58 protein-coding genes (1 of these 58 only partly in view) are annotated in these 54,846 nt (G+C 71.4%); 36 read left to right on the forward strand and 22 right to left on the reverse strand.

Annotation, left to right across the window (positions count from 1 at the left end; genetic code table 11):
* Positions 1-104: 104 nt before the first annotated feature.
* From ACZ7OU_RS45455 to ACZ7OU_RS45480, 6 genes are all read right to left on the reverse strand, one after another.
* Complete coding sequence (locus tag ACZ7OU_RS45455; protein ID WP_470260025.1) at positions 105-1,460, reverse strand: FAD-dependent oxidoreductase; 1,356 nt, start codon at positions 1,458-1,460, stop codon at positions 105-107.
* Complete coding sequence (locus ACZ7OU_RS45460; protein WP_470244948.1) at positions 1,453-2,115, reverse strand: VC0807 family protein; 663 nt, start codon at positions 2,113-2,115, stop codon at positions 1,453-1,455. The genes ACZ7OU_RS45455 and ACZ7OU_RS45460 overlap by 8 nt, the downstream gene beginning before the upstream one ends.
* Positions 2,112-2,714: a TetR/AcrR family transcriptional regulator gene (locus tag ACZ7OU_RS45465; RefSeq protein ID WP_470244947.1), complete on the reverse strand. Its 603-nt coding sequence runs from the start codon at positions 2,712-2,714 to the stop codon at positions 2,112-2,114. Before ACZ7OU_RS45465 ends, ACZ7OU_RS45460 begins: the two co-directional genes overlap by 4 nt.
* Positions 2,715-2,784: 70 nt before the next feature.
* Positions 2,785-4,089 carry a GGDEF domain-containing protein gene (locus tag ACZ7OU_RS45470; protein ID WP_470245685.1) on the reverse strand — a complete coding sequence of 435 codons (1,305 nt, stop codon included), beginning with the start codon at positions 4,087-4,089 and terminating at the stop codon, positions 2,785-2,787.
* Between the two features lie 632 nt (positions 4,090-4,721).
* Positions 4,722-5,474, reverse strand: coding sequence for a glucose 1-dehydrogenase (locus ACZ7OU_RS45475; protein ID WP_470260026.1), 753 nt, complete (start codon positions 5,472-5,474; stop codon positions 4,722-4,724).
* A 22-nt stretch (positions 5,475-5,496) separates the two neighbouring features.
* Entirely contained in the window at positions 5,497-6,084 is a 588-nt protein-coding gene (locus ACZ7OU_RS45480; protein ID WP_470260027.1) for a TetR/AcrR family transcriptional regulator, read from the reverse strand.
* Positions 6,085-6,205: 121 nt separating this feature from the next.
* Between ACZ7OU_RS45480 and ACZ7OU_RS45485 the strand changes: the two genes are divergently transcribed.
* Together ACZ7OU_RS45485 and ku are read left to right on the forward strand one after the other, a co-directional pair.
* Entirely contained in the window at positions 6,206-6,565 is a 360-nt protein-coding gene (locus tag ACZ7OU_RS45485; RefSeq protein ID WP_470244944.1) for a hypothetical protein, read from the forward strand.
* A 52-nt stretch (positions 6,566-6,617) separates the two neighbouring features.
* Positions 6,618-7,484 (forward strand): non-homologous end joining protein Ku, encoded by an 867-nt coding sequence (gene ku / locus ACZ7OU_RS45490; RefSeq protein WP_470260028.1) that lies wholly within the window; start codon positions 6,618-6,620, stop codon positions 7,482-7,484.
* Between the two features lie 279 nt (positions 7,485-7,763).
* Here ku and ACZ7OU_RS45495 read toward each other — a convergent pair whose 3' ends face one another.
* A complete protein-coding gene (locus ACZ7OU_RS45495; RefSeq protein WP_470260029.1) occupies positions 7,764-8,228 on the reverse strand; it encodes a MarR family winged helix-turn-helix transcriptional regulator in 465 nt (154 codons plus the stop codon).
* 9 nt (positions 8,229-8,237) lie between these two features.
* Positions 8,238-10,028: an ABC transporter ATP-binding protein gene (locus tag ACZ7OU_RS45500; RefSeq protein WP_470244941.1), complete on the reverse strand. Its 1,791-nt coding sequence runs from the start codon at positions 10,026-10,028 to the stop codon at positions 8,238-8,240.
* A 218-nt stretch (positions 10,029-10,246) separates the two neighbouring features.
* Here ACZ7OU_RS45500 and ffh point away from each other — a divergent pair, with 218 nt between their 5' ends.
* From ffh to ACZ7OU_RS45585, 17 genes are all read left to right on the forward strand, one after another.
* Positions 10,247-11,782, forward strand: a complete 1,536-nt coding sequence (gene ffh / locus ACZ7OU_RS45505) for a signal recognition particle protein (protein ID WP_470244940.1) — start codon at positions 10,247-10,249, stop codon at positions 11,780-11,782.
* On the forward strand, positions 11,779-12,855 hold the full coding sequence (locus ACZ7OU_RS45510) for an amidohydrolase family protein (RefSeq protein ID WP_470260030.1): 1,077 nt from the start codon (positions 11,779-11,781) through the stop codon (positions 12,853-12,855). Before ffh ends, ACZ7OU_RS45510 begins: the two co-directional genes overlap by 4 nt.
* 46 nt (positions 12,856-12,901) lie before the next feature.
* Positions 12,902-13,627, forward strand: a complete 726-nt coding sequence (locus ACZ7OU_RS45515; RefSeq protein ID WP_470260031.1) for a CPBP family intramembrane glutamic endopeptidase — start codon at positions 12,902-12,904, stop codon at positions 13,625-13,627.
* Between the two features lie 104 nt (positions 13,628-13,731).
* On the forward strand, positions 13,732-14,535 hold the full coding sequence (locus ACZ7OU_RS45520) for a lysostaphin resistance A-like protein (protein ID WP_470260032.1): 804 nt from the start codon (positions 13,732-13,734) through the stop codon (positions 14,533-14,535).
* Positions 14,536-14,718: 183 nt separating this feature from the next.
* The gene (gene rpsP / locus ACZ7OU_RS45525; RefSeq protein WP_086855878.1) at positions 14,719-15,162 is read left to right on the forward strand and encodes a 30S ribosomal protein S16; all 444 of its coding nucleotides are present in this window, start codon (positions 14,719-14,721) and stop codon (positions 15,160-15,162) included.
* Positions 15,159-15,398, forward strand: a complete 240-nt coding sequence (locus ACZ7OU_RS45530; protein ID WP_003103110.1) for an RNA-binding protein — start codon at positions 15,159-15,161, stop codon at positions 15,396-15,398. The genes rpsP and ACZ7OU_RS45530 overlap by 4 nt, the downstream gene beginning before the upstream one ends.
* A gap of 19 nt (positions 15,399-15,417) precedes the next feature.
* Positions 15,418-15,930, forward strand: a complete 513-nt coding sequence (gene rimM / locus ACZ7OU_RS45535) for a ribosome maturation factor RimM (protein ID WP_470260033.1) — start codon at positions 15,418-15,420, stop codon at positions 15,928-15,930.
* A 1-nt stretch (position 15,931) separates the two neighbouring features.
* Complete coding sequence (gene trmD, locus ACZ7OU_RS45540; protein ID WP_470260034.1) at positions 15,932-16,678, forward strand: tRNA (guanosine(37)-N1)-methyltransferase TrmD; 747 nt, start codon at positions 15,932-15,934, stop codon at positions 16,676-16,678.
* Positions 16,679-16,844: 166 nt separating this feature from the next.
* Complete coding sequence (gene rplS / locus ACZ7OU_RS45545) at positions 16,845-17,213, forward strand: 50S ribosomal protein L19 (protein ID WP_155545319.1); 369 nt, start codon at positions 16,845-16,847, stop codon at positions 17,211-17,213.
* Between the two features lie 31 nt (positions 17,214-17,244).
* Positions 17,245-18,183: a signal peptidase I gene (lepB, locus tag ACZ7OU_RS45550; RefSeq protein ID WP_470260035.1), complete on the forward strand. Its 939-nt coding sequence runs from the start codon at positions 17,245-17,247 to the stop codon at positions 18,181-18,183.
* 91 nt (positions 18,184-18,274) lie between these two features.
* Entirely contained in the window at positions 18,275-19,117 is an 843-nt protein-coding gene (locus tag ACZ7OU_RS45555) for a ribonuclease HII (RefSeq protein ID WP_470245684.1), read from the forward strand.
* Entirely contained in the window at positions 19,114-19,437 is a 324-nt protein-coding gene (locus ACZ7OU_RS45560) for a DUF2469 domain-containing protein (protein WP_003096226.1), read from the forward strand. The genes ACZ7OU_RS45555 and ACZ7OU_RS45560 overlap by 4 nt, the downstream gene beginning before the upstream one ends.
* Before the next feature lie 260 nt (positions 19,438-19,697).
* Positions 19,698-20,075: a YraN family protein gene (locus ACZ7OU_RS45565; protein ID WP_470244934.1), complete on the forward strand. Its 378-nt coding sequence runs from the start codon at positions 19,698-19,700 to the stop codon at positions 20,073-20,075.
* A complete protein-coding gene (locus tag ACZ7OU_RS45570; RefSeq protein WP_470260036.1) occupies positions 20,075-21,586 on the forward strand; it encodes a YifB family Mg chelatase-like AAA ATPase in 1,512 nt (503 codons plus the stop codon). Before ACZ7OU_RS45565 ends, ACZ7OU_RS45570 begins: the two co-directional genes overlap by 1 nt.
* Positions 21,587-22,113: 527 nt before the next feature.
* Complete coding sequence (dprA, locus tag ACZ7OU_RS45575; RefSeq protein ID WP_470260171.1) at positions 22,114-23,274, forward strand: DNA-processing protein DprA; 1,161 nt, start codon at positions 22,114-22,116, stop codon at positions 23,272-23,274.
* 103 nt (positions 23,275-23,377) lie between these two features.
* Complete coding sequence (locus ACZ7OU_RS45580) at positions 23,378-24,361, forward strand: tyrosine recombinase XerC (RefSeq protein WP_470260037.1); 984 nt, start codon at positions 23,378-23,380, stop codon at positions 24,359-24,361.
* A 109-nt stretch (positions 24,362-24,470) separates the two neighbouring features.
* Positions 24,471-25,319 (forward strand): FliA/WhiG family RNA polymerase sigma factor, encoded by an 849-nt coding sequence (locus ACZ7OU_RS45585; RefSeq protein ID WP_470244930.1) that lies wholly within the window; start codon positions 24,471-24,473, stop codon positions 25,317-25,319.
* On the opposite strand, the gene ACZ7OU_RS45590 is transcribed toward ACZ7OU_RS45585, so the two are convergent.
* Positions 25,320-25,853, reverse strand: a complete 534-nt coding sequence (locus ACZ7OU_RS45590; RefSeq protein ID WP_470260172.1) for a M23 family metallopeptidase — start codon at positions 25,851-25,853, stop codon at positions 25,320-25,322. It abuts the gene before it with no gap.
* 612 nt (positions 25,854-26,465) lie between these two features.
* On the opposite strand from ACZ7OU_RS45590, the gene rpsB reads away from it, so the two are divergent.
* The 6 genes from rpsB (at position 26,466) to ACZ7OU_RS45620 (ending at position 32,410) form a co-directional block, all read left to right on the forward strand.
* Complete coding sequence (rpsB, locus tag ACZ7OU_RS45595) at positions 26,466-27,350, forward strand: 30S ribosomal protein S2 (RefSeq protein ID WP_470244929.1); 885 nt, start codon at positions 26,466-26,468, stop codon at positions 27,348-27,350.
* Positions 27,351-27,443: 93 nt separating this feature from the next.
* A complete protein-coding gene (tsf, locus tag ACZ7OU_RS45600) occupies positions 27,444-28,259 on the forward strand; it encodes a translation elongation factor Ts (protein ID WP_470244928.1) in 816 nt (271 codons plus the stop codon).
* A gap of 118 nt (positions 28,260-28,377) precedes the next feature.
* Entirely contained in the window at positions 28,378-29,121 is a 744-nt protein-coding gene (gene pyrH / locus ACZ7OU_RS45605; protein ID WP_003065595.1) for a UMP kinase, read from the forward strand.
* Between the two features lie 48 nt (positions 29,122-29,169).
* Positions 29,170-29,727 (forward strand): ribosome recycling factor, encoded by a 558-nt coding sequence (frr, locus tag ACZ7OU_RS45610; RefSeq protein WP_020644474.1) that lies wholly within the window; start codon positions 29,170-29,172, stop codon positions 29,725-29,727.
* A gap of 392 nt (positions 29,728-30,119) precedes the next feature.
* Complete coding sequence (locus tag ACZ7OU_RS45615; protein ID WP_470260173.1) at positions 30,120-31,010, forward strand: phosphatidate cytidylyltransferase; 891 nt, start codon at positions 30,120-30,122, stop codon at positions 31,008-31,010.
* Between the two features lie 80 nt (positions 31,011-31,090).
* A complete protein-coding gene (locus ACZ7OU_RS45620; protein WP_470260038.1) occupies positions 31,091-32,410 on the forward strand; it encodes an MFS transporter in 1,320 nt (439 codons plus the stop codon).
* On the opposite strand, the gene ACZ7OU_RS45625 is transcribed toward ACZ7OU_RS45620, so the two are convergent.
* Positions 32,398-33,243, reverse strand: a complete 846-nt coding sequence (locus ACZ7OU_RS45625) for a VOC family protein (protein WP_470244926.1) — start codon at positions 33,241-33,243, stop codon at positions 32,398-32,400. The two genes, ACZ7OU_RS45620 and ACZ7OU_RS45625, sit on opposite strands and share 13 nt — an antisense overlap.
* Positions 33,244-33,354: 111 nt before the next feature.
* On the opposite strand from ACZ7OU_RS45625, the gene ACZ7OU_RS45630 reads away from it, so the two are divergent.
* On the forward strand, positions 33,355-34,167 hold the full coding sequence (locus ACZ7OU_RS45630; RefSeq protein WP_470260039.1) for a class I SAM-dependent methyltransferase: 813 nt from the start codon (positions 33,355-33,357) through the stop codon (positions 34,165-34,167).
* Here ACZ7OU_RS45630 and ACZ7OU_RS45635 read toward each other — a convergent pair.
* Complete coding sequence (locus ACZ7OU_RS45635) at positions 34,104-34,745, reverse strand: PadR family transcriptional regulator (RefSeq protein ID WP_470244924.1); 642 nt, start codon at positions 34,743-34,745, stop codon at positions 34,104-34,106. The two genes, ACZ7OU_RS45630 and ACZ7OU_RS45635, sit on opposite strands and share 64 nt — an antisense overlap.
* 159 nt (positions 34,746-34,904) lie before the next feature.
* On the opposite strand from ACZ7OU_RS45635, the gene ACZ7OU_RS45640 reads away from it, so the two are divergent.
* The 6 genes from ACZ7OU_RS45640 to ACZ7OU_RS45665 all read left to right on the forward strand — a co-directional run bounded on the left by ACZ7OU_RS45640 (position 34,905) and on the right by ACZ7OU_RS45665 (position 41,669).
* On the forward strand, positions 34,905-35,912 hold the full coding sequence (locus ACZ7OU_RS45640) for a FecCD family ABC transporter permease (protein WP_470260040.1): 1,008 nt from the start codon (positions 34,905-34,907) through the stop codon (positions 35,910-35,912).
* Positions 35,909-36,934 carry a FecCD family ABC transporter permease gene (locus ACZ7OU_RS45645; protein ID WP_470260041.1) on the forward strand — a complete coding sequence of 342 codons (1,026 nt, stop codon included), beginning with the start codon at positions 35,909-35,911 and terminating at the stop codon, positions 36,932-36,934. Before ACZ7OU_RS45640 ends, ACZ7OU_RS45645 begins: the two co-directional genes overlap by 4 nt.
* 10 nt (positions 36,935-36,944) lie before the next feature.
* The gene (locus tag ACZ7OU_RS45650; RefSeq protein ID WP_470260042.1) at positions 36,945-37,763 is read left to right on the forward strand and encodes an ABC transporter ATP-binding protein; all 819 of its coding nucleotides are present in this window, start codon (positions 36,945-36,947) and stop codon (positions 37,761-37,763) included.
* Entirely contained in the window at positions 37,753-38,760 is a 1,008-nt protein-coding gene (locus ACZ7OU_RS45655) for an ABC transporter substrate-binding protein (protein ID WP_470260043.1), read from the forward strand. The genes ACZ7OU_RS45650 and ACZ7OU_RS45655 overlap by 11 nt, the downstream gene beginning before the upstream one ends.
* 12 nt (positions 38,761-38,772) lie before the next feature.
* Positions 38,773-39,258: an Lrp/AsnC family transcriptional regulator gene (locus ACZ7OU_RS45660; protein ID WP_470260044.1), complete on the forward strand. Its 486-nt coding sequence runs from the start codon at positions 38,773-38,775 to the stop codon at positions 39,256-39,258.
* A 107-nt stretch (positions 39,259-39,365) separates the two neighbouring features.
* Entirely contained in the window at positions 39,366-41,669 is a 2,304-nt protein-coding gene (locus ACZ7OU_RS45665) for a transketolase-like TK C-terminal-containing protein (RefSeq protein WP_470260045.1), read from the forward strand.
* On the opposite strand, the gene ACZ7OU_RS45670 is transcribed toward ACZ7OU_RS45665, so the two are convergent.
* Both ACZ7OU_RS45670 and ACZ7OU_RS45675 read right to left on the reverse strand, forming a co-directional pair.
* Positions 41,662-42,255 (reverse strand): hypothetical protein, encoded by a 594-nt coding sequence (locus ACZ7OU_RS45670; protein WP_470244917.1) that lies wholly within the window; start codon positions 42,253-42,255, stop codon positions 41,662-41,664. The genes ACZ7OU_RS45665 and ACZ7OU_RS45670 overlap by 8 nt on opposite strands.
* A gap of 81 nt (positions 42,256-42,336) precedes the next feature.
* Positions 42,337-43,050, reverse strand: coding sequence for an RDD family protein (locus tag ACZ7OU_RS45675; protein WP_470260046.1), 714 nt, complete (start codon positions 43,048-43,050; stop codon positions 42,337-42,339).
* A 176-nt stretch (positions 43,051-43,226) separates the two neighbouring features.
* Between ACZ7OU_RS45675 and rlmN the strand changes: the two genes are divergently transcribed.
* Together rlmN and ACZ7OU_RS45685 are read left to right on the forward strand one after the other, a co-directional pair.
* A complete protein-coding gene (gene rlmN, locus ACZ7OU_RS45680; protein WP_470244915.1) occupies positions 43,227-44,333 on the forward strand; it encodes a dual-specificity RNA methyltransferase RlmN in 1,107 nt (368 codons plus the stop codon).
* 32 nt (positions 44,334-44,365) lie between these two features.
* Positions 44,366-44,632, forward strand: coding sequence for a hypothetical protein (locus tag ACZ7OU_RS45685; protein ID WP_470244914.1), 267 nt, complete (start codon positions 44,366-44,368; stop codon positions 44,630-44,632).
* On the opposite strand, the gene ACZ7OU_RS45690 is transcribed toward ACZ7OU_RS45685, so the two are convergent.
* A complete protein-coding gene (locus tag ACZ7OU_RS45690; RefSeq protein ID WP_470260047.1) occupies positions 44,622-46,391 on the reverse strand; it encodes a pentapeptide repeat-containing protein in 1,770 nt (589 codons plus the stop codon). The genes ACZ7OU_RS45685 and ACZ7OU_RS45690 overlap by 11 nt on opposite strands.
* Before the next feature lie 55 nt (positions 46,392-46,446).
* Between ACZ7OU_RS45690 and ACZ7OU_RS45695 the strand changes: the two genes are divergently transcribed.
* The gene (locus tag ACZ7OU_RS45695) at positions 46,447-47,313 is read left to right on the forward strand and encodes a helix-turn-helix domain-containing protein (RefSeq protein WP_470260048.1); all 867 of its coding nucleotides are present in this window, start codon (positions 46,447-46,449) and stop codon (positions 47,311-47,313) included.
* 9 nt (positions 47,314-47,322) lie between these two features.
* Here ACZ7OU_RS45695 and ACZ7OU_RS45700 read toward each other — a convergent pair whose 3' ends face one another.
* Positions 47,323-47,829 (reverse strand): MarR family winged helix-turn-helix transcriptional regulator, encoded by a 507-nt coding sequence (locus ACZ7OU_RS45700; protein WP_470260049.1) that lies wholly within the window; start codon positions 47,827-47,829, stop codon positions 47,323-47,325.
* Between the two features lie 128 nt (positions 47,830-47,957).
* Between ACZ7OU_RS45700 and ACZ7OU_RS45705 the strand changes: the two genes are divergently transcribed.
* A complete protein-coding gene (locus tag ACZ7OU_RS45705) occupies positions 47,958-48,896 on the forward strand; it encodes an NADP-dependent oxidoreductase (RefSeq protein ID WP_470260050.1) in 939 nt (312 codons plus the stop codon).
* A 5-nt stretch (positions 48,897-48,901) separates the two neighbouring features.
* Here ACZ7OU_RS45705 and ACZ7OU_RS45710 read toward each other — a convergent pair whose 3' ends face one another.
* From ACZ7OU_RS45710 to ACZ7OU_RS45740, 7 genes are all read right to left on the reverse strand, one after another.
* Positions 48,902-49,783 (reverse strand): intradiol ring-cleavage dioxygenase, encoded by an 882-nt coding sequence (locus ACZ7OU_RS45710; protein WP_470260051.1) that lies wholly within the window; start codon positions 49,781-49,783, stop codon positions 48,902-48,904.
* A gap of 123 nt (positions 49,784-49,906) precedes the next feature.
* Positions 49,907-50,704, reverse strand: coding sequence for a dimethylarginine dimethylaminohydrolase family protein (locus ACZ7OU_RS45715; RefSeq protein ID WP_470260052.1), 798 nt, complete (start codon positions 50,702-50,704; stop codon positions 49,907-49,909).
* 91 nt (positions 50,705-50,795) lie between these two features.
* The gene (locus tag ACZ7OU_RS45720; protein ID WP_470244907.1) at positions 50,796-50,942 is read right to left on the reverse strand and encodes a hypothetical protein; all 147 of its coding nucleotides are present in this window, start codon (positions 50,940-50,942) and stop codon (positions 50,796-50,798) included.
* Positions 50,943-51,032: 90 nt separating this feature from the next.
* On the reverse strand, positions 51,033-51,605 hold the full coding sequence (locus tag ACZ7OU_RS45725) for a hypothetical protein (protein ID WP_470244906.1): 573 nt from the start codon (positions 51,603-51,605) through the stop codon (positions 51,033-51,035).
* Between the two features lie 208 nt (positions 51,606-51,813).
* Complete coding sequence (locus ACZ7OU_RS45730) at positions 51,814-53,139, reverse strand: helix-turn-helix domain-containing protein (protein ID WP_470244905.1); 1,326 nt, start codon at positions 53,137-53,139, stop codon at positions 51,814-51,816.
* Between the two features lie 203 nt (positions 53,140-53,342).
* Entirely contained in the window at positions 53,343-54,560 is a 1,218-nt protein-coding gene (locus tag ACZ7OU_RS45735; protein ID WP_470244904.1) for an MFS transporter, read from the reverse strand.
* 231 nt (positions 54,561-54,791) lie between these two features.
* A protein-coding gene (locus tag ACZ7OU_RS45740) for a putative quinol monooxygenase (RefSeq protein ID WP_284750715.1) crosses the window boundary here: on the reverse strand, positions 54,792-54,846 show its end. Its footprint extends 242 nt past the window's final position; 55 of the gene's 297 nt are visible here — the last part of the coding sequence; its start codon lies beyond the right edge, outside the window; its stop codon occupies positions 54,792-54,794.

The following is a 54,846-nucleotide window of genomic DNA, read 5'->3' on the forward strand; positions in this document are numbered from 1 at the left end:
CGTACGCCGAGCCGAGCCGAGCCGAGCCGAGCCGAGCCGAGCCGAGCCGAGCCGAGCCGAGCCGAGCCGAGCCGAGCCGAGCCGAGCCGAGCCGAGCCGAGGGCTCAGCTCGCCGAGCGAGCGGCGGCCGCGTGCTCGGGTGCGCCGAACCAGCGGTGCAGCGCCTCTTCCAGGTCCGGGCCACCGGACCACGCCACGTAACCGTCGGGCCGGACGAGCCGCGGCTCGGCACCGGACCGCGTCTCGACCCGGTCGGCCCAGCCCGCAGGCAGCGCCGCGCCGGTCAGCACAGCACGGCCGTCGGGCGCGACCGGAACCTCGGTGCGGCCGGACACCCCCGGGTACGTCAGCCCGATGCCCGAGATCTCGAGGGCGACGGCGCGGCGGGCCTCGGGGACGGCCAGCAGCCCCGTGACGACCTCGCGCACGGCCGCCGCGTCCGGGTCGGGTACGCCGAGCACCGCCTGGGCGCGGGTGCTGACCAGCACGCGGGCGGCGATCGGGTGGCGCTCGTCGTGGTAGCTGTCGAGCAGGCCATCCGGTGCGGTGCCGCGGACCGTCGCGGCCAGCTTCCAGCCGAGGTTCGCCGCGTCCTGCAGGCCCAGGTTGAGCCCCTGGCCGCCGACCGGCAGGTGGACGTGCGCGGCGTCGCCGGCGAACAGCACCCGGCCGTGGCGGTAGCGCTCGAGCTGCCGGGACGCGTCGCCGAAGCGTGACGCCCACAGCACTTCGCCCACCTCGATGCCCGGTCCGTGCGCGGCGGTCAGGGCCCGCTGCAGCTCGCCGGCCGTGACCGGTTCGCCGCGGCCGAGCCGCTGCTGCTCCTCGCCGAAGACGATCGTCCGGTAGCGACTGCCGGACAGCGGGAGCAGGTATCCCGACGCCGACGACGGCAGCTGCCAGGCGTCCGCCAGGCCGGTGGGCTTGGCCGCCAGCCTGACGTCGGCGACGACAAGCGAGATCCGCGCCGGGCTGCCGGGGAAAGCAGCTCCCAGCAGCGTGCGGACCGCGCTGTGCCCGCCATCTGCGGCGACGAGCCAGCCCGCCCGGTGCTCGCGCCCGCCGGCAGTGACAGTGACGCCCTCGTCGTCCTGCGCCACTGCGGTGACGGCCGCGTCGCGCAGCACCGGGGTGCGCAGCCGCGCCTCGATCGCCGCCGCGACGTGGACCTGTTCGACGCCGAGCTGGTATGGGAAGCGCGTCGGCAGATCGGTGTAGTCGATCGGGAAGCCCGAGAAGTGCCCGGCGGGCAGCTTCGCCGCCACGTGGGGCTCGATGGCGGCGAGCAGGCCGCGGTCGGCCAGCACCTCGACCGACCGGGGCTGCAGGCCGAGGGCCTTCGACTGCGTGGTGGGCCGGGCGTCGCGTTCCAGGACCAGCACGTCGAGCCCGGCGCGCTCGAGTTCGAACGCGGTCAGCAGGCCGGTCGGGCCGGCGCCCGCGACCAGGACGTCAGGCATCGAGGTTCTCCTTCTTGAGGTACCAGAGGTGCCAGACGATCAGGAGCCCCAGCGCGCCGAACCACGCCACGTTGGTGACCAGCGCGATGAGGTCGATGGGCAGCGTGTAGACGAGCACGATGTGCAGCACCGCGCCGGCCAGCAGCACCGCACCCCAGGCAGCCGTGTTGATCCGCAGGCCGCGCCGGAACCGGGCGTCGGTGTCCCAGCGGCTCACCCACGCCTCCGCGCCCTCGGCGCCGCGCTTGACCTCGGCGATCGTGCGGCCGAGCGTCAGCTGCGCCGGCCGGCCGACGAACACCGAGACCAGCATCCACGCGCCGAACACGCCACCCAGCGCGGCGGTCCACCCTTCGCGGATCACCAGGGTGCGCGGGTCGTCCGAGAGCAGGCCCAGCACCACCGACAGCACCATGACGCTCAGCGTCACGAGGGCGACGAGGTCGACCTTCCGGTTGCGCACGATGGTCCACACCACGTACGGCGCGGCGAATAGGACGCCGGCCATCAGCGCCCACCACTGGTCGACGCCGGCGGCGCGCAGGCCGTAGAACAAGGCCATCGGGATGAGCACTTCGAAGACGACGGTCAGGACGTTCGCGCGGATCACGCGGCGCAGACCGGCGTCGGGAGCGGGTTTCGCGTCGATCATCATTCGGGTTCCCCAGTGGATTCGGGTGCGGTCGCCCGCACGTAGAGGTCGGCGAGCTCACGGCCGATGCGCGTGAGCTCGGTGGGTGCCAGTCCGGCCGCGGCCGCCGTCGCGACGACGGCGTCGAGGCCGGAGGTGAGGGCGAGTGCGGTGATCCGGGCGTCGAGCGGGCCGAACGCGCCCGCCGCGTGCCCGGTGCGGAAGTGCTCTTCGAACAGCGCGAGCCGCCCGTTGACGCCGGGGCTCTGCGAACCGGCGTTCTTCACCAGGTCGATCAGCGCGCGGACTTCGGCCGGGTGCTCGCCGACGAGCTCGACGTTCGCTTCGACGAAGGCGCGCAGCTGCGCGACGTGCCCGACGGCGGCGTCGATGCGAGGCCCCATGAACGCCCCGGTGATCTCTTCGATCTCCGTGACGCACGCCGCGAGCAGGTCGTCCTTGCCCTTGAAGTGGTAGCTGATCATGCCGGTGCTCGACAGGCCCGCCTGCTTCGCGATCCGGCTGAACGACGCCTTGGCGAAGCCCTCCTCGGCGATCACTTCGATCGCCGCCCGCACGATCTGGGCCCGCCGGCCGGACTCGGTGAACGTTCTTGCTCGCATGAGCAAAATTTAGCTCAGCCGAGCAAATTTGACAAGTCGCCTGGTCAGGGGCGGGAAATGGGGGAGTGGGTCAGGCGGTGGCGGTGCCGTCGACGACCCGGTTGCGGCCCGCGTCCTTGGCTCGGTACAGGGCCTTGTCCGCGGCCTGCAGCAGGCGCTCGACGGCCGTGCCGCCGTCCGGGTACGTCGCGACGCCGATTGAGGCCGACAGGGCGTCGATCACGCGAAGGTGGCTGCCGTCCTCGTACTCGACCTTCAGCGACTCGATCGCCGACCGGACGCGCTCGGCGACCGCGAGCACCGCCGCCGGGCCGATGTCCGGCAGCAGGACCACGAACTCCTCGCCGCCGAAGCGGCCGACCGAGTCGTAGTCGCGAACCGCGCTCTTGATCGTCGCCGCGACCGCGCGCAGCACCGTGTCGCCAGCCAGGTGACCGTGCGCGTCGTTGATGAGCTTGAAGTAGTCGAGGTCGATCATCAGGACGCCGAACGTGCTTCGTGAGCTGCGCTGGGCGCGGGCCAGTTCGCGCGAAGCGAGCAGGTGCCACCCGGTCGTGTTGAACAGGCCCGTCTTCTCGTCGGTCGTCGCGGCGATCTCCAGCTGCTTGATCAGCACCGCCCGGTGCAGCACCAGCAGGGGCGGCACGATCGCGACGGCGAGCGCGGGCAGCGTCGCCAGCGTCAACGCCGTGAGCAGGCCCAGGCAGAGCGTCGCGACCTCGAGGAGGTTGTCGCCGAGGCCGCCGAAGAATGCCTTGATCGTGCGCTTGGTGATCGTCAGCGCCGGGACGATCGTGATCGCCGCGACCAGGAAGTACGTCACCGCGGCCAGCGCGATGGCCGTGATGCCGCGCCAGCCCGCCGTCAGCGCCGCGTACATGTCGCCGACGCCGAGCCGGGCGAGCACGAACTCGGCCGAGTAGCAGGTGATGACGACCAGCGTCGCGTTCAGCGTGGTCCGGAACGGCGGGACGCGCTTCATCCGCGCGAGGCTGCGCGTCGCCAGGTGCAGGTATAGGACGGCGATCAGGGCCGTGACGAGCGCGGGCGGCAGGAGCAGCACGCCGGCGAACGTCCAGACCGACGTCAGGTTGATGTGCGGGGTGTCGGACACCAGCCGCCGGACGCGCTCGATCTGCCGGCCGAGCTCCGCCTGCAGCACACCGAGGGCGACGAGGACGCCGAAGACGACCAGATCCCACGAGTGGACGGGCACCACGGCGGCGGTCCAGACGGTGGCCACGAGCGCCACCGACTCGACGAGGAAGCAGTAGAAGATCAGCGATCCGCGCTGGCGCCAGAGCGTCCAGTGAGCAGGGAGAAGCGCCCCACGGATCCGGCCCACGCGGGGTTCGGCCGGACGGGCGCCGTCCATACTCAAGGCGGGTGCAACTCCCCTGGGTGATCCGACGATCCGCGTCCACTTCACCACATCGGGCGACGGCGATCGACGATTGCCACACGTTCGGAGCAGCGAAGGGAGGTCGCCATGCGCAACCGCGAATCCTGACGCCCCGACCGCCGTCCGCGCCGACGCCGGAGGGAGGCCGTCATGCGCAATCGCGAATCCTGAGCCGCCGAGTCCCCCGCTGGAACGCCCGAGAGGAGACGTGCCGTGCGCAACCGCGAGTCCTGAGCTGCGGCGATCCGAGTCCGACGCGGGAGAGGAGAGCCCCGTGCGTAATCGCGAGTCCTGAGTCCACGTCCACCTGTCGCGGCGCCTGGAAGGAGAGCTTCGTGCGTAATCGCGAGTCCTGAGCCCACGTCCACCTGTCGCGACGCTCGAAAGGAGAGGCCCGTGCGCAACCGCGAGTCCTGAACCCACGCCCCGTTTGTCCCGCCCCCGCGAGAGGAGAGCGCTGTGCGCAACCGCGAGTCCTGACCACGCCGAACACCCGGTCCGTCCCAGCAGGAGAGGGGAAACGTCACCATGCGCAACCGTGAGTCGTGAACTCCCGCCGGAGGAGCTCCGGCCACCCCAGTACCCGCGGGCGCGGGTGGGACCGCTCAGGCGGTCGCGCCGCCGTCGACGACCAGGTCGTGCCCCACGGTGAAGGCCGCTTCGTCCGAAGCCAGCCACAGCACCGCGGCGGCCACCTCGGCGGTGGCCCCCACCCGGCCCAGCGGGATCGCGTCCTTGAGCCGTGCCGCGCGGTCCGCGTCCGTCTCGCCGGGACGCAGCGACATGTCCGTATCAGTCGCCCCCGGGCTGACCGCGTTGATGCGGACGCCGTCGGCGATGTGGTCGCGCGCCGCCGTGCGGGTCAGCACGCTGACCGCCGCCTTCGACGCCGCGTACGCCGCCATGTTCGGCAGCCGTCCGTGCGCGCCGATGTTCGACGCCATGTTGACGATCGCGCCGCCTCCGTGCGCCCGCATGTGCGCGACTTCGTGCTTCAGACACAGCCAGGTCCCGGTGACGTTCGTGGCCATCACCGCCGCGAAGCCGTCTTCGTCGAGGTCGGCGACCGGGGCCGGCGACCCGAGGACGCCCGCGTTGTTGAACGCGACGTCCAGCCCGCCGTGCCGCGCGACGACCGTCTCGACCAGCCGCGCCACGTCCGCCGAGTCGGTCACGTCGACCGTCTCCGCGCTCGCCGCGTCCCCGATCTCCTTGACCGCGGACGCGAGCCGCTGCTCGTCCCGGCCCGCGACGACGACCGTCGCGCCCTCGGCCGCGAACGCCTTCGCCGTCGCCAGCCCGATGCCCGAGCCGCCGCCGGTCACCAGGACGATCTTGCTTGCGAACCGTGCCCCCATGTCATCCTTCTTTCTGGTCCAGTCATTCTCGAATGAGTACGCGCATCGCCTGCGAGACGGCCGCGTCCAGCCGGGTCGCCGCGTCCGTGCCCTTGCCCAGGACGCGCAGTCCCTGGAGCACGGTGAGCAGGAACCGCGCCAGGGTCGCCGGGTCGCTGTCGCCGGGGAGCTCGTCCTGGGTCCTGGCGCGTTCGAGCGCCATGGTCAGGGCGACTTCGAGCGTGTCCCAGCTGCGCTCCACGATCCGGGCGACCGCCGGATCGCGGGGGAGCAGCTCGATCGCCGCGTTGACGACGAAGCAGCCGACGGGCCCGTCTTCGCCCAGGATGTCCGCGACATAACCGTCGAGCAGCTGCCGCACCGCCGTCACGCCCGAGCCCGGTTTCGACAGCTCGGCCATGACCCGGGTGTCGGTCCGCTCGGCGTACCGCTTCAACGCCGTCACGTAGAAGTCGTGCTTCGTGCCGAAGGTCGCGTACAGGCTCGCCTTCGCGACGCCGAGGTGCGTGACGAGGTCGCTGACCGACGTCGCTTCGTAGCCTTGACGCCGGAAGAGCGCGAGCGCGGCGTCGCAGGCTTCGTCGACGTCGAACTCCTTGACCCGGGACATGATCGAAACCCTAGCCAATTCGAGAACGATCGGTCAAATAAGCGAGCGGCGGTGTGTCGCCTCCGATGACGGCGGGTGCGGTGGCACCATGGCTGATCTGGCCGTCCGGAGGGGGTGAGCGATGCAAGACCTCACGCTGCCGCCGACGGTCGTCGCCACCCACCTGCGGTCCTGCGCCGAAGAGCTCGCCGCGAGCCTGCGCTGCGGCGGCCCGGGCGCCACGACCACCGAGCTCACTGACGTCGTCGCGCACCTGATCGCGGGCCAGGAGGCCATTTCCCACGCGCTCGCCGGCCTCGCCGCCCGCGTCGAAGGCGGTGCGGACGCGCTCGCCGCGGCCCCGCCCCTGGACGTGGAGGTCGTCACCGAGGTGCTCCGCGAGGCGGCCATCGCGGCCCGCTGCGCGGCCGAAGCGCTCGGCGAGGTCACGCCGTCGTTCGAATGTGTGAGCGAGTCCGTCGCGCCTGACACCCGTTTGTAGCTGTCGGGGCGCGCGGGCGCTTGTCTAGCCTGGAGCTGCGGAGGTGGCTCTCATGCGCGCGATGTGGATGGGCACGATCGGGTTCGGCAGTTACGCCATTCCGGTGAAGGCGTACAGCGCGACCGAGGACCGCGAGATCCCGCTGCACCAGGTGCACGAGGCCGACGGCGGCCGCGTCCGGGTCAAGCGGGTCTGCGAGGTCGACGGCGCCGAGGTGCCGCCCGAGCAGATGGTCCGCGGGTACGTCGTGCCCGGTGGTGACGTCGTGCTGCTGTCGGACCACGAACTCGCGTCGCTCCCGATGCCCGGCCGCACGATCGCGATCCGCGGCTTCGCGCCGCTCGCCGACGTCGACCCGATCTGGTTCGCGAAGAGCTACTACCTCGAGCCGGAGCCGGCGGGCACGAAGCCGTACCTGCTGTTCAGTGAGGCCCTGCAGCAGTCCGGGCGGATCGCGCTGGTCACGGTCGCGCTGCGCCGCCGCGAGACGCTCGGCGCGCTGCGCGTGCGCGACCAGGTGATCGTGCTGGAGACGATGCTGTGGCCGGACGAGGTCCGCACGCCCGACTTCCCGTTCCGGCACGCCGACGTCGACATCCGGCCGGGCGAGCTGCGGCGCGCGGTGAACCTGGTCGAGGAGCTGACCGGCGAGTTCGACCCGGGCCGGTACCCCGACCGTTACCGCGAGGCGTTCCAGGCGTTGGTCCAGGCGAAGATCGACGGCGCCGAAGTCGTCCAGCCGACGGCGGCCGCGCAGGCGGAGGGCGTCACGCGGCTGCTGGCGGCCCTGCAGGAGTCGGCGTCCGAAGCCGAGGATGCGCGCAACGCGGCCGTCTCGAAGGCCAAGGCCGCCGCGTCGAGGGCGGCGAAGGCGCGTACGACGGCGAAGCGGGCCGCGACTCGCGCGAAGACGTCCTGAGTATTACTACCCACGGGTAATTGAGGGTTCTCCCACTGCTGGCGGGTGCTCCGGCGCGGCAGACTTCGTCCTGCCAGCGGGTACCGGACCGCAGGCGAGGGGGAGGGAAACCGGACGGCCCCTGGGGAGGTGAGCCGTCCGGGCACCAGGGTTCCGGGGCGGGCCGACGGAGGAGCGGTCCGTTCCCGGAACCCGTGTCGCACCGCGGGGAGGCGGCGCGAACGAAGGGGGTGTCTTGAAAGCCGCCGTGGAGGGATCGAGGGGTCTCCACGGCGGCTTTCAGGCGTCCGCCACCCGCGTCAGCAGCTCCGACGCCAGCTTCAGCAGCTGCCGTTCCGTCGGGGACAGCGTCGACTCCATCGCCGCCGCCAGCCAGCGCTCCCGCTGGATGCTGTACTCGCGCAGCACCGACAGTCCTGCCGGCGTGATGCTGATCAGCGACCGCCGGCCGTCCGCCGGGTCGGGGGTGCGCGTGACCAGCTCGCGGCCGGTCACCCAAGCCAGGATCCGGGTCAGCGACTGCGGCTGCAGCCGTTCCGCCGCCGCCAGCTCCGACGGGGTGTGCGTGCCCGCCCGGTAGAGCCGGCTCAGCACCGCCAGCACCGCCGGGCCCGGGCCGTTCGGGTCGCTTTCGGCGCGCATCCGCCAGTTCAGCCGCCCGACGCCCTCGCGCACCCGCCAGGCCAGGTCGGCCAGCTCGGTGTCCGCGCTGACCGGTGCGGCGACGTCGGGTTCGGGCTGCATGGCCCCAGGCTATGCGGTTCCCCGGACCAGCCGGGCATAACGCCCGTCGCGCGCCAGCAGCTCCTCGTGCGTCCCGCGTTCCACGATCCGGCCCTCGTGCAGGACCACGATCTGGTCGGCGTGCTCCACAGTGGACAGCCGGTGCGCGATCGTCAGCGTCGTGCGGCCCGAGGCGAGCCGGTCGAGCTCGGCCTGCACCGAGCGTTCGGTGCGGGTGTCGAGCGCGCTGGTCGCTTCGTCGAGGATGAGCACCGGCGGGTTGCGCAGCAGGATCCGCGCGATCGCCATCCGCTGCTTCTCGCCGCCGGAGAAGCGGTAGCCGCGCTGGCCGACGACCGTGTCGTACCCCTCGGGCAGCCCGGCCAGGGTGTCGTGGATGTGCGCGGCCTTCGCCGCCGCCTCGATCTCGTCGTCGGTCGCGTCCGGCTTCGCGAAGCGCAGGTTCTCCCGCACGGTGTCGTGGAACAGGTACGTCTCCTGTGACACCAGCCCGACGCCGGCGGCCAGCGACGCGAGCGTGACGTCGCGGACGTCGGTGCCGTCGATCTCCACGGACCCCTCGTCCACCTCGTAGAGCCGCGCGACCAGGTAGGCGAGCGTCGTCTTGCCGGAGCCGGTCGAGCCGACCAGCGCGGTGGTGGTGCCGGCGGGGACGTCCAGGTCGATGTCGTGCAGCGTCCGCGGGCCGTCTTCGTCGTAGCGGAACGAGACCCCGCGCATCGCGACGTCGCCGCGACGCACCGCCAGCTCGGTGGCGCCCGGCTTGTCGGCGATCTCGACCCGCAGGTCGAGCACCTCGAAGATCCGGCCGAACAGCGCCTTCGACGTCGCCACGTTCTGCCCGATCGTCTGCATCGCGGTGGCCGGCGCGACCAGCCGGTTGAGCATGCTGGTGAAGGCGACGACGGTGCCGAGCGAGATCGGCGACGCGCCGCCGGCCAGCGCGAGCCCGGCGATCCAGTACACCAGCGCGGGGATCACCGTCAGGCTCATGCCCCGCGACGCGATCTGCCAGCGCCCGGCCAGCGCGGCGGCGCGTTCCAGCGTCGCGATCTCCCGGGACTCCTCGCCGAAGCGCGCCCGCATCGCGCGTTCGTTGCCCATCGTCTTGGCGAGCAGCACGCCGGTGACCGACAGGGACTCCTCGACCATCGTGGTCAGCCGGGCCATCCGCCGCGTGCGGCCGCGGGCCAGCGTCCGCCGCTTGCGGCCCAGCCGCAGCGTGAACGCCAGGAACAGCGGCACGACGATCAGCGAGAGCGCCGCCAGCTGCCAGTCCAGCACGATCAGCGCGACCGTGATGGCGATCGTCGTGGTCGCGTTCTGCACGACGGACCCCGCCGTCGTGGTGATCACGTTGTCGACGCCGCCGATGTCGTTGAACACCCGCGAGAGCACTTCGCCGCTCTTCGTCCGGGTGAAGAACCCGAGGGACATCCGCTGCAGGTGGCCGTAGACCGAGACGCGCAGCTCGTTCATCACCCGCTGCCCGATCGTGTTGGACAGGCCGGTGGTGGCGACGCCGAGGGAGCCGCTGCCGACCGCGCAGACGATCATCCCCGCGGCGAGCAGGCTGATCAGGAGCGTGTCGCGGTGCGGCAGGGCGTCGTCGAGGATCTCCCGCAGCAGGAACGGCGAGACGACGCCGAGGCCGGCCTGCAGCACGATCAGCGAGAACAGCGCGGCGAGGGGTCCGCGGTGCGGGCGGAACAGGCCGGCGATGCGCCGCAGGGGGACCGGTTCGTCGGCGTCGGTGGCCGGTTCGGCGAGTGACGGACGGGGTCTGGTCGCGGAAGTCATACACGCATGTTTACCGAATGTGGCTGTGGTTGCCACTGAATTTCCGCAGTTAAAGCCAATTTTACTGTGTTCTAGCGCGCGAAGTAGTACACCTCTGTGTACTAATCGCGTGCGCGACCTTCGCGTACCCGCGAGGCGGGGGAGCCGGAGCGACTACCCTCGGGAGGGCCGGCCTCGTCCGGCGCGCCACTCTCGACCCAGCTGGAGCGTGCACACCCGTGTTCGACACCCTCTCCGATCGGCTCACAGCCGCCCTTCAGACGCTCACGCGCAAGGGCAGGCTGTCGGACGCCGACATCGACGCCACCGCGCGCGAGATCCGCATCGCGCTGCTGGAGGCCGACGTCGCCCTCGGCGTGGTCAAGACCTTCATCGCGAAGATCAAGGAGCGGGCGAAGGGCGCCGAGGTTTCCCAGGCGCTCAACCCCGCGCAGCAGGTCGTCAAGATCGTCAACGAGGAGCTCGTCGGCATCCTCGGCGGCGAGACGCGGCGGCTCAACCTCGCCAAGAACCCGCCGACCGTGATCATGCTCGCGGGCCTGCAGGGTGCCGGTAAGACGACGCTCGCGGGCAAGCTCGCGCTGTGGCTGAAGAAGCAGGGCCACGCGCCGATGCTGGTCGCCTGCGACCTCCAGCGCCCGAACGCCGTCACGCAGCTGCAGGTCGTCGGCGAGCGCGCCGGAGTCGTCACCTTCGCCCCCGAGCCGGGCAACGGCGTCGGCGACCCGGTCGACGTCGCCCGCCGCGCCATCGCCGAGGCGAAGCGCGCGCAGCACGACGTCGTCGTGGTCGACACCGCGGGCCGCCTGGGTGTCGACGAAGAGCTGATGAAGCAGGCCGCGGACATCCGCGACGCCGTCCAGCCGGACGAGACCCTGTTCGTCGTCGACGCGATGATCGGCCAGGACGCCGTGACCACGGCCGAGGCGTTCCGCGACGGCGTCGGCTTCACCGGTGTCGTGCTCACGAAGCTCGACGGCGACGCCCGCGGTGGTGCCGCGCTGAGCGTCCGCGAGGTCACCGGCCAGCCGATCCTCTTCGCCTCCAACGGCGAGAAGCTCGAGGACTTCGACACCTTCCACCCCGACCGGATGGCGTCGCGGATCCTCGGCATGGGCGACGTGCTGACCCTGATCGAGCAGGCCGAGCAGGCCTTCGACCAGGACCAGGCCGAGCAGGCCGCGGCGAAGCTGTCGAGCGGCCAGCTCACCCTGGAGGACTTCCTCGAGCAGATGCTCGCGGTCCGCAAGATGGGCCCGATCGGCAACCTGCTCGGCATGCTGCCGGGCGCCGGCCAGATGAAGGACCAGCTGGCCCAGGTCGACGACAAGCACCTCGACAAGCTGCAGGCGATCATCCGCGGCATGACCCCGGCCGAGCGCGACAACCCGAAGATGATCAACGGGTCGCGCCGGCTGCGCATCGCCAACGGTTCCGGCGTCTCCGTTCGCGAGGTCAATGACCTGGTCAACCGGTTCTTCGAGGCCCGCAAGATGATGGCCCAGATGGCCGGCCGGTTCGGCTTCGGCGGCGGGGGCGGCTCGAAGACGCGCAAGGGCAAGAAGGGCAAGAAGGGCCGCGGTCCGACGCAGCCCAAGGTCCGTGGCGGCTTCCCCGGCGGCATGCCGATGCTGCCCCCGGGCGGTCAGATGCCGGGCGGCATGCCTGACCTGTCCAAGCTGGGCGGCATGAACGACGTCCCGGGCTTCGACCCGACGAAGTTCAAGCTGCCGAAGAACCCCAAGGACAATTGAGCACCGCGCTCCACGTCGCCGGGGTGATCCTGCCCGGCGGCGAGTCCGGGGAACTCTGGATCACCGGCGGCCGGATCTCGTTCGAGCCGGTGCCGGACGCCGAGACGCTGGGCCGGGACGTCTTCCTGGTGCCCGGCCTGGTCGACGCCCACTGCCACCCGGGCATCGGCGTCGGCGGGCCGGTCTCCCTGGAAGAGGCGACCGAGCAGGCGCTGGCCGACCGCGCCGCGGGCACGTTGCTCATCCGCGACTGCGGCCTGCCGATCGACGTCCGGCCGCTGCAGCACCGCGCCGACCTGCCGACGATCATCCGCGCCGGGAAGCACCTCGCGCTGGCCAAGCGCTACATCCCGGGTCTCGGCATCGAACTGGACGACCCGTCGCAGCTGCCGGACGCCGTCGCCGAGCAGGCTCGTGACGGCGACGGCTGGGTCAAGCTGGTCGGCGACTGGATCGACCGCGGCGCCGGCGACCTGGCGCCGCTCTGGCCGGACGACGTCCTCGCCGAGGCCGTCAAGGTCGCGCACGACCACGGCGCCCGCGTCACCGCGCACGTGTTCGGCGAAGCCGCGCTGCCCGGCCTGATCGCGTCCGGAATCGACTGCCTCGAACACGGCACCGGCTTGAGCGCCGACCAGCTCGGCGAGCTGGCGCGCGCCGACGTCGCGCTGGTGCCGACGCTGATCAACATCGAGAACTTCCCGGGCATCGCGGACAAGGCGGGCAAGTACCCGGCGTACGCGGACCACATGCGCGCGCTGCACGCCGGCGTGGGCGAGATGGTCGCCACGGCCATCGAAGCGGGCGTACGCGTCTTCGCCGGCAGCGACGCCGGTGGCATGGTCGAGCACGGCCGGCTCGTCGACGAGATCGAGGCGCTGCACCGCGCGGGCATGACCCGCGAGGCGGCGCTGGCGAGCGCGTCCTGGGCCGCCCGCGACTGGCTCGGCCACCTGGGCATCGCCGACGGCGCACCCGCCGACCTGCTCGTCTACGCGAGCGACCCGCGCGAGGACCTGGGCGTCCTGCGGCACCCGGGGCACATCGTGCTCGGCGGCGTCGTGTACGCGTAGACCCCCGCCGTTTTCCTTGCGGGAGCGGCACTTTAGCGTGGGGCGCGTGACGGACGACGACGGCGCACGGCGCGTGCTGGGTGCGCACTGGTGCTTTGCGGCGTTCTTCGCGGGGATCGCCGGCTACTACCTGATCAACCTGATCATCGCCGCCGCGGTCAACCGCAACGTCGGCGAGTTCGACCCCCTCGAGCTGCACGACATCGGCCCGCTGCTGCTCCTGGCGTTCGTGCCCAACCTCCTGCTCGGCCTCGGCCCGGCGGTGGGTTCGTGGCGCTGGGGGGAGGGCCTGCGCGCGGACTTCGGGCTCAAGCCGACCTGGCGCGACGTCCGGATCGGCCTCGCCTGCGGCGCGCTCGCGCTGGTCGTCGGCTACGGGCTCAACCTGGTCCTGATCGCCGTCTACGGCGCCGACGACGTCTCCGACAGCCCGCTGAGCGACCTCGCCGACACCTTCGACGGCGACACCGTCTGGCTGGTGCTCGCCGCGGTGATCGTCATCGCCGGCGCGCCGATCACGGAGGAGCTGCTGGTCCGCGGCACGCTGTGGAACGCGCTGCAGTTCCACCGGGTCCCGCCGTGGGTGGTGCTCCTGCTCACCTCGCTGGTGTTCGCCCAGCTGCACGGCGAGCCGACCCGCACGATCGCCCTGTTCGGCCAGGGCATCGCGATCGGGCTGGCCCGGCACCTGTCCGGCCGGGTGAGCGCCGGGGTGATCGCGCACGCGGCGAACAACCTGCCGCCGGCGGTACTGCTGTTCGTCGCGCACTGAGAGTGTTGCGATGATCGATGGACAGTAGTCGGACGGATACTGTGTGATCACTCTCCGGCGGCTAGGCTCGGGACCAGGAGCCGACTGATCGCGGAGGGCAACGCGTGACCACTTCCCAGCCCCGGGACCCGGCTCCCGACGCCGCGCCGTTCCCCGAGCCGGAGGAACCCGCCGCGACCGCGTTCCTGCCGCCCGCGCGGCGGCACCGGTGGGGCTTCGGCGCCTTCCTGCTCGTCGAGGCCGTGCTGCTGTCCTCCGCCGCGTTCGTGTCGGTGCTGGTCGGCGACACCGGCCCCGGCCCGCTGCCGATCCGGGTCGTGCTGCTCGGCACCATGCTGCCGACGATGATCGCGGCCGGCGTCGCGGTCCTGGTCACCTACGTGCGCGGCAACGGGCCCGTGATCGACCTGCGGATCGAGTGGCGCTGGGCCGACGTGAAGACCGGGTTCCGCTTCGGCTGCGTCGGGCTCGTCTTCACCACCCTCGGCGCCTACCTGTGGACGCAGCTGGTCGGCAACGCCAACGCGACGTCGGCGATCAGCGCGCTGGTCGAGGACCGGAAGATGTCGATCTCGGCGGCCATCGTGATGTTCGTCTACCTGTGGCTGCTCGGGCCGATCTGTGAGGAGATCATCTACCGCGGCCTGCTCTGGGGCGCGGCCGAACAGCTGCAGTGGCGCAGCGAGCGCTGGGGCCGTGTCGCGGCGTTCCTGCTGTGCACGGCGGTGTTCGCGGCCAGCCACCTCGAGCCGCTGCGCACGACGTTGCTGCTGGTCATCGCGGTGCCGATCGGGCTGGCGCGGCTCGTCACCGGACGGCTGCCGGCGAGCATCGTCGCGCACCAGGTGAACAACTTCCTGCCGGCGCTCACCATCCTGCTCGGCGCGCTCGGAGTGGCTTCGTTCTGAGCCGCTAGCCAGGCCTCTTTCCCGGTGCGCGGGGGCTGTCTGGCAGAATGAGTCACTGCTTGCTTCCGCCGGACCCTCTCACCGCGCGAAAGCTCCTGACCTTCGGGTGCCCGCGTCCGTGTCCCCACTCGGCTCGCGAGTGCCCACCCCAGCATCAGAGAGATACGAGGAGTACCCACACCCGTGGCCGTCAAGATCAAGCTGCAGCGCCTCGGCAAGATCCGTGCGCCGTACTACCGCATCATCGTCGCCGACGCGCGCACCCGCCGGGACGGCAAGGCCATCGAGACGATCGGCAAGTACCACCCGAAGGAAGAGCCGAGCCTCATCGAGGTCGTCTCCGAGCGCGCCCAGTACTGGCTGGGTGTCGGCGCGCAGCCGACCGAGCCGGTCCAGCGTCTGCTCGAGATCACCGGTGACTGGCAGAAGTTCAAGGGCCTGCCGGGCGCCGAGGGCACCCTGAAGGTGGCCGAGCCGAAGCCGTCCAAGCAGGACCTGTTCAACGCGGCGCTGGCCGCCGCCGGCGAGGAGCCCTCCGCCGAGGCCACCACGCCGAAGAAGAAGTCCGCTCCCAAGAAGGCCGAGGCCGAGAAGGCCGAAGCCGCCGAGGGTGAGAAGGCCGAGTGAGCTTTCTGGCTGACTCCCTCGAGCACCTGGTGCGCGGGATCGTCGACAACCCGGACGAGGTCCGGGTCGAGCTGCTGACCACGCGTCGTGGCCGCACGCTCGAGGTGCACGTGCACCCCGACGACCTCGGCAAGGTGATCGGCCGCGGTGGTCGCACGGCGACCGCCCTGCGCACCGTCATGGGTGGCATCGGTGGTCGCGGCGTCCGCGTCGACGTCGTCGACACCGACCGTTGATCCCAGTTTCGGACCGGTCATGGACGTCGTAGTCGGTCGCATCGCCAAGGCGCACGGAATCCGCGGGGAGCTCGCGGTGGACGTGCGCACGGACTCGCCGGAAGAGCGGTTCCGCGTCGGTGCGGCCGTGACGACCAAGCTGCGTGACGGCAGCACAAGGGAACTCACCATCGCAGCCGCCCGCGAACACAGCGGGCGGCTGCTGGTGCGTTTCGAGGAGGTCCTGACCCGCGACGTCGCCGAGACGCTGCGGGGCGCCCTCCTGCTGGCCGACACCGCCACGCTGCCCCCGACCGGCGACCCCGACGAGTTCTACGACCACGAGCTGGCCGGCCTCCGCGCCGAGCTGCTCGACGGCACGGTCGTCGGCAAGGTCGTCGAGATCGTGCACTCGGCGGCGGGCGAGCTGCTCGAGCTCGACGTCGACGGCCGCGAGGTGCTGGTGCCGTTCGTCCGCGCGATCGTCCCCACGGTCGACGTCGACGGCGGCCGGGTCGTGCTCGACCCCCCGGAAGGGCTTCTGGACGCCTGAGATGCGCATCGACGTCGTCACGATCTTCCCCGAGTACCTCGACCCGCTGCGCGCCGCGCTGCTGGGCCGGGCCATCGACCGCGGCCTGATCGAGGTCGGCGTGCACGACCTGCGCGACTGGACCCACGACGTGCACCGCGCGGTCGACGACGCGCCGTACGGCGGCGGGCCCGGCATGGTGATGAAACCGCAGATCTGGGGCCCGGCGCTGGACGACGTCTGCCGTCCGGAGACCCGGCTGGTCGTGCCGACCCCGGCCGGCCGGCCGTTCACCCAGGAGCTCGCGCACGCCTACGCTTCAGAAAAACATCTGGTCTTCGCCTGCGGCCGGTACGAGGGCATCGACCAGCGCGTCGTCGACGATGCCGCCAAGCGGATGCCGGTCGACGAGGTGTCGATCGGCGACTACGTCCTGGTCGGCGGCGAGGCGGCCGTGCTGGTCATGGTCGAGGCCGTCGTCCGGCTGCTGCCCGGTGTTCTGGGGAACTCGCGGTCCGCGGCCGAGGACTCGTTCTCCGACGGCCTGCTCGAAGGGCCCAGCTACACGCGTCCCGAGGTGTGGCGGGAGCTGCCCGTGCCGGACGTGCTGCGGTCCGGGAACCACGCCCTGATCGACCGCTGGCGCCGCGACCAGGCCCTGGAACGCACCGCCCACCGCCGCCCGGATCTCCTGGCGCGGCTGCCGGAAGGTAGCCTCGACAAGCACGATCGCGGGGTCCTGGAGGGCTTGGACCCCGAACAGGCTTAGCCCGGTTACTTTACGTCTGAACCGGTCTGCAATACTTGACAGGTTGGCGTGAGTGGACCTCGTCGTCCACGAGCCCGCCAGCAGCCCCCTTGGGTCGCCCGCAGCTGCACCATTGCGCGCCCAGGGACGTGTACGCAAGCCATACGAAGACGAGGACGGACCACCGATGAACACCCTGGACGCGCTGGACAAGCAGTCACTGCGTTCCGACATCCCGGCCTTCCGCCCGGGCGACACGCTCAAGGTGCACGTCCGCGTCATCGAGGGCAACCGTGAGCGCAACCAGGTCTTCCAGGGCGTCGTGATCCGCCGTCAGGGCGGCGGCATCCGGGAGACCTTCACCGTTCGCAAGGTCTCCTTCGGCGTCGGCGTGGAGCGCACCTTCCCGGTGCACTCGCCGAACGTGGCCGAGGTCGAGGTCCACAAGCGCGGTGACGTGCGGCGCGCGAAGCTGTACTACCTGCGCGACCTGCGCGGCAAGAAGGCCAAGATCAAGGAGCGCCGCGAGAACCGCGAGACGGCCTCGGCTAACTGAGTCACAACCCGGTTACCGGTAGCCTGACGACGTGGCCGAACCCGTGTCCCAGAACGCTCCTGAGGATGACCCCGATCGCTCCGAGGAGGACCAGCCCAGGCGGTCCCGCTCCGAGGAGCGCGGGGGATCCCGACGGCGGCGAGCCAAGCCCGCCAAGAAACGGTCGTTCTGGAAGGAACTTCCGATCCTGCTCGTGATCGCCCTGGTGCTCACGATCCTGATCCAGACGTTCCTCGCGAAGGTCTTCATGATCCCCTCGGGATCCATGGAGGCCACCTTGCACGGGTGCCCTGGCTGCACCGGTGACCGCATCCTCGTCGATCGGGTCACCTACGACTTCACCGAGCCCTCTCCGGGCGACGTGATCGTGTTCAAGGGTCCGCCGGCGTGGGTCAACAACGAGATCGCGCCGCAGGAGTCGAGCAACATCATCGTCCAGGGCCTGCGCGGTCTCGGCTCGCTGGTCGGGTTCGCCCCGCCGGACGAGCGCGACTTCGTCAAGCGCGTGATCGCGGTCGGCGGCCAGACCGTCCAGTGCTGCGACACGCAGGGCCGGGTCGTGGTGGACGGCAAGGGGCTCGACGAGCCGTACGTCCACTGGGAAGACCCGTCCAACCAGAACGAGCGCGCCTTCGAGCCGGTCAAGGTCCCCGCGGGGACGGTCTGGGTCATGGGCGACAACCGCAACAACTCCGACGACTCCCGGTTCCAGGGCGGCGGCGGCGTGAACGGCGCGGTCCCCGTGGACAACATCATCGGCAAGGCGCGGATCATCGTCCTGCCGCCGGGCCGGTGGGGTGGCATCACCGACTACAACGCGCAGGAAGCGGCTCAGCCGGCGGCGCTCGGCGCGCCGGGGTGGCAGAGCGGTCTCCCGCTCGGTGCCGGCATCGCGGCGGCCTGGCCGGCGCTCTTCGTCGGGCGCAAGCTCAAGTCCGGACTGCGCCGGGTGGCCGGGCGGAAACGCTAGCCACCCCGATCCGTGCCGGCAGACGGGTGATCCAGCCTTGACTCTTCCCGTTCCCCTCACCGCGGCCGAGCCGATCCGGCCGCCGCGGGCCGTGGTGCGCGGCGACCTCTTCTGGGGTCTGCAGGGCGCGCTCGACCGCCGTGGCCTCGGCCCGGTCGCCGGTGTGGACGAAGCCGGCGCCGGGGCGTGCGCGGGGCCGCTGGTGGTCGCGGCCTGCGTGCTCAAGCAGGGCGACGCGGCGAAGCTGACCGAGCTGACGGACTCCAAGCTGATGACGGCCAAGGCGCGCGACCGGGTCTACGACCTGGTCCTCGCCCGGGCCGTCGACTACTCCGTGATCGTCATCCCCACCGCGGAGGTCGACCTCTACGGCATCCGGGTGATGAACCTGGAGGGCATGCGACGCGCCGCGGCGGCGTTGCGGGTGTCCCCGGGCTACATCCTCACCGACGGTTTCCGGGTCCCGGGCCTCACGGCCCCGAACGCGGCGGTGATCAAGGGCGACCGTTCGGTGGCGTGCATCGCGGCCGCGTCGGTGCTGGCGAAGGTGACGCGCGACCGCATCATGGCGGGCTACCACGACGACTTCCCGCACTACGGTTTCGACGTGCACAAGGGTTACAGCACGTCCGACCACCTGGCGGCGCTGCGCGAACACGGGCCCAGCGACGTCCACCGCTGGTCGTACACGAACGTCGCGACGGTGGCCGTCAAGCACGGCGTGCGGCCCGCGCGACCGGTCCTGCTGACCTACGCGGCGCTGGAAAAAGCCGTTGAGACGGGGTCCGCCGCGGGCCTGGCCGCGGTCCTCGACGAAGCACTCGAGCCACAACTCAGCCTGCCGCTGCATGCCCCGGCCGCGGGTGTGGGTCACAATGAACGCTCCGCCGGCGGAGCAGCAGCACGATCCCGAGGAGGGGCGCGGATTTCATGAGCGCAGAGGATCTCGAGAAGTACGAGACCGAGATGGAGCTCTCGCTGTACCGCGAGTACCGCGACATAGTGGGTCAGTTCTCGTACGTGGTGGAGACCGAGCGGCGGTTCTACCTGGCGAACGCGGTCGACGTCCAGGTCCGCGACGGCGGCGGCGAGGTGTACTTCGAGGTCCGCATGTCCGATGCGTGGGTCTGGGACATGTACCGCCCGGCCCGCTTCGTCAAGCACGTCCGCGTCATCACGTTCAAGGACGTCAACGTCGAGGAGCTCGACAAGCCGGACCTCCGGCTGCCCGAAGACGGCCCGTTCTCGGGCTGAGCTGGTCCTTCACCCGCGCCGGTTCGTCCTGGACGAGCCGGCGCGGTTTCGTTCTGCCCTGGCCGCCTTAGCACAGCGGTCCGACAGTTTCGCGCTGTTCGCCGCGTTCCGTGGACCGTTGTCCACATACCCCCGGTTGTCCACAGGCCGGCGTTTTCGGTCTGGTTTCGCCGCCTCGTGCGCTGGCATCGTCGAACGCACACGCACCGTGATCGCCGGGACCGCCCCGGTGACCGGCGCACCGACGAGGGGCGAACACGATGACGGGCACCGACCAGCTCGCAAGACACCGCCGCGACCTGGGCGCGTGGGGAGAGGATCTCGCCTCCCGGCACCTGCAGGATCGCGGCCTCGTCCTGCTGGGCCGCAACTGGCGCTGCCGCGAAGGCGAGATCGACCTCATCCTCACCGACCGCACGCGAGTGGTCTTCTGCGAGGTCAAGACCCGCACGGGCACCGAGTTCGGCCTGCCATCGGAGACGGTCACGGAGGAGAAGGCCGGCCGCGTGCGCCGGGCCGCGCAACGCTGGTTGCGCGAGTTCCGCATCGGCTGGTGCCAGGTCCGCTACGACGTGGTGACGATCCTCGCCGAGCCGGGCAAGCGCCCCCGCGTCCAGCACATCGAGGCGGCGTTCTGATGCCCATCGCCAAGGCTTGGTCGGCGGCCCTCCTGGGCATCGACGGCCGGGTCATCGAGATCGAAGCCGACCTGGGCGGCGGGTTGAGCCGGGTCACGCTCGTCGGACTCCCCGACGCGGGACTGCGCGAGGCGAAGGACCGCGTCCGTTCCGCGGTGCGCAACTCCGGTCAGCCTTGGCCCGACGGAAAGGTGACCCTGGGCCTGTCTCCCGCCAACCTGCCGAAGGTCGGCTCGGCGTACGACCTCGGTATCGCGGCGGCCGTGCTCGCGGCGACGGGCGCCGTCCCCGCGACCCGGCTGCTCGGCAGTGTGCTGCTTGGCGAACTCGCCTTGGACGGCCGGATCCGCGCGGTCCGCGGCATTCTGCCGGGCCTGCTCGCGGCACGCACCGCCGGCTACGAGCGAGCCGTCGTGCCGATGGATTCCCTCAGTGAGGCGGCGCTCGTCGACGGAATCGACGTCGTGGGCGCGTGTCACCTGCGCGACCTGGTGGCTTGGCTCAAGGGCGAAGCCGACTTGGCACGTCCGGAACCACCGGGTCCGACGCTCCTGCCGCCGGCACCGGACCTGGCGGACGTCGTCGGCCAGCCGGAGGCGCGCTGGGCCCTCGAGGTCGCCGCGGCGGGTGGGCACCACCTGCTGCTCACCGGACCGCCCGGAGTGGGCAAGACGATGCTGGCGAAACGCCTGCCCAGTCTGCTGCCGCAGCTGTCACCGGAGGAGTCGCTGGAGGTCACGGCGGTGCACTCGGTCGACGGCTCGCTGTCGAAGTCCTCGCCGCTGGTCGTGGTGCCGCCGTTCGTGGACCCGCACTATTCGATCTCCATCGCGGCGTTGATCGGCGGCGGCAGCGGAATCGCGTCGCCCGGCGCGATCAGCCGCGCCCATCGCGGCGTGCTGTTCCTCGACGAAGTTTGCGAGTTCGGTGCGCAGTGCCTCGAGTCGCTGCGGACCGTGCTCGAAGAGGGCGAGGTGCGCATCGCCCGGGTCAAGGGTTCCATCACGTACCCGGCGCGGTTCCAGCTCGTGCTGGCGACCAACCCGTGTGCGTGCGCCCCACCGAAAGAAGCTGACTGCGTCTGCTCACCGACTGCCCGCCGTCGCTACCTCGCCCGGCTCTCCGGACCGCTGCTCGACCGCGTCGACCTGCGAGTGCGGTTACGGCCGTTGAGCGCGATCAGCGCGCACGACACGGGGGCGACGGAATCGTCGGAAGCCGTCCGCGGACGAGTGCTCGAGGCGCGCGAACGTGCGGCATTCCGATGGCGTGAGCACGGCTGGCTGTCCAACTCGGAGGTGCCCGGCTCGGCCCTCCGACGGCAGTTCGCCTTGGCCCACGACGCGACAGCCCTGCTCGACCGCGCGATGGAACGCGGAGCCTTGAGCGGTCGCGGAGCCGACCGGTGTTTGAGGATCGCCTGGACATTGGCCGACCTGGACGGCGAGCCAAGTCCAGGCACAGACCAGGTCGGCTCGGCCCTGGCCTTCCGAGAGCGGGTGGCGGCATGACCCCTGACGAGCCACGCCGTGCCGCGGGTGGCGGCATGACTCCCGACGAGCTGCGCGAGACAGCCGCAGGCGGCGAGCTGCGCCCCGGCCGGCAGAACGATGCTCGCTTGCCTGCGGCCGGCGCGTCGAACCCCGACGAGCCACGCCGTGCCGCGGGTGGCGGCATGAGTCCAGTCGAGCCTCGCCAGGCTTTCCCCGCCGCAGGCGGAGGTGCGGACCTCGGCGAGGTGCGCCAGGCGTTTTCTGCCGCATCCGGAGGCGTGAGTCTCGGCGAGGTGTGTCAGGAGCGTCCTGTCGCGGGCGGTGGGGTGAGTTCCGGCGAGGTGCGTCGAGCGTCCTCTGCCGCAAAGGGCGGCGTGAACTCCGCCGAGCTGCGCCAGGACCTTCCTGCAGCAGGCGGCGACGTTGGCCCCAGCGAGCCGCGACACGAGATTCCTGCAGCAGGCGGCGACGTTGGCCCCGGCGAGTCGCGCCACGAGATTCCTGCCGCAGGCGGCGGCACGAACTCCGATGGGGCGCGCCAGGCTGTGCCTGCGGCAGGTAGCGGCAAGGGCCCCGACGAGCTGCGCCGAGCCCGTGCCTACCTCCTCCGTGTGGCCGAACCCCCGGCTCCGGCGCTGGTCGCCTTCGTAGCCGAGGTCGGCCCCGTGGAGGCCGCCGCCCGGGTCCGTCGAGGCGACTGTCCGCCCGGAGTGCTCAAGGCGACCGAAGCGCGCCGCGAGTACGACCTCGTCGGCCAGGACTTCGCGCGGGCCGGTGCGGCTGGTGCCCGGCTGGTCGTTCCCGAGGACGACGAGTGGCCCGCCTGGCCGCTGCTCGCCCTCGATCTCGCGGCCCGGCGCGGCGTGACCGAAGCCGTGTCGCCGCTCGCGCTCTGGGTCTCCGGTGACGTCGCGCTCGGTACCGCCGCCGATCGCGCCGTGGCCGTCGTCGGGGCGCGGGCGGCCACCGAGTACGGCGAGCACCACGCCGCCGAGCTGGCGTACGGGCTGGCCAGCCGCGGCGTCCCCGTTTTCTCGGGGGCGGCCTACGGCATCGACGGTGCCGCCCACCGCGGTGCGCTCGCCGCCGGAGGGGTCACCGTCGCGGTGCTCGGCTGCGCTGTCGACGGCGGCTATCCGGCGGGGCACGTCGGGCTGTTGAACCGGATCGTCCGCAACGGCGGCGCGGTCGTCAGCGAGTACCCGCCCGGCACCCCGCCGGCCCGGCACCGCTTCCTCGTCCGCAACCGGCTCATCGCCGCCCTCACCGAGGGCACCTTGGTCGTCGAGGCCGGGCGCCGCAGCGGTGCGCGCAACACCGCGAGCACCGCCGGCGCCCTCGGCAAGGTGGTGATGGCGCTGCCGGGACCCGTCTCGTCCGGGATGTCCGTCGGCTGCCACGAACTGATCCGCGACTCCCGGGCGACGCTCGTCTCGACCGTCGACGAGATCCTCGAGACCGTGGGCCGCTTCGGCATCGCCGAGGACCAGGCCGCGCGGCCGAAACGGCCCACCGACCGGCTGGGTCCCGAGGCGCTGCGGGCGTATGAGGCCTTGGCCGCGCGCGCTGACCGTTCGGACGCCGAAATCGCGGCCGAATCCGGGCTTCCGCTGCGGAAAGTACGGGCCCTGCTGCCCGCGCTGGAGGTCGACGGATTCGCCGTCCGCGGGGAAGGGGGGTGGCGACGACGGAGGGAAAGCGCGTGAACGCCACGAATTCCCGGCGAAATCGTCGAAAGTGTTCGGCCGGTCCGGTGGGCCCGCGTGGCGATCCTTGACCGAGGGCGGTTGTTCGCGCAGCGTGACATCCATGCCGCCGCCATCACGCTCCGGCCGGGGCCGCCGGCCGGACCTGCGCGCGCTCCGGGCCGCGCTGCCCGGGCCGGTCCAGGCCGTCGTCACCGGCTACGAACGGCACCTCGGGCTGGAACGGGGCCTGTCCGCGCACACCGTCCGGGCGTACGTCGGCGATGCGGTGTCGCTGCTGGTGTTCGTCGTGGACGGTGGTGGCGGGCTCGCGGAGCTGGACCTCGCCCGGCTGCGGGCGTGGCTCGCCGCCCAGCAGTCCGGCGGGGCGAGCCGGACGACGCTTGCTCGGCGGGCCGCTTCGGCGCGGACGTTCACGGCCTGGGCCCACCGCACCGGCGTCCTCGCGACCGACCCGGGCGGGCGGCTCGCCGCCCCGCGGGCGCACCGCACCCTGCCCGGGGTGCTGCGCGCCGGGCAGGCGGGGGAGGTCATGCGGGCGTCGGCGGCCGGCGCGGCCCAGCGCGATCCTGTCGCACTGCGTGATCGCGCGATCGTCGAGCTGCTCTACGCCACCGGCATCCGCGTGTCCGAGTTGTGCGGGTTGGACGTCGGCGAAGCCGATTTCTCCCGTCGTGTCGTGACGGTGCTCGGCAAGGGCGGCAAGGAACGCGTCGTGCCGTTCGGCGTCCCGGCGGCGGAAGCGCTCGACGACTGGATCACCGGGGGGCGGCCGAAGATCGTCGCGGAAACCGCCGGTGACGGCGTCGAGCCCGCGCTTTTCCTCGGTGTCCGGGGGAAACGCGTCGACCCGCGCGCGGTGCGGCGCGTGGTGCACGACGCCGTCACGGCGGTGCCCGGAGCGACCGACATGGGGCCCCATGGCCTGCGACATTCGGCGGCGACGCATCTGCTGGAGGGCGGTGCCGATCTCAGGAGCGTTCAGGAACTGCTTGGTCACGCTACGCTTGCCACGACGCAGCTCTACACTCATGTGACCGTCGACCGGTTGAAAGCGATCCATGACCGAGCGCACCCCAGGGCCTGAGGCGGCCCGGGGAGTCTCGCCGGGGTCGTCAGCAGCGGGCCCGGCGGCGCACGCGCATACGCACGAGCACGGAGACGACACTGAGCCGCATGCCGAGAACGACTGTGCAATGACCGCAGGACCGCACGTGACCGAAGCCGCCGGAGTGACCACTCACGGTGACTCCGGCGTGCCCGCGGAGTCACGGGCCGGCTACGACGTCGACGCCGGGATCGCGGCGCTGTGGCGGCAGTTCGCCGACAGCCCCGACCAGGCGTCGCGCGATCGGCTCGTGCTGCACTACGCCCCGCTGGTCAAGTACGTCGCGGGCCGGGTCGGCACCGGCTTGCCGACCCACGTCGACGTCGGTGACCTCGTGCAGTCCGGCATCTTCGGGCTCGTCGACGCGATCGAGAAGTTCGACCCCGAACGCGGCCTGCGCTTCGAGACGTACGCGATGCAGCGCATCCGCGGCGCGATCCTCGACGACCTCCGTTCGCAGGACTGGGTGCCGCGCGCCGTCCGCAGCAAGGCCAAGGAGGCCGAGCGCGCGATGGAGCGTCTCGGCGCCCGCCTGAACCGCACCCCGACCGACGCGGAGCTCGCCGCCGAGCTCGGCATCGGTCTCGACGACCTGCGTGACTTCTACGGCCAGCTGCAGCTCACCAGCGTCGTCGCGCTGGAGGACCTGGTGGCCGCGGGCAAGGACAGCGGCTCGCTGGTCGACACGATTCCCGACGACGACGCGGTCGACCCGGTCGCGGTGCTCGTCGACCAGGACAACCGCCGCCAGCTCGCCCAGGCCATCGGACAGCTCAACGAGCGCGACAAGATCGTGGTCAGCCTCTACTACTTCGAGAGCCTGACCCTCGCCGAGATCGGCAAGGTCCTCGGCGTGACCGAGTCGCGGGTGAGCCAGCTGCACACGCGGGCGGTCATGCGGCTGCGCGCCAAGCTGGTCGAGCAGACCGGCTCCTGATCACGGACCCCCTCCCCACGGCTTGAGCCGGAACTCGCCCACCTCTCCGATCAGAGCGAGGGGATCGACGTACTCGTCGCCCCGCCGGACCCCCCAGTGCAGGCAGGCGGCGATCGCGCAGCCCGGGTGCCCGGCGAGGACGGACCCGAGCACCTGCCCCCGGTAGACCTGATCCCCGACGGCGACCCTTGGCTCGACGGGCTCGTAGGTGGTCCGCAGACCGCCGTCATGGTCGACGGAGATCACGGGCCGCCCGGCGACGAGCCCGGCGAAGACGACGACACCGGCGTCGGCGGCCAGCACCTCCTGACCGAGCACGGCGGCCAGGTCGACACCGCGATGGCCGGCGCCGTAGGGCGTTTCCGGGGCGTCGAAGTACTTGGTGACCACCGGAACGGGTGACAACGGCCAGGACAACCGCGCCTGCTTCACCCGGTCGACTGACGCCGCTGGCCCGGCCCCGTCCTGCTCCGCCGGTCCCGGAGGCGGCGGCGATGGCTGCAGCGGAGATGGCAGCGGCGGCGGAGGTGGCAGCGATGCCTGTGGGTGAGCGAGGTCGGCCGCCCGGGCAGCAGGTATCCCCAGCCGCGGCGATGCCGCCATCGCCGGTCGGGCACCGTCGGCCGTGCCCGATCCGGTCGTCAGCGCAGCCGCCTCCCGTGCCGAAGCCAGCGTGCCGAACGTCGCTGCTAAAGCCACCGTGACCAGGGCGAACGCACCCCAAAGGCCACTCGTCACCCGCCGTCGGAAATCCTTGATCGACTCCATGGCTCCAGCCTGCGGCACCGAATTCCCGCGCGGGGAGCCGAAGGCGAATCTGTGGATAACCGGACCCGATGTGGACAACTGCGCTCGTCCGCGGCCGCCGGTGGGGGAGGGGCTGGTGGCAGGGGGTAGAATCTTTTCCGCGGTCCACGTGAGTGGGCTGACTTCGCGTGCACGTGCGCGTTCCCCCGGCTTTTTCGCACCACCAGCCGGGCGAGACGCACGGTGTCCGGCGGTCCCCGGGGTTCCTCACTCCTGGGTCCGGACACCGCCACGGGCACCAGGGCGAGCGGCCACCCGGCCGCGAGCGACAAAACCGAGTAGCGCGTGAGCGGCGAACCACCGCGAGCGCGCACGACACAGAAGAGGTTGATTCCGGCAATGGCCGTCGTCACCATGAAGCAGCTGCTCGACAGCGGCGTGCACTTCGGGCACCAGACCCGTCGGTGGAACCCGAAGATGAAGCGCTACATCTTCACCGAGCGCAATGGCATCTACATCATCGACCTGCAGCAGACGCTGACCTACATCGACCGCGCGTTCGAGTTCATCAAGGAAACCGTCGCGCACGGTGGCACGATCATGTTCGTCGGCACCAAGAAGCAGGCTCAGGAAGCCATCGCGGCCGAAGCCTCGCGCGTGGGCATGCCCTACGTGAACCAGCGCTGGCTCGGCGGCATGCTGACCAACTTCCAGACGGTGCACAAGCGTCTCCTCCGCCTGAAGGAGCTCGAGTCGCGCGAGCAGACCGGCGGCTTCGAGGGTCTCACCAAGCGCGAGATCCTGACGCTGACCCGCGAGAAGGACAAGCTCGAGAAGACCCTCGGCGGTATCCGCGACATGGCCAAGGTGCCGAGCATCGTGTGGATCGTCGACACGAAGAAGGAGCACATCGCCGTCGGCGAGGCTCGCAAGCTGAACATCCCGGTCGTCGCGATCCTGGACACCAACTGCGACCCGGACGAGGTCGACTACCCGATCCCGGGCAACGACGACGCCATCCGGTCGGCCGCGCTGCTGACCAAGGTCGTCGCCGAGGCCGCGGCCGCCGGTCTCATGCAGCGCTCCAGCCGCAACGGCGCTTCGGCCGACACCAAGCCGGAGCCGGGTGTCGCCACCGACGAGCCGCTGGCCGAGTGGGAGAAGGAGCTGCTCGCCGGCTCCGAGACCGCCGCCGCCGACGCGACCGAGGCCGCCGCGGCCGTCGACGCCCCGGTCGAGACGCCGGCCGAGGCCCCCGCCGAGCAGGCGACCGCCTCCTCCTGATGTACCGCCGTCCGTGCGGCCGGCCTCGCGCCGGCCGCACGGGCGTAGCACCCCCACGGATTTCACGTACCTGAAAAGGACGGATTTAGCAGAATGGCGAACTACACCGCCGCTGACGTTAAGCGCCTGCGCGAGCTGACCGGCTCCGGGTTCATGGACTGCAAGAAGGCGCTGGAAGAGAACGAAGGCGACTTCGACAAGGCCGTCGAGTTCCTGCGGATCAAGGGCGCCAAGGACGTCGGCAAGCGCGCCGAGCGTGCCACCGCCGAGGGCCTCGTCGCCGGCGACGGCGGCGTCCTGATCGAGCTCGACTCCGAGACCGACTTCGTCGCGAAGAACGCCGAGTTCCAGGCGCTCGCCGCGAAGGTCGTCGAGGTCGCGAAGACCCTCAAGACCAGCGACGTCGAGGCCCTCAAGGGCGCCGAGCTGGACGGCAAGACGGTCAACGAGGTCGTGCAGGAGCTGTCCGCCCGCATCGGCGAGAAGCTCGAGCTGCGCCGCGTCGTGTCGTTCGAGGGCCAGACCACGAACTACCTGCACCGCCGCGGCTCGGACCTGCCGCCGGCCGTCGGCGTGCTCATCGAGTTCACCGGTGACGACACCGAGGCCGCCCGCGCCGCCGCCATGCAGGTCGCCGCGCTGCGCGCGAAGTACCTGACCCGCGACGAGGTGCCCGCCGAGATCGTCGAGAACGAGCGCTCCATCGCGGAGAAGACCGCTCGTGAAGAGGGCAAGCCGGAGCAGGCCCTCACGAAGATCATCGAGGGCAAGGTCAACGCGTACTACAAGGACAACGTGCTGCTCGAGCAGCCGTCGGTCAAGGACAACAAGAAGACCGTCAAGGCCCTGCTCGACGCGGCGGGCGTGACGATCACGAAGTTCGCACGCTTCGAGGTCGGCCAGGCCTGAGGCCAGGTCCGGGTATAGGTTTCACCCCCAGTGCCCCGTCTCCGTCCATCGGGGACGGGGCACTGTCGGGTCCAGAAGAAGAATTGTCGATGGTCGATCGGCCTAGGAGGCGACATAGATGGGTGACCGGGTCGAAGGTGGCTACCGGCGGGTGCTGCTGAAGCTGGGCGGCGAAATGTTCGGCGGCGGTTCGATCGGTGTCGATCCGGATGTCGTCCACTCCGTCGCGCAGCAGATCGCCGACGTCGCCCGCACCGGCGTCCAGGTCGCGGTCGTGATCGGCGGCGGCAACTACTTCCGCGGCGCCGAGCTCTCGCAGCGCGGCATGGACCGCGACCGCGCCGACTACATGGCGATGCTGGGCACCGTGATGAACTGCCTGGCGCTGCAGGACTTCCTCGAGAAGGAAGGTCTGCCCACCCGCGTGCAGACCGCCATCACGATGGGCCAGGTCGCCGAGCCCTACATCCCGCGCCGCGCCGAGCGGCACCTGGAGAAGGGGCGCGTCGTGATCTTCGGCGCCGGGGTCGGCATGCCGTACTTCTCCACCGACACCGCGGCGGCGCAGCGGGCGCTCGAGCTGGGCTGCGAAGCCGTGCTGATGGCCAAGGCCGTCGACGGCGTCTACACCGCGGACCCGAAGGCCGACCCGACCGCCGAGATGTTCCGCGAGATCACCCACCGCGAGGTGCTGGAGCGGGACCTCAAGGTCGCCGACGCGACGGCGTTCAGCCTCTGCATGGACAACAACATGCCGATCATCGTGTTCAACCTGCTCACCGAGGGGAACATCGCCCGCGCGGTCAGTGGTGAAAGAATCGGCACGTTGGTCAGCACCCCCGCCGACGGGGTGCCGGCCTAGACCTGCTGGGATCAGCAAGCGCCACCCATCACAACAACGGGAGTAGCCGTGATCGACGAGACCCTCCTCGACGCCGAGGAGAAGATGGAAAAAGCGGTGTCCGTCGCGAAGGATGACCTGACGTCGGTGCGCACCGGCCGGGCCACCCCGTCGATGTTCTCGCGCATCGTGGTCGAGTACTACGGCGCGCCGACCCCGCTGAACCAGCTGGCCAGCGTCAACGTGCCCGAGGCGCGGATGGCGCTGATCAAGCCCTACGACCAGACGCAGCTGGTCGCCATCGAGAAGGCGATCCGCGAGTCCGACCTCGGGGTCAACCCGAGCAACGACGGAAACGTGATCCGGATCGTCATCCCGCAGCTCACCGAGGAGCGGCGCAAGGAGATGGTGAAGGTCGCCAAGAGCAAGGGCGAGGACGCCCGGGTGACCATCCGCAGCATCCGCCGCAAGGCCAAGGAAGAGCTCGACCGCATCGGCAAGGACGGCGAAGCGGGCGAGGACGAGGTCGTGCGCGCGGAGAAGGAACTGCAGAACCTCACCGACACCTACTCGCACAAGGTCGACGAGCTGGTCAAGCACAAGGAAGCCGAGCTGCTCGAGGTCTGATGGCACAGGTGAGCGAGGAACGCGAGGACCGGGTGGGAGCCACCGGAGAAGAACCGGCGGCCGCTCCCGGGACGCCGGGGCCGGCCGACGCCGGCATCCCGGCCGCGCCGGGGACCCCGCAGAACGGGGTTGCCGCGGAGACGACGCCGACCTCGGGATCCGGCACACCGGCGGCGCGGGCGACTTCGGGATCGGGCATCGCGGCGGAGACGCCGGGTGTGCCGGTGACCTCGGGACCCGGCTCGGGATCGGGCATCGCGGCGGAGACGTCGGGCGCGCCGGTGACCTCGGGATCCGGCTCGGTATCCGGCATCGCGGCGGAGACGCCGGGCGCGCCGGAGTCTCCCGGCTTCGGCGACTCCGAGGTGCCGGGTACCGGCGAAGCGGATCGGTTGTCGGCCGCCGGGACCGCCGCGGCGGCCGAAGCACCGGCTGAGGCGGCGACTCCGGCACCCGAGGCAAAAAAGGGCTCCAAGGCCGGGCGGAACCTGCCCGCGGCCATCGGCGTGGGGCTCCTGCTCGGGGCCGCGATCATCGTCTCCCTGCTCACCGTGCGCTTCCTCTTCATCGGGATCATCGCCGTCGCGATCGCGGTCGGCACCTTCGAGTTCGCCGGGGTGCTGCGCCGGGTCGCCGACACCCGGGTCGCGATGATCCCGGTGCTCGTCGGTGGGCAAGCGATGATCTGGCTGGCCTGGCCGTTCGGCCGGGAAGGCGCGCTCACCGCGTTCGTCCTCACCGTGCTCGCCTGCCTTCTCTGGCGCCTGCCCGGCGGTGCCAAGGGCTACCTGCGTGACATCAGCGCGTCGGTGTTCGCCGCCGCCTACCTGCCGCTCTTCGGTGCCTTCGCGGCGATGCTCGTGCCGCCGTCGGACGGTGTCGGGCGCGTTCTCACCTTCCTGATCGGCGTCGTCGCTTCGGACACCGGTGGCTACATCGCCGGTGTGCTCGGCGGCAAGCACCCGATGGCGCCCACCATCAGCCCGAAGAAGACCTGGGAAGGCTTCGCGGGTTCGGTCGTCGGTGGCGTCGTCGCCGGGGCGCTGACCCTCAGCCTGCTGCTGGACGGCCACGTCTGGCAGGGCGTGATCTTCGGCGTCGCGATCGTGCTGACCGCGACGCTGGGCGACCTCGTCGAGTCGCTGATCAAGCGCGACCTCGGCGTCAAGGACATGGGCACGCTGCTGCCCGGCCACGGCGGGATCATGGACCGCCTCGACTCGCTGCTGCCCTCGGCCGTGGTGTCCTGGCTGCTGCTTTCGGCCTTCGTGCCCCTCGGCTGAGCTGCGGTGGGAGCTTCCGCCTACCAGTCGTAGGCGATGGTTCGTGGACGGCCGAAGCTTCGGTGGGTTTGACTCGGCCCATGCTCACCGAAACCCGCGCCCGGCTCGCGCTCGCCGCCGTCTGCCTGGGCTTCGTGATGATCACGCTCGACGCGACCATCGTGAACCTCGCCCTGCCCGCGATCGGCGCCGACTTCGGCGAACCGTCGACGGCCGCGCTGCAGTGGGTCGTCGACGCCTACACCGTCACGCTCGCCGCGTTTCTGCTCACCTGGGGCGCCGCCGGCGACCGGTGGGGCTCGCGACGCGTCTTCGAGGTCGGCGTCGCCGTCTTCGTCCTCGCGTCAGTGGCCTGCGCACTCGCCGGTGACACGACCTGGCTGATCGCCGCGCGGGCCGTCCAGGGCGCCGGTGCCGCCGCACTGCTGCCTTCGTCCCTCGCGTTGATCGTCCACCAGTTCCCGGACGCGCGGGAGCGGGCGCGCGCCCTCGGCGTGTGGGGTGGCATGAGCGGGGTCGGGCTCGCCGCCGGGCCGATGCTCGGCGGGCTCGCGGTCGGTCTCGCCGACTGGCGGCTCGTCTTCGCGGTCAACGTCCCGGTCGGCGTCGTCGCGATCGTCCTGACGCGGCGCGCGGTCGCGGAACCGCCCCGGCACGAGACGACCCGCCTCGATCTCGCCGGCCAGCTGACCGGCACGGCGTCGCTCGCGGGGCTCGTCGCCGGGTTCATCGAGTCCGGGCACGCCGGCTGGCTCGCGCCCGGGACCCTCGGGCTGCTCGCCGGGGGAGTGGTGGCCGGCGCGGTGTTCGTGGCGGTCGAGAAGCGCGTCGCGGAACCCGTGCTCCCGCTCGGGATCCTGAAGATCCGGAACTTCGCGGTGGCGACCGGGATCGGCGGCCTGTTCAACTTCTGCCTCTACGGCACGCTCTTCTGCCTCGCGTTGTACCTGCAGCGCGTGTGGTCGCTCGGCGCGCTCGCCGCCGGGCTCGCCCTGGTGCCGCTGACGGTGGTGGTCGGGCTCAACGCGTTCGTCAGCGGCCGGCTGACCGGGCGGTCCGGCCCGCGCGTCCCGATGGTCGCGGGCGCGGTGGCGGGTCTCGCCGGTTCGGTGGGCTTCGCGCTGCTGCCCCAAGACCGCGCGCTGGTGCCGTTCGTCGTCGTCTCGGTCGTGTTCGGGTGCTGCTCGCTGGCCATGCCCGCGATGACGTCGCTGGCGATGAACTCCTTGCCGGGCAAGGCGGGGCTGGCCGCGGGCGTGCTCAACGCGTCGCGCCAGACCGGGGGAGCGATCGGGGTCGCGCTCGTCGGCGCGCTGCTGCCCGCCACCGGGATGTGGCTGGTCGCGGGCGGGTACGCGCTCGTCGCGGGACTCGCGCTGGCCGAACGTCAGTCGTCGTAGGGGTCGTCGACCTCGGCGCGGCCCCAGTCCTCGGAGACGCGCGAGTGGTCGATCACCGCGAAGACGGCGCCTTCCGGGTCGGCGAGGATCGACATCCGGCCGAACGGCGTGTCGTAGGGCTGGATCACGACGGTGCCGCCGTTCATCAGCGCTTCGCCGGCGACGGCGTCGACGCCGCGGGCCGGGTCGATGTCGAAGTAGACGAGCCAGTGCGGCGGGGTGTCGAGGCTGTACTCCGAGCCCATCACGTACCGGTACAGCACGGGCTCGTGCTCGATGAGCCATTCGACGTAGTCCAGCGACTCGCCGTCGCCGATCTGGTGGCTCCCGTAGGTGAAGAGCTTGGTGTAGAAGTGATCCGCCGCGACGCCGTCGTGGGTGTTGAGGTCCGCGCCGCTGAAGGTGTTGGGGATCCCGGTGACGAACTCCCAGTCCGGCGGCACCTCCCAGAACACCACCGGCGCGCCGCACGCGTCGTAGGCGTGCAGGATCGTGCCGCGCTGCGGGATCGGCATCGGGCCGAGCGTCAGCCGCCCGCCGAGGTGCTCGACCCATTCGGCCGCGCTCGCGGTGTGCGGCACGGACAGGTGCGGCATCCAGCCCAGCGGCGCGCCTTGGGCGGCGCGGTAGAGGCCGCCGACCGGAACGGTGTTGAGCGTCGCCATGGCGTACCGGCCGTCGGACGTCGCCGGGTCGCGCTGAGTGGTGTACGTCCAGCCGAAGAGAGCACCGTAGAATCTCTCCGCCACGGCCTGCTCGCGGCAGGCCAGCTCGATCCAGCACGGAAGTCCGGCCGGGACCGGGGACGACGTGATGGACGGGTCGATCGCCATGGGTGCTCCTCCCGAGACCCACCGAATTCTAGGCGTGATCCGTGTGGTTTCCGCCAAGAATTCGGCGCGTGAAGATCACTGGCGGCGAAGTAGGCCCCGGAAGGAGCAGCGGTGCGGTGGTCGTCCCGGCGCGCGGAGGTCGTGCCGAGTCCGAACATCTGGTATTACCAGGCCGATTACGAGCTGGAGAACCGGGCGCAGGACAGCGGCGGCGAGATCTGGCGCGTGCTGCGTGAAGAGGGCGACTGGGCCGGGCGGGACGTGCTGGACGTCGGTTGCGGGGACGGGTTCCACCTGCCGCGCTTCGCCCGCGACGCGCGTTCGGTGCTCGGGGTGGAGCCGCACGAGCCGCTCGTGCGAAGCGCGTTGAAGCGGGTCGAGGGACTGTCGAACGTGGACGTCCGCATGGGCCGGGCCCAGCGGCTGCCGGTCCGCAGCGCGAGCGTCGACGTCGTCCACGCGCGCACGGCGTACTTCTTCGGACCCGGTTGCGAGCCGGGGCTGGCGGAGGCCGAGCGGGTGCTGCGGCCGGGCGGGGTGCTGCTGATCGTCGACCTCGACGTGACCAGTGAGCCCTACGGCTCCTGGATGCGCGCCGACCTACCGCACTACGACCCGGGTGCCGTCGAACGGTTCTTCGCCCGGGCCGGCTTCGGCTGCCGCCGGGTCACCACCGAGTGGCGGTTCGAAACGGCGGGGGACCTCGAAGCGGTGCTGAAGATCGAGTTCAGCAAGCGCGTCGCCGAACAGGCGATCGCGGAGTCGGTGCAGCGTAATGGGAATCGCGCGCACGACCTGACGCTGCCGGTGGGCTACCGCGTCCACGCGCGGGTCAAGCCCACCGGCCTCGTCCTGCCAGGTCACTCGGCTGCTTCTTCGGTCGAAGCCGAGGACTCGTCCTCGTCCTCACCGAGGATGCCGTAGAGCGAGCGCCGGGCGTCGTTGAGGACCTCGGCCGCGCGGGCCTGCTGGCTCTCGGTGCCCGCGCGCATGATCTGCACGACGGCGGCCGCCAGGTTCTTGCCGGCCTTGGCCAGCCCGACCTCGGACGGGTCGACGTCCTGCGCGATCTGCTCCCACGGCGGGGTGCTGTCCTGCTCTTCCGCGGCGGTGCGGCCGGCGTCGGTCAGCTCGAAGAGCTTCTTGCCGTGCTCGTCCTTGCTGATGACCAGGCCTTCGTCGGCCAGCAGCTGCAGCGTCGGGTAGACCGAGCCGGGGCTGGGCCGCCAGAAGCCGCCGGAGCGCTCGCCGATCTCGCGGATGATCTCGTAGCCGTGCCGGGGCTGCTCGGCGAGCAGTGCCAGGATCGCGGCGCGGACGTCACCGCGGCGGCTGCGCCGTCCGCCGTGACCTCGCCGGCCCGGTCCGTGGCCTCGGCCGCCGCGACCGCGTCCACCAGGGCCGAAGCCCGGGGGGAAGTCGCCGAAGCCACCGAAGGGTGCACGCCCACGTTCCTGGGCGAAGGGGTGTTCCGAACTGAAGGGGTGTCGTTGCCTACGCATGTCATGTTCCTTTCTCGAACTGTTGCGACTGCTTCACGATATATCGGAAACAGTCGGATGGCAACCTCGTCCCGGTGATGCCGCTCACGGAGCTTGAGCCTTCAAGTGCTGAGGCTTAGATTAGGCAAGCCTAACACCTGTTAGCAAAGGTAACGACCAGTGCGCACCCGATCGCTCCCGCTGACGGCGGGGCTGCTGGTCCTCGCCGCGGCCGTCGTCGCCGCCGTGCTGCTCAGCGTCGCGGTCGGCACCCGCGGTCTGAGCCCGGGCACCGTGCTGGACGCGCTCTTCCACTTCGACCCGGGCAACGCCGACCACCTCGTCGTCCGCGAGCTCCGGCTCCCGCGCACGCTCGCCGGGGTGCTCGCCGGTGTCGCGCTGGGCCTGTCCGGCGCCGTCATCCAGGGCGCGACGCGCAACCCGCTGGCCGACCCGGGACTGCTCGGCGTCAACGCGGGCGCGGCCCTGTTCGTCGTCCTCGGCATCGGCACGTTCGGCATCGCGAGCGTCGGCGGTTACGTCTGGTTCGGCTTCGCCGGCGCCGCGGCCGCCGGGGCCGTCGTCTACGGCATCGGCTCGCTCGGCCGGGCCGGGGCGACGCCGGTGAAGCTCGCGCTGGCCGGGGCCGCGGTCTCCGCCGCGCTGGCGTCGGTGACCAGTGGGCTGCTGCTGACCGACGCGACGACGTTCGACCAGTACCGGTTCTGGCAGGTCGGCTCGCTGGCCGGCCGCAACGCGGCGACGATCGCCCAGGCCGTGCCGTTCGTCGTGGCGGGCGTGGTGCTCGCGCTGGTCGCCGCGCGGATGCTCAACGCGCTCGCCCTCGGCGAAGACGTCGCCCGCTCGCTCGGCCAGAACGTGACGGCCGCGCGGCTGGTGTGCGCGCTGGCCGTCGTCGTCCTGTGCGGGTCGGCGACGGCGATCGCCGGGCCGATCGCGTTCGTCGGGCTGACCGTGCCGCACGTCGCGCGGCTGGTCACCGGGCCCGACCACCGCTGGCTGCTGCCGTACTCGGCACTCATCGCCCCGCTGCTCCTGCTGGTGTCCGACGTCGTCGGCCGCGTCGTCGCGCGCCCGGCCGAGGTGCAGGTCGGGATCATCACGGCACTGGTCGGCGCGCCCGTGTTCGTGTTCCTCGTGCGCCGCCGCAAGGTCGTGACGGTGTGACCGCGCTCGAGACGATCGTCGCCGCGCGCCGCCGGGGAGCCGCCCGGGCCCGCGCGGTGTCCCTGCTGTCGCTGCTCGCGATCGTGGTCGTCTTCGCGGTTTCGCTGGCGGTCGGGGACTTCCCGGTGCCCCTCGGTGAGCTGCCGGGGCTGCTCTTCGGCGACGCGACCGGTCGGGCCGCCTACGTCGTCACGGAACTGCGCCTGCCGAGGGCGGTCACCGGCCTGCTCGTCGGTCTCGCCTTCGGGACGGCGGGGGCGCTCTTCCAGCGCCTGCTGCGCAACCCGCTGGCCAGCCCGGACGTCATCGGCGTGACGCAGGGCGCGAGCGCGGCGGCCGTCGTCGCGATCGTCCTCTTCGGCGCCGCCGGCCCGGTGGTGTCCGCCGCGGCCCTGGGCGGCGCCCTGCTCACCGGCGCCGCGATCTACCTGCTGTCCCGCCGCGGCGGCGTGCACGGCTACCGGCTGGTGCTCGTCGGCGTCGGGATCGGCGCGATGCTCACCAGCGTCGTCTCGTACCTGATGACCTGGGCCGACGTCACGCTCGCGCAGCAGGCCCTGGTCTGGCTCACCGGCAACCTCAACGCCCGGACCTGGGACCACGCCGGCCCGCTCGCCGCCGCGCTCGTCGTGCTCCTGCCCGCCGCGCTGCTGCTCGGCCGCACGCTGACCGGCCTGCAGCTGGGTGACGACACCGCGGCCGGGCTCGGCCTGCGCGTCGAACGCAGCCGGCTGGCGCTGCTGGTGGTCGCGGTGGCGCTCGCCGCGTTCGCGACGGCGGCGGCCGGCCCGATCTCGTTCGTCGCCTTCGTGGCCAACCCGATCGCGACGCGGCTCGTCGGCGGCGCCCGCGCGGGACTGCTGCCCGCGGCGCTGATCGGCGCGCTCGTGGTGCTGCTGGGCGACTTCGCGGCCCAGCACCTGCTCGGCGAGCAGCTGCCGGTCGGCGTCGTCACCGGCGCCGTGGGCGCGCCCTACCTGCTGTGGCTGCTCGCGACCGCCAACCGGGCCGGGCGAGTGTGAGAGGAACGCCGTGACACTGCACACCGAGAACCTCGACCTCGGCTACGGGCCGCTGCGCGTGGTCAAGGACCTGTCCGTGCGGATCCCACCCGGCCAGGTCACCATGATCGTCGGGACCAACGCCTGCGGGAAGTCGACGCTCCTGCGCGGGCTCGCGCGGCTGCTCACGCCGACCGCGGGCGCGGTCTACCTCGACGGCAAGGGCATCACGACGTTGCGCAGCAAGGACGTCGCGACCGTGCTCGGCCTGCTGCCGCAGTCTCCGACGGCGCCCGAGGGCATCACCGTCGCGGACCTCGTCGGCCGCGGCCGCTACCCGCACCAGGGGATGTTCCGCCGCTGGAGCGACGAAGACGACGACGCCGTCGCGAAGGCGATGCTCGCGACCGACACGGTCGAGCTGGCGGCGCGGCCGGTCGACGAGCTGTCCGGCGGGCAGCGCCAGCGCGTCTGGATCGCCATGGCGCTGGCGCAGCGGACGCCGTTGCTGCTGCTCGACGAGCCCACGACGTTCCTCGACATCGCCCACCAGGTCGAGGTCCTCGACCTGCTCGCCGAGCTGAACGCCGAGGACGGCCGCACGATCGTCATCGTCCTGCACGACCTCAACCTGGCCGCCCGCTACGGCGACCACCTGATCGCGATGAAGGACGGCCGGATCGCTGCCGAGGGCGCGCCCGCCGACATCCTCACCGCCGACCTCGTCGCCGACGTCTTCGGCATGCCCTGCCAGGTCATCCAGGACCCGGTCTCCGCCACGCCCCTGGTCGTCCCGATCGGCCGGCGGCGGGCCGCCCCCCAGGAAGAAGGAACCCCCGATGCGTCCTAAGTGGACAAAGCTGGTCGCGGTGCTCGCGGCCGGCACGCTCCTCGCCGCGTGCGGCCAGCCGGACAGGCAGAGCACCTCCGGCGTCGGCGACCAGGACGTCGCCACCGGCGGCAAGCTGTTCTCCACCGCCGACTCCGAGACCGCGAAGCTCGGCGCGGACGTCGGCCCCGGTGTCTTCCCGCGGACCGTCACCCACGCGCTGGGCAAGACGAAGCTGGACAAGAAGCCGTCGCGGGTCGTCGTGCTCGACAGCGGTGAGCTGGACGACGTCCTCGCGCTCGGCATCACCCCGGTCGGCATGGCCACCAACGCCGGGCAGAACGACGTGCCCGCCTACCTCGCCGACCGTGCCAAGGGCATCCCGACGATCGGCGGGATCAGCGACCTCAACCTCGAGGCGATCGCGGCGCTGAACCCGGACCTGATCCTCGGCAGCAAGCTGCGCGCGAACGACCTGTACCCGCAGCTGTCGAAGATCGCGCCGACGGTGTTCAGCATCCGCCCCGGGTTCCCGTGGAAGGAGAACCTGCTCCTGATCGGCGCTTCGCTGGGCGCCGAGACGCAGGCGATCGGGCTGCTGAACGACTACCAGAAGCGGGCGAACGAGGTGAAGGCCGCGGTCAAGGGCGAGCCGAAGATCTCGCTGCTGCGCTTCCACTCCACCGGCATCCGGCTCTACGGCAACCTGTCGTTCATCGGTGTCATCCTCAAGGACACCGGCCTCGGCCGGCCCGCGAACCAGAACATCGACGAGCTCGCCGCGCAGATCTCCAAGGAGCGCATCGACGAGGCCGACGGCGACTGGATCTTCTACTCCAGCCTCGGCGCCGGCCCGAGCGCGGACGAGAAGGCCGTCACGAGCAGCGGGCTGTGGGCCGGTCTGGGCGCGGTCAAGGCCAAGCACGCGATCGCGGTCGACGACTCGGTGTGGTTCCTCGGCCTCGGCCCGATCGGGGCGATGAAGGTCCTCGACGACCTCAAGAAGTACTTGGGCTGAGAAGATCGGGCTGTGCCCGACACCATCGACGAGATCGACGCGCGGCTGCTCCAGGCGCTGGGGGAGGACCCCCGGTCCACGGCCGTCGCGCTGGCCGAGCGGCTGGGCCTGTCCCGCAACACGGTGCAGGCCCGGCTCGCGCGGCTGGAGCAGCGCGGCGTCCTCGGGTCGTTCGAACGCCGCATCGACCCGGCGCGGCTGGGCTACCCGCTGCGGGCGTTCGTCAACGCGCAGGTCGACCAGCGGCGCCTCGCCGAGATCGCCGACGCGCTCGCGGTCGTCCCCGAGGTCACCGAGGTGTGCGGGCTGACCGGGGCGAGCGACCTGATGGTGCAGGTGGTGGCCGTCGACGCCGACGACCTCTACCGCATCGCCGGGCGGATCCTGGCCTCGCCGGGGGTGGAGCGGACGAACATCTCGCTCGTCATGCGCGAGCTCGTCCCGTACCGGCTCACGCCCCTGCTGAAGCGCGTGCATTCTGCCCAGCCGGAGACCTGACGCCACGGTGCGCCGTGGGCATTCTGCTCAGTCCCGACGCCATCGGTTGTGCGAAGCGTCCACCAGTGCTGTCCTGGTGTGCGCTTCCTGCACGAAAGGTGTCGACGATGACTCAGGCCACCCCGACGGCTCGGGCGACGGGCACGCTCGCCTCCATAGAGCAGCGGGTGCTGTGGCTCGCCACCGCGATCGTGCACCAGGCCAACCGGGTGCGGCCCAACCCGTCCGGGCTGAAGGTCGGGGGGCACCAGGCATCGTGCGCGTCGCTCGTCTCGATCATGACGTCGCTGTGGTTCCGGCACCTGCGTCCCGAGGACCGCGTCTCGGTGAAGCCGCACGCGGCGCCGGTGCTCCACGCGATCAACTACCTGCTCGGCGAGCTCGACGAGGACTACCTGCCGACGCTGCGCGAGTTCGGCGGCCTGCAGAGCTACCCGAGCCGTGCCAAGGACCCCGACCCCGTCGACTACTCGACCGGCTCGGTCGGCATCGGTGCGACGGCCCCGATCTGGGGCGCGCTGGCCCGCCGCTACCTGACCACCCGGGGCTCTTCCGCGGGCACCGGACGGCAGTACTCCCTCGTCGGTGACGCCGAGCTGGACGAAGGTGCGATCTGGGAGGCGATCCTCGACCCGGGTGTCGCCGACCTCGGCGAGATCGTCTGGATCGTCGACCTCAACCGCCAGTCGCTCGACCGCGTCGTGCCGAACATCGCGGCGGGACGCCTGCAGGGCATGTTCGACGCGGCAGGCTGGCAGGTCCTGACGCTGAAGTACGGGCGGCTGCTGGAGGAGCTGTTCACCCGGCCCGGCGGCACCGAGCTGCGCGCGCGGATCGACGCGATGCCGAACCCCGAGTACCAGCGGCTGCTGCGCTGCGACGCCGCCCAGGTGCGCGACCGCCTGCCCGCGGGCGACGCCGCGCTGGCCGGCCTGGTGGCGACGCTGGACGACGAGACGCTGCTGGCCGCGATCCGCAACCTCGGCGGCCACGACCTCGGCTCGCTCGACGAGGTCTTCGCGTCCATTTCGGACAGTCGCCCGACGGTGATCTTCGCCTACACGGTCAAGGGCCGCGGCCTCCCCACCCAGGGGCACCCGCAGAACCACTCGTCGCTGCTGACCGTCGCGCAGATGGAGGAGCTGGCGACGTCTCTCGGGACTGACCTCGCTGCGCCGTGGCAGGGCTTCGCGCCGGAGTCGTCCGAAGCCGCGTTGTGCGCTGAAGTCGCTTCGCGCCTTCGCCGTCCGGACGTCCCTTCGGCGCCTTCGCTGGAACTGCCGGTCGACATCGGGCGGACGCCGTCCGGGACCGCGACGACGCAGGCCGCGCTGGGTCGCGTCCTGCTCGACCTGACGCGCGAAGCGCCCGAAGCGGCGAAGCGCGTCGTGACGGTCAGCCCCGACGTCAGCTCCACGACCAACCTCGGCGGCTGGGTCAACAAGGTCGGCGTCTGGTCGGCGACCGAGCGCCGCGACTGGTTCGACGACGACCCCGAAACGATCATGCACTGGCGCGAGAAGCCGACCGGCCAGCACGTCGAGCTGGGCATCGCCGAGACGAACCTGGTCGGCCTGCTCGGCGAGCTGGGCGCGACCTGGAGCCGCTGGGGTGAGCCGCTGCTGCCCATCGGCGTCATGTACGACCCGTTCGTCGAGCGCGCGCTGGAGCCGTGGTCGTTCGGCATCTACGCGGGCGGGCAGTCGATCCTGATCGGCACGCCGTCCGGCGTCACGCTCGCCCCGGAGGGCGGCGCGCACCAGTCGATCACCACGCCGTCCATCGGCATCGAGCAGCCCGGCTGCGTCAGCTACGAACCCGCGTTCGCGATCGACACGGAGTGGACCCTGCTGGCGGCGCTCGGCCGGCTCGGCAAGCCGGGCGGCACGTCGTCGTACTTCCGGCTTTCGACGCGGCCGGTCGACCAGACCCTGGCCGACGTGCCGACGGACCCGGCGGCGCGCGAACGCCGCCGCCGTCAGGTCGTCGCGGGCGCGTACCTGCTGCGGCGGGCCGCTTCGCCGTCGGTGACCTTGGTGGCGATGGGCGCGCTGGTGCCGGACACCCTGGCCGCGGCCGAGCGGCTGGCCCAGGTGGGCGTCGAGGCCGACGTCGTGTGCGTGACCAGCCCGGGCCTGCTGTTCGAGGCTCAGCAGGCGCGCTCGGGCCGGGGCAGCGGCGACTCGTGGATCCTCGACCAGGCGTTCCCGGCTTCGCGGGCGAAGCCGCTGGTCACCGTCCTCGACGGCCACCCGCACACGCTGGCGTTCCTGGCCGGGATCAACCGGGTGCCGTCGGTCGCGCTGGGCGTCACGGGCTTCGGGCAGTCCGGGTCGCTGGAGGACGTGTACCGCCACCACGGCATCGACACGGACGCGATCATCCGGGCCGCGCTGGACGTCGTCAGCTGAAGGTCGCCGCCGCGAGCATCGTGTCCATCTTGGTGTCCCAGTCGGCCGAGGCCCCGTACTCGACCACGAGGATCTTGCTCGTCGGCAGCCACCACATCCGGACCTTGTTGTTCTGGGTCGCGTCCTGGCAGGTGACCTGCCACTCGCCGTACTCGGCCGTCTTCGGGCCGATCGGCTTGAACCCGGAGTCGAGGAGGTCGCTGCCGGTCGCGACGGCGGCGTCCCCGGGCGGCGAGGCGGCGGTGATGCACGTCGGGACGTCCGTGCCCGTGTACCAGCCGAAGGGCCGCTTCGCGCTGGGCAGGTTGATGGGCGCGTTGGGGTCCGAAGTGGCCTCGCGCAGGTCCAGCAACCGCGCCTGGCAGACGGCGCCGCCTTCGGAGACGCAGCCGTCGAGCAGGCCGTCCTGGCTCTTGTCCGTGTACTTCGTCCCGACCGGGAGGGCGACGTGCATGGTCGCGACCACGACCTGCGGCCCGGCGACCTTGGTCACGGTCGGCACGGGCTGCGCCTGACCGCCGGTGGTGGAGCTGCACGCGGCGGTGCCCAGCACCACCGCGACGGCCAGGATGAAACGGCTCCGCACGGGTTCACCTCTTTCGTCCACCCTGGGACTCACAACCGCCCCGGCTGGTTTCACCGGGCGATCGACAATCTAGCCAGGGCGTCAGGACGCGGTGTCGTCCGCCCGCGACCGCAGCCGCCGGCCGAGGGTGCCCACGTCGCGCAGCTGAGCCGCGGCTTGCGAGTTCTGCACCCGCCGGAGCTGCTCCACCCAGGTGACCGGCACGACGACCGACCCGGCGTGCCGGTCGTGCCAGCAGGTCCGGCCTTCGGGGGTGGTCCGCAGGGCGAGGCAGTCGGCGACCGAGCCCGCCAGCAGCAGGACGCCGGGAACCGCCCACAGGAGACTGAGGTCGAGCAGCCCGAGCAGCAGCAGGACCCAGGCCATCCCCGGGAGGACGACCGCGACGGCCGTGCGCCGGGCGGCCGCGCCGAGGGCGAGCCGGCCGCCGCCGGTCCCGGCCACGGTCAGCGAGAACGCCATCTTCCCGGGGGTGCGGCCGAACCAGTGCACGAAGACGACCTCGTACGCCGCGACGACGAGGACCTGCAGCGTCAAGGTGCAGCCGGCGATGAGCACGATGGTGCTCCAGTACCCGGACAGCGCCGCGAGGGCGACGTCGTCGAGGTCGCCCCACTTGCCGAACACGGCGTCGAGGGCGCCGTCCCGGGTCAGCAGCGCGGCCCGCTCGCCGGCGCCGGACTGGATCAGGTGGCCGGCCGGGAGCCACAGGGGCGAGCCGATGAGCCAGGGCACGAGCCAGTCGATCCAGCGGGCGCCCCACCGGCGCCAGGTCGTCGGGCGCTGTCCGGTCACGATCGTTTCCCTTCGCCGCGGTGCGCGTTCAAGCCGGGGAGTCGCGTGCCGCCGCGGCCTTGCTGCACGCCCCGCGCGTTTGTCCGGGAACTGTCCAGTCCCCCGGGTGACCTGGCGTACACCCGGCCGGGGCGGCCCGGGCGGCGGCTCGGGGCGCGTGGGACACTGGTTCGGTTATGACTGCCCTCCCGCTCGTTTTCGACGCTCCCAAGCGCGGCCTGCCGCCGCGCCACCTCGCCGACCTCACGGTGGCCGAACGCGCCGCCGCCGTCGCCGAGCTGGGGGAGAAGCCGTTCCGCGCGAAGCAGCTGTCGAACCACTACTTCTCGCGCCTGACGGTCGACCCGGCGGAGATGACGGACATCCCGGCGGCGTCCCGCTCCAAGCTGGTCGCCGACCTGATGCCGACGCTGCTGACCGAGGTCCGCGCGCTGCAGGCCGACAACGGAGCGACCCGCAAGACGCTGTGGCGCGCGCACGACGGCACGCTCCTGGAGAGCGTCCTGATGCGCTACCCGGACCGTGCGACGCTGTGCATCTCGAGCCAGGCCGGCTGCGGCATGGCATGCCCGTTCTGCGCGACGGGCCAGGGCGGGCTCGATCGGAACTTGTCGACGGCGGAGATCGTGGACCAGGTCCGTTCGGCGGCGGCGGTCATGCGCGACGGCACGATGCCCGGCGGTCCCGGGCGGCTGTCCAACATCGTCTTCATGGGCATGGGCGAGCCCCTGGCGAACTACAAGCGCGTGGTGGCCGCGGTGCGGCGGATCACCGATCCCGCGCCGGGTGGGCTGGGCATCGGGCAGCGTTCGGTGACGGTGTCCACTGTGGGTCTGGCGCCGGCGATCCGGAAGCTGGCGGACGAGAAGATGCAGGTGCGGCTGGCGGTTTCGCTGCACACGCCGGACGACGAGCTGCGGGACACGCTGGTGCCGGTGAACGAGCGGTGGTCGGTGGATGAGGTTCTGTCCGCGGCTCGGTACTACGCCGACACTTCCGGGCGTCGGGTGTCCATTGAGTACGCTTTGATCCGGGACATCAACGATCAGCCGTGGCGGGCTGAGCTGCTAGCTCGCCGGCTGCGGAAGCACCTGGGTCAGCTGGTGCACGTGAACGTGATTCCGTTGAACCCGACGCCGGGTTCGAAGTGGGACGCGTCGCCGAAGCCGGTGGAGCGGGAGTTCGTGCGGCTGGTGAACGCGGGCGGAGTAGCGTGCACGGTGCGTGACACGCGCGGCCAGGAGATCGCCGCGGCTTGCGGGCAGCTCGCCGCCGAGGGTTGAGTTTTCTTTTCAGTTATGGAGATTCTGTCGTGATGTATGCCCCCAGCCTGCTGGACCCGGCTGCTGAATCGTTGAAGCTGTCGGACTTCGTCGGTGCGACGGACGTCGCGCGCGAGGCGCGGACGCTGCTGGGTGAGCGGTTCAGCTCGGTGACGTTCATGTACGTGCTGATGCGGGCGTTCGAGGTCGAGTACTCGGCGGCGTGCGACGCTTCGCGCTGGCACGAGTTCCACGGTGGGCCGCGTGCGTTGTCGGATGCGGATCTGGAGTCGTTGCTCGCTCCGTGGCTCACTCGCTGACCGGCTCCGACCACGCGAGCTGAACCAGCTCCTGGCCCGCGCGCCGGACCGACGTCACGCGGCCCGGCAGCAAGGCCGACGGCCAGACTCCGAAGATCAGCGGCCCCTCGCGGAAGTCGCCGTCGCCGACGACGCCCGGGACCTGGATGGCCGCCAACGTGGTCAGCACCCCGTGCTTGAGCGCGTCCGCCGCTCCTTCCGTGCGGCGAGCGATCACCACGTGCAAGCCGACGTCCTTCGCCTGGGGGATGAACTCGCGCAGCGGCTCGAGCGGGTCGGCGTCGCCGGGGGTGACGAGCTCCGCGTCGTCCACGACCACGTACAGGTCGGGACCCGACCACCAGCTGCGGTTCTTCAGCTGCTCCTGCGTCACGTCAGGTCCGGGAAGCCGTCGCCGCAGTGATTCCCGGACGTCTTCGAGCATGGCGCCGAGCTGGGCGTTCGACACCGCGTACGCCAGCAGGTGCTCCGCCGCCACATAACCGAGCGAGGTGCGGCGGTAGTCGACCAGGATGATGGCCGCCTCCGCCGGGGTGTACTGCTCGGTGATGCCACGGAGGATGGTGCGCAGCAGGGTCGTCTTGCCCGACTCTGGGCCCATGAACGCCATGAAGTGCGGTTCGGCGGCCGGCTGCCAGACGGCCGGTGTTCCGTCGAGGCGTATCCCGAGCGGTAGGGAGCCGGCGTCGGAAGCCGGCACCTCGGTGCGGGGCACGCGGGTCGGCAGCGCGGTCAGCTGCCGCGTCAGCTCGTGTGGCAGTTCTTCGAATGACACCGGGGCCGCGTCGCCGAGGGTGAAGGCCGCCGACGCGAAGTCGGAGCGGGTCAGGAACTCCGCGTCGGCGAACTCCGGGCCGCGGGCGAATCGCGCCGACCTGAACACCGCGTCGCCGCGGAAGCTCGCTGCCGTGAAATCCGCGGGGCCGTCGAACGCGGTGCCGGTGAAGTCCGCGACCGCGGTGAACTTCGCCGAGGAGAAACCGGCCGCGCCGGTGAACGTCGCGCCGTTGAAGCGTGCCGTGCCCACGAACGTCGCCGAGGAGAAGCCGGCCGACCGCACCCGGCAGCCGCTCAGGTCGAAGCCGAGCAGGCTCGCGCCGGCGAGGTCGACGTCGATGTCCGGCCAGAAACGGTCGTCCGGTGCGTCCGTGCGCAGATGCGCCGCCAAGACCCCGCCGACGGCCTGCCGGACGCGCCCCTGCTGCCCGATGCCGCCTTCGACGACGTCGGCGGCCGCGTCGGTGAACATGCGCAGGTAGGCGCAGAGCACGTTGACGATCGTCTGCCGCTGACCCGGGCTGCTCTGGCCGAGCCGCTCCAACGCGTAGAGCCCGCCGAGCTGCACGGCCAGCCGGTCCGATCCCAGCTGGTCGACGGACTTGCTGTACAGCTCGGTGAGCCGGCGTTCCGCCGCGTCCAGCCGGGTGTCGTCGGCCATCCGCTCCTGGAGCGCTTGGTCGAGGTCCTTCTGCTTCAGGCTGATTTCGGCGGTCCGCTGACGGCGGGCGGTGAGCAGCAGGGCCGCCGCCCCGCCCGTCCCGACCACGATGGTGCCCGCGGTCTTGATCGCTTCGAGCTGGTTGCGCTCCTGCGCGTCGCCGTGACCGAACGCCGCCAGCAACCACACCGCGACCGCGATGCCCAGCACCACGATCACCGCGGAGGCGAACCAGATCATCCGGATCGACAAGACCCGGTACGGGACCTTCCCCGGCTCGGCGTGGCGGGTGTCGTCGTCACTCGTGCTGCCGTTCTCCACGTCGATCACCGTAGGGCAGATCGGCCGCGCGTGATCGCTGATGCACACTCGCACCATGGCTTTGCGTGAACTCGGGGCGGCGGTGCGGTGGTTGCGTGAGAACACCGAGCCCGCCTCGGTGGGGCTGGCGGGCGAGGGCCGGCGGCGGGTTCGCGGGTTGCGGCGCGAAGAGCTCGCCGAGCTGGCCGGGGTTTCCGCCGACTACGTGCGGCGGCTGGAACAGGGACGCAGTCACCCGTCGGCCGCGGTCGTGAGCGCCATCGCTCGTGCCTTGCGGGCTGGGCGGGCTGACTACGAACGGCTCTGCGCGCTGGCCGGGTACGCCGCCGCGGATGGGCAGGTGCCGCGCGCGGCCGGGGCGGCCGCCACCAGGCTGCTGGAGCGGTTTGGCGACACTCCCGTCTTCCTGGCCGACGCGGCGTGGAACGTGGTCGCCGTCAACGGTGCGTGGCTCGCGCTGGAATGCGGTGCGCCCGCCGTCCACGCCCGGGACTGGAACGTCGCGTGGCGGACCTTCCGCAACGCGCTCGGCGGCATCAGCCGGACCGATGAGCGCGCGGCCGGTTTCCAGGCCATGCTCGTCGGCCGGTTGCACCGCACGTCCGTGCGCTATCCCGGTGATGCCTCGCTCGCCGAGCTCGTCGATGAGCTGCGGACCACCAGCCGGCCCTTCGACACCTTGTGGCGCACGCCGAAAACTGTTGCCTCCTATGAGAACCGGGCCGTCTTCCGGCATCCGGGGGTCGGCGAGATCACGCTCGACGGCACCTTGCTCGACGTCCCGGGGGACGACCTGATGGCCGTGGTCCTCACCGCCGCGCCGGGCTCGGCCGATGCCGCGCGGCTCGGGGAGATCGTCGGCGAGCCGTCCGTTGTCAGGGTGGGCCAAGACGGCCCAGGCGGACTCGCCGTGCGGCCGTGATCATGGGTCTCATGTGGACGAAGCTCCGCCCTTGCGGCGGCGTGGCGCGGCCGAGCGGGGCGGTGCCGAGCGCATGTGGTCGCGCACCGGGGCCAGCAGGCCGGCGAGGGTTTCGACGTCGGCAGGCGCGAGCGGCTCGAACAGCAGGCCGGCGACGACCTCGATGTGCCCCGGCAGCACCTTCGCGAGCAGCGCGCGGCCGGCCTCGGTGATGGTGACCGTGACGCTCCGCTCGTCGTCCGGCGACGGGGTGCGGACGACCAGGCCCGCCTTCTCGAGCAGGCTCGCCTGGTAGGTCAGGCCGCTGCGGCTGTAGACGACGCCGTCGGCCAGGTCGGTCATGCGGTGGCTGCCCGTCGGCGAGTCGCCGAGCCGGGCCAGGAGCTGGAACTGCACGTAGCTCAGGTCGCCGGCCTCGCGCAGCTGCTGCTCGACCGCGTGCCGGAGCAGGCTGGTCACCTCGACGAGGTCGAAGTAGGCGCCGAGCTGCACGGGGTCGAGCGACGGTTCAGGCATGCCGTCAGTCTACTGCTTCGAATTGGAAGTACCCGTGACCAGCATCACTTGCTTCGAATTTGAAGCAGATGTACTGTCGCCTTCAGCTGCTTCGAACTCGAAGCAGTCGACCGGCAAGGAGAACTCCGATGAAGGCAGTGCGTTTCCACGAATACGGCGAGCCCGGTGTCCTGCGCTACGAGGACGTCGAGCAGCCCGTCCCCGGCGACGGCGAGGTCCGGATCCGCGTCGCCGCGACGTCGTTCAACTCCGTCGACGGCAACATCCGCGGCGGCTTCATGCAGGGCCCCATCCCGGTGGTGCTGCCGCACACCCCCGGCCTCGACGTCGCCGGCACGGTCGACGCGCTGGGCGAGGGCGTCGACGGCATCGAGGTCGGTGCCGACGTCCTCGGCTTCCTGCCGATGGACGGCGACGGCGCCGCCGCGGAGTACGTCATCGCCCCGGCCGGGATCCTGGCGCCGGCGCCGAAGAGTGTCCCGCTGCCCGACGCCGCCGCGTTGCCGGTGGTGGGCCTCACGGCTTGGCAGGCGCTCTTCGACCACGGCAAGCTCCAGGCCGGGCAGCGCGTGCTGGTCAACGGCGCCGGGGGAGCGGTCGGCGGTTACGCCGTGCAGCTGGCCAAGCGGGCCGGGGCCCACGTCATCGCCACCGCCAGCCCGCGCAGCGGCGACGCGGTCAAGGCGGCCGGCGCCGACGAGGTCGTCGACCACACCACCACCGGCGTGACCGCGGCGGTGACCGAGCCGGTCGACGTCGTGCTCAACCTCGCGCCGGTCGACCCGGCCGAGCTGGCGGCGCTGGTCACCCTGGTCCGCCCGGGCGGAGTCGTGGTGAACACGACGGTGTGGATGCCCGCGCCGTCCGACGAAGAGCGTGGCGTGCGCGGCGTCGACCTCTTCGTCCGCAGCGACGCCGGCCAGCTGGCGCAGCTGGTCGAACTGGTCGACCGGGGCGAACTGCGCGTCGACGTCGGGCAGCGGGTGTCGCTGGCCGAGCTCCCGGAGATCCACGCCCAGGCCGCCGCGGGCACGCTGACCGGGAAAGTCGTGGTCCTCGCGTCCTGACGACTTCAGCGGGACGGTGGCTGCCCGCCACCCGACGGCTTGGTCGTCGTGTCCACGCCCACCTTGAGCGTCACCTGGTAGCCGCTGGTGACGTCTCCGGTCACCGTGGCGAGCTGCAACGCGCCGCTGTCGTCACCGAACACGTTGTCCTTGCTCAGGCTCACCTTCGCGAGGTTCGCCACCGACTGCTCGTAGCCGGACTGGGCGTAGGCCGCTTCGCACACGTTCTGCGGCAGGGCGACCTGCGAGGTGGCGATCGCGTTGGTGGCGTCGGTGATGCCGGCCTGGTCGGGGTACACCTCGAAGTGGATGTGCGGCCAGCGGCCGTCGTAACAAGCGGGGAAGACGCTCGTGTAGCGGACCCGGCCGTCGGCGTCGGCGACCTGGACGCCGCGCAGGTAGTTCTCGTTCTCGATCCCGTCCGAATAAAGGGAATACCGGCCGGCGCGGTCGCAGTGCCAGACGTAGACGGCCACGCCGGCGAACGGTGAGCCGCCCTTGGCCAGGTCGGCCACCACCAGCTCCAAGGTCATGGGCACGCCTTCGGCGGTCGCGCTGCCGGTGCCGAAGCTCGACCGGATGTCCCCGCGCACGACGCCGCTCTGCTCCAGCACGTCCGGCCCGTTGGAGCCGTCGCCCGGGTACGGTCCCGCGGTCTCGTCGGGGATCTCGCCCGACGCGGTCGAAGCCGACGTGGTCGTGCTACTCGACGAAGTACTGGTGCCGCACGCGGTCAGCACGGCACCGGCCGCGCCGAGGCCGAGGAACCTCAGCGCGCGGCGGCGGTTGAGCAGCGTGGCGACGTCGAAGCCGAGACCTTGGTCCACGACCTCGTCCCGCGGCCGGGGCAGGGGGCGGCCTTCGTAGGCCGGAGCAGGGTTTTCCATGCCTTCGACCTTCCCGGGAGAAGGTAGGGGACCGATGTGCGAGAGCTGTGAAGCGGCTTTGGAAACGAACATTACGGACGAACGCGGTGCCTGGCGAGGGGACGCCCCGCCAGGCGCCGCGCGTCAGGCGGGGTTGTCCAGGGTCAACGCCGTGCAGCGGATGCCGCCGCCGCCCTTGCGGAGCTCCGTCGTGTCCAGCTCCGTCACCGTCAGGCCCAGCGACCTCAGGTCCGCCGCGAGCCGCGGGGCTCCCGCGGTCATCGTCACCGTGCGGCCGTCGCTGATCAGGTTCAGCGCGAACGCCGCCGCCTCGGCCGGGGCCACCTCGATCAGCTCCACTCCCAGGCCCCTCAACGTCCGCAGGCTGGGCGCGTCCAACGCGGCTGGGTTGTACGCCAGGACCGAAGGGGCGATCACGGCCACCGCCAGGTCCAGGTCGTACCACTGGGGACTCGTCGTCCGCAGCGGCACGATCTCGTAGTCCAGGTGCCGCGCCAGAGTCCTGAACGCGCGGATGTCCGTGCGCTGCCCGTGGGCGGCCAGCAGCAACGGCCCGCACGCCAAGGCGTCGCCCTGGCCGCTGAACGCGTACGGCGTCGAAGCCACCTCGAACTCGTGGGACTCCAGCCAGGCCCGGTGGTGCGGGGTTTCGTCCGCCCGCTCGGGCGGGAGCGTCGCCAGCACGGCGCGGTTTCCCTGGACCACCGCCGCGTTGGCGGTGTAGGTCATGTCGGGGCAGGACGGGTCCGCGTCGACGAACTCGATCTTGCGGCCCGCCGCCAGGTGCGCTTCCACGATGTTCTCGTGTTCCACGATGGCGGCTTCGACGTCGGGCTGGACACCGACGTGCATGTACGGGTTGATTTCGTAGTCGATGCGGAAATACCGGGCGGAGCACATCAAAAGCCGTTGGTGCGTCATGGGTTCACTCGATTCGTCGGTCGGGCGGGTGGTCCGGGCTGGCGGGAACCCAGCCCGGGAGGCGCACGGCCGGCGATCCGGGTGAGCCGCCTCAGCCCAGGCCGCGCAAGCGGAACAGCTCGATCGTCATGAGGTAGTCCGGCTGCGACCGGGCCGCGTCGATGCGCTGCGCGACCGTCGTGGCCGACGGGGCCGGCCGCAGGGCCGCGTTCACCGCGCGCACCAGTTTGGTGATCATTTCTTCTCCTCTTCTTCGCGGAACTCCGGGGAAACTCAGGGTGCCCGGGCACGGGGTCGCGGGTCTGGCCAGATCCGGACAGCTTCGCGGTCATCGCGTCGCGTTCAGGAAGCCGATGACGACGGCGCCCCACCAGCACAGCTGCGAAACCGCCGTGGTGAGCCCGCCCCGGACGAGCAGGCGGACGGGGACCGGGTCGTCGAAGAAGGCCATGCGGTGTCCCAGCACCGTCGCGTGCACGCCGTTGACGGCGAGCACGCCGACCAGGCAGAGCTTCACGACCGTGGCCGCGGAACCGAGGTCGGGGGAGAGCAGCGCGCCGCTCGCCACGAGACCCGTCAGCCCGCCCCAGACCAGCAGGTGCAGCCGGGAAGCGCTCCGGACGGCCTCGGCGAACGGCACGCGCCCGAGTGCCCACAGCGCGAAGAAGTAGTCCGCGACCAGGACCGCGCCGAAGCCCACCACGAGGGAGGAGAGGTGGGCGAACAGCGCGATGTCGTGCCACGCCGCGCTCGGCCGCAGCCGCGTCGACAGCCAGATCGCGCCGGCGAGCAGCATGATCGAGGCAGACATGGCGTAATAGGCCGCGTAGCGTCGGTGGACACCGAGCCCCGACGGACGCGGGGTGGGCGGGATCCGTACCGGGATGCCGTTGTCGAGCATGACCTGTCCTTCCGGGAAATCCGTGGGGGGAACGGGTTCCGCCGGAACGACCGGTACGTCCGACCTGCCTGCGTCAGCGGGAATCCGTGCTGTGCTGATTACAGGCCATCGCGGACTTGGCTGGGAGCGTTGTCCGCAAAGGACAATCAATCCCGTACTGCCGAGGAGAAGACAGGGACGGCGGCGTCGTTGCCGGGCCGTCCCGGCGCTAGGCGGACACCGGCCCCGCGAGGGCGGAGAGGTCGTGTCCGCCGGGCCCCACGGTGCTCAGCACGAAGGCGCGCACGAGCGGGGGCACCGTGTGCCCGTCGAGGTACGGGTCGGCGTGCGTGAGCAGGCCGGCGTCGGCGATCTCCTCGACGAGCTCGTCGAGCGTCGCGGACACCGCGTCGAACCCGCTGGGCGGGGTGCGGGCCAGCTGCTCCAGCAACTCCCGCGCGGGCGGGCTGAGCGTGCGGTAGGCCGACGTCAGGGAGTCGCGCAGGGAAAGGTCCCCGACGCACAGCCAGTCCACGGTGGTGCCGTTCAGGCGCCATTCCTCGACGACTCCCCGCAGGGTCAGCCGCGGTCGCGAGGCGATCTTGCGCAGCGCCAGGTCGAGCGCGAGCGGCAGGTCGCCGCACAGCTCGGCGAGGCGGTCGCAGTCGGGACCCGCCGAGACGGCGACGTGCGGCAGCGCCGCGGTGATCATCGCGATCGAGTCGCCGCGCGGCAGCGGGGTCAGCTGCAGCCGGTGGACGTCGCGCAGGCCCAGCAGCCGTTTGCGGCTGACCAGCAGCGTCGTGCTCGTGGTGGTTTCGGCGAGCAGCGGGCGCACCTGCTGCTCGTCCTGGACGTTGTCGAGCACGACGACGATCCGGCGTTCGGCCAGCAGCGTCCGGTACAGCCCGGCCCGGTGGTCGAACGTGCCCGACAGCTGGTCGTCGTCGACGCCGAGCGCGCGCAGGAAGCCGTCGAGGACGTCGGCGGTCGCCGGTGCCGGCGGGACCCCGCCGCCGTGGCGCAGGCCGCCGAGGTCGGCGTAGAGCTGCCCGTCCGTCTGCTCCGCCGCGATCGAATGCGCGTAGTGCAGCGCCAGGTCGCTCTTCCCGACGCCGGCCGGGCCGCTGATCACCAGCGGGGTGTCGCAGGGGGACCGCAGCCACGCCAGCTCGGCCGTGCGGCCGGTGAACCCCCGGGGTCGTTGGGGTAGCTGGGCCGGGTGCGGCGGGCCACCGCGCCGCTGGAACAGCGTCGGTCTTCTCTTGCGCCCCCCGAACGGAGGCTGCGTATAGCCGCTCGTCGCGGCGTGCCAGTGCCGGCGCCACGCCTCGTCGTCACCGCCGCACGCGGCGACGAACGCGAGCGTCACCTGCAGCGACGGCATCCGGTTGCCGCTCGCCGCGCTGGAGAGCACCGACGACGAGAACATCGCCGACCGGGCCATTTCCCGGTAGGTCGGGTTGCCGGCCCGGGCCCGCAGTTCGCGCAATTGCCGAGCGAACTGGGTCGCGATGCCACCGGACGTGTTGACGGGCTTTTCTGGTCTGCCCATGTGAATCCCCTTCCCCTCACTCACTCAGCGTCGCTCTTCGCGGCCGGTGTCTCTTCCGCTGTCTGGCGGTCTTGTTAGCCCGTTCGTGCATTGCTTTGACGCTTTGTAGATCATTGTTGTTGCTCGTTTACGTCTTTTCGGTTAATTGCGACAGCGCTCGACGGCCGCCCGCGCGCAGCGGACGGCCGTCGGGGTCGGGGGCCTCAGGGGGTGGCGGGGCGGCGGCCCGTCATGCCGAGCAGGGCGCACAGCGCCGACACCAGGCCGAGCGCGCCGCACAGCCACCAGACGCCGTTGCCCAGCGCGACCCACGCGGCGACGCCGAACAGCGGGCCGAGCGCCATGCCCAGGCCGAAGGTCGCCTGGTGGGCGCTGATGTAGCGCGCCTTGACGGCGGCGGGGAACGTCGAGGGGTAGGCGAACATCGTCGGCCCGTTGATCATGATCCCGAAGACGAACACGACCGTGCACGCGACGAGCGCGACCGCCGAGCCGCCGCTGATCCCGAAGCCGGCGACCCCCAGGCCCATCAGCACGGTCCCGGCCGTGGCGGCGACGTGGCCCGGCCAGCGCGTGACGTAGGAGGTGATCTTCAGCTCACAGAGGATGAGCACGGCCGACGCGGTCACGAGGACGACGCTGTAGAGCCCGGCGGAATGGCCCTCGGCGGTGATCTTCAGCGGCAGCGAAACCGTGTACTGGACGTAGATGATCGACCCGATCAGCACCGAGGCCAGGAAGAACCAGAACCGCCCGTCACGCAGCAGCGTCCCGTACGCGGCCCGGGTCCCGCTCTCGGCGGGCGCCTGCGCATCACGGTCGACCCGCAGGTCGGGCAGCAGCCGGACCGCCAGCACGGCGTAGAGCAGCGCGGTCGCCGCGTCGAACCACAGCAGGAGGTTCCAGTCGAGCAGGATCAGCCCCGCCGCGATCAGCGGGCTGAGCGCCGCGCCGAGGTTGAGGGCGATCCGCATCATCGAGAAGCCCATGACGCGGTCGCCGTCGGGCATCAGTTCGCTGAGCAGGACGGCGGCCGCGGGCCGGTAGCTCTGGGTCGCGAGGCCCGCGAGCAGCATCGCGGCCAGCAGCGGGGCGAGCATCCCGGGTCGGCCGAAGAACGGGACGAGGGCGAGGATCGCGGCCGAACCGGACATCGCCGCGGTGATGGTGGCGCGCGGGCCGATGCGGTGGACCAGCTCGCCGCCGGCGAGTCCGCCGAGGACCGAGCCGATGCTGTAGGCGGCGATGACGATGCCGGCCTGTCCCGCGGAGAAGCCGCGGAAGACCAGGTACAGCAGCATGAACGTCTGGACGAACGCGCCGAGCTGGTTGACCAGCACACCGCCCAGCAGGTAGCGGACGGGTGTGGGCGTCCGGCGCAGGACGGCCAGTACGCCGGCGGGTTTTTCGGTGGTGGTCACGGCCGAGCCTCCAGTGGCATGCGTTGGGGGGTGCCGCACCTCATCGGGTGCGGCTTCCTCATTGCAGCTGCCCGGCCGGTTGACCGGCAGAGTTGTTTCCGCCGGAAAATCAATTCGACCGTGACGTGGACTACTCGGATAATCGGAGCGTGACGCTGTTGTCGCGGAATTCACCATACCCGCGCCCGGCCGGACGCAGCGATTGCTGCATCCGGCCGGTCAACGGGAGAATCAGAGCCCGACGATCAGTTCGTGGTCGATTTCGACGAACTCGGTGATCAGATCG

It is taken from the genome of Amycolatopsis sp. NPDC114505, assembly GCF_055633615.1.

What these genes read in the sequence shown, in the direction of transcription:
- ACZ7OU_RS45695 (WP_470260048.1), top strand. Translation starts at nt 46,447, where the DNA reads ATGGCTTTGCGTGAACTCGGGGCGGCGGTGCGGTGGTTGCGTGAGAAC.
- trmD (WP_470260034.1), top strand. Translation starts at nt 15,932, where the DNA reads ATGCGCATCGACGTCGTCACGATCTTCCCCGAGTACCTCGACCCGCTG.
- ACZ7OU_RS45480 (WP_470260027.1), bottom strand. Translation starts at nt 6,084, where the DNA reads ATGTCCCGGGTCAAGGAGTTCGACGTCGACGAAGCCTGCGACGCCGCG.
- ACZ7OU_RS45570 (WP_470260036.1), top strand. Translation starts at nt 20,075, where the DNA reads ATGCCCATCGCCAAGGCTTGGTCGGCGGCCCTCCTGGGCATCGACGGC.
- rplS (WP_155545319.1), top strand. Translation starts at nt 16,845, where the DNA reads ATGAACACCCTGGACGCGCTGGACAAGCAGTCACTGCGTTCCGACATC.
- ACZ7OU_RS45705 (WP_470260050.1), top strand. Translation starts at nt 47,958, where the DNA reads ATGAAGGCAGTGCGTTTCCACGAATACGGCGAGCCCGGTGTCCTGCGC.
- ACZ7OU_RS45465 (WP_470244947.1), bottom strand. Translation starts at nt 2,714, where the DNA reads ATGCGAGCAAGAACGTTCACCGAGTCCGGCCGGCGGGCCCAGATCGTG.
- ACZ7OU_RS45655 (WP_470260043.1), top strand. Translation starts at nt 37,753, where the DNA reads ATGCGTCCTAAGTGGACAAAGCTGGTCGCGGTGCTCGCGGCCGGCACG.
- ACZ7OU_RS45455 (WP_470260025.1), bottom strand. Translation starts at nt 1,460, where the DNA reads ATGCCTGACGTCCTGGTCGCGGGCGCCGGCCCGACCGGCCTGCTGACC.
- ACZ7OU_RS45620 (WP_470260038.1), top strand. Translation starts at nt 31,091, where the DNA reads ATGCTCACCGAAACCCGCGCCCGGCTCGCGCTCGCCGCCGTCTGCCTG.
- rpsB (WP_470244929.1), top strand. Translation starts at nt 26,466, where the DNA reads ATGGCCGTCGTCACCATGAAGCAGCTGCTCGACAGCGGCGTGCACTTC.
- ku (WP_470260028.1), top strand. Translation starts at nt 6,618, where the DNA reads ATGCGCGCGATGTGGATGGGCACGATCGGGTTCGGCAGTTACGCCATT.
- ACZ7OU_RS45565 (WP_470244934.1), top strand. Translation starts at nt 19,698, where the DNA reads ATGACGGGCACCGACCAGCTCGCAAGACACCGCCGCGACCTGGGCGCG.
- ACZ7OU_RS45460 (WP_470244948.1), bottom strand. Translation starts at nt 2,115, where the DNA reads ATGATGATCGACGCGAAACCCGCTCCCGACGCCGGTCTGCGCCGCGTG.
- ACZ7OU_RS45730 (WP_470244905.1), bottom strand. Translation starts at nt 53,139, where the DNA reads ATGGGCAGACCAGAAAAGCCCGTCAACACGTCCGGTGGCATCGCGACC.
- ACZ7OU_RS45710 (WP_470260051.1), bottom strand. Translation starts at nt 49,783, where the DNA reads ATGGAAAACCCTGCTCCGGCCTACGAAGGCCGCCCCCTGCCCCGGCCG.
- pyrH (WP_003065595.1), top strand. Translation starts at nt 28,378, where the DNA reads ATGGGTGACCGGGTCGAAGGTGGCTACCGGCGGGTGCTGCTGAAGCTG.
- tsf (WP_470244928.1), top strand. Translation starts at nt 27,444, where the DNA reads ATGGCGAACTACACCGCCGCTGACGTTAAGCGCCTGCGCGAGCTGACC.
- rlmN (WP_470244915.1), top strand. Translation starts at nt 43,227, where the DNA reads ATGACTGCCCTCCCGCTCGTTTTCGACGCTCCCAAGCGCGGCCTGCCG.
- ACZ7OU_RS45665 (WP_470260045.1), top strand. Translation starts at nt 39,366, where the DNA reads ATGACTCAGGCCACCCCGACGGCTCGGGCGACGGGCACGCTCGCCTCC.
- ACZ7OU_RS45470 (WP_470245685.1), bottom strand. Translation starts at nt 4,089, where the DNA reads ATGGACGGCGCCCGTCCGGCCGAACCCCGCGTGGGCCGGATCCGTGGG.
- ACZ7OU_RS45685 (WP_470244914.1), top strand. Translation starts at nt 44,366, where the DNA reads ATGTATGCCCCCAGCCTGCTGGACCCGGCTGCTGAATCGTTGAAGCTG.
- ACZ7OU_RS45500 (WP_470244941.1), bottom strand. Translation starts at nt 10,028, where the DNA reads ATGACTTCCGCGACCAGACCCCGTCCGTCACTCGCCGAACCGGCCACC.
- ACZ7OU_RS45715 (WP_470260052.1), bottom strand. Translation starts at nt 50,704, where the DNA reads ATGACGCACCAACGGCTTTTGATGTGCTCCGCCCGGTATTTCCGCATC.
- ACZ7OU_RS45485 (WP_470244944.1), top strand. Translation starts at nt 6,206, where the DNA reads ATGCAAGACCTCACGCTGCCGCCGACGGTCGTCGCCACCCACCTGCGG.
- ACZ7OU_RS45475 (WP_470260026.1), bottom strand. Translation starts at nt 5,474, where the DNA reads ATGGGGGCACGGTTCGCAAGCAAGATCGTCCTGGTGACCGGCGGCGGC.
- ACZ7OU_RS45700 (WP_470260049.1), bottom strand. Translation starts at nt 47,829, where the DNA reads ATGCCTGAACCGTCGCTCGACCCCGTGCAGCTCGGCGCCTACTTCGAC.
- rimM (WP_470260033.1), top strand. Translation starts at nt 15,418, where the DNA reads ATGGACGTCGTAGTCGGTCGCATCGCCAAGGCGCACGGAATCCGCGGG.
- ACZ7OU_RS45635 (WP_470244924.1), bottom strand. Translation starts at nt 34,745, where the DNA reads ATGCGTAGGCAACGACACCCCTTCAGTTCGGAACACCCCTTCGCCCAG.
- ACZ7OU_RS45725 (WP_470244906.1), bottom strand. Translation starts at nt 51,605, where the DNA reads ATGCTCGACAACGGCATCCCGGTACGGATCCCGCCCACCCCGCGTCCG.
- ACZ7OU_RS45625 (WP_470244926.1), bottom strand. Translation starts at nt 33,243, where the DNA reads ATGGCGATCGACCCGTCCATCACGTCGTCCCCGGTCCCGGCCGGACTT.
- ACZ7OU_RS45720 (WP_470244907.1), bottom strand. Translation starts at nt 50,942, where the DNA reads ATGATCACCAAACTGGTGCGCGCGGTGAACGCGGCCCTGCGGCCGGCC.
- ACZ7OU_RS45495 (WP_470260029.1), bottom strand. Translation starts at nt 8,228, where the DNA reads ATGCAGCCCGAACCCGACGTCGCCGCACCGGTCAGCGCGGACACCGAG.
- ACZ7OU_RS45580 (WP_470260037.1), top strand. Translation starts at nt 23,378, where the DNA reads ATGCCGCCGCCATCACGCTCCGGCCGGGGCCGCCGGCCGGACCTGCGC.
- ACZ7OU_RS45585 (WP_470244930.1), top strand. Translation starts at nt 24,471, where the DNA reads ATGACCGCAGGACCGCACGTGACCGAAGCCGCCGGAGTGACCACTCAC.
- ACZ7OU_RS45560 (WP_003096226.1), top strand. Translation starts at nt 19,114, where the DNA reads ATGAGCGCAGAGGATCTCGAGAAGTACGAGACCGAGATGGAGCTCTCG.